The organism is Bacteroides muris (ex Afrizal et al. 2022), assembly GCF_004793475.1.
Classification (GTDB): domain Bacteria; phylum Bacteroidota; class Bacteroidia; order Bacteroidales; family Bacteroidaceae; genus Bacteroides; species Bacteroides muris.
Genome location: NZ_SRYZ01000027.1, coordinates 1 through 54,330 on the forward strand (window position 1 = coordinate 1; position 54,330 = coordinate 54,330).

Genomic DNA, 54,330 nt, shown 5'->3' on the forward strand with positions numbered 1-54,330 from the left:
TGGCATAGTGGCAGAAGCCGCTTAGCCGATATGGTGAATTTTTAACGGACTATTAATTCAGATACATAGCGTAAAAAACGTGTTGTCTCATAGCGGATGTCCAGAAGATCTGCTGGAGAGTTATTTGAAATTCTTACAAACCGGAGGGCAACAGGTGCAAATCGTCAGAGGCGAAGTTACTATGATGTTCCAAAAGGAGATGCAATACCGTAAACGAAGGAATGAGGAGATGAAAGGAACCGTCACGTTTAGCAATAAGGACAAACATAATGCCGGAAACTCAGATATGGGAGTGTTTATCGGGATGGAGTTTATCCAATGCTGCTTCGGACATGGGATTCCTGCACGGGTGTTGGATGTGCGGAGGGAACGTGGAGAGGTTGTGGAGGTTGTTGTGGAGTTTGGGAAGTAGATGAAAGAACTAACGATGCTGCGTGTAATAGTAATATTGCTTACGAACTTTGTCTTAAATATTATTATGATAGTGAATTGATTGTTGCTATTGGTATTAAAAGTGATGACTTTAGCCATACCAATAGAATAAATTACTATATTTGCAATAGTATATATTTAATAAATGATTGAGATGAAACGTTTATCAGAAGAACTTTTGGAATATTTCAGCAACACCTCAGAAGAACAATTACAAAAAGATTGGGAAGCTATACACAGCAAGTATGCTTATGGACCTGAAATCAATCAATTTATTGAAGAATGTGAAAAGAATGCCTTACACAATGAAATTGTAGCCGGCATCTACGGAAGCCATCCAACATCCAGAGTGAATGTAGAATCCCCTATATCCCAGGATTTGGCACAAGTCAACTGTTTACGTTCCTGAAATTATTGCATACCTGAAACAATTTACCCAGTTCTCGACTCTCTACAAAGCTATCAGGGTCAATCCTTTGTGTACTTTGCCGAACTCGTACATCCAATCTTCTCTGTTCAGATTCAACAACCGGAACAAGGCATTTATAGATGTATGTCCTGCTATTCAATTTTGCTTTTTTGATAAAAGCCTGTTTACGGAAGACTACTTGATTGTCTATCCTGAAATGTATTGTCAAACCCCTGTCATATAGGCATTATCATACAAAGCAATAATAGTGTGAGGGAAGCTTTTATATCGTTTCCCACACACTTCATGGAGATTTAAGGGAAGATGAATCATTCTTTCTTCTTTGATGATTTTTCATCATCCAACCCCAATCGCTTGCATAACTCCGGATCTCTTTTGATACGGTCCATCTCTTCGTTGATGATTGCCTGGGCATCCAATTTAATCCGGTCGTAGTTGCGCTGTATCTGCTGCATCATGATATCGTTTCCATCCTTGTCCTTGAACTCGTTGATGACAGGGATTTTCCGGTAAGCCTTTTCCTCCGCGCTGACTTTGGCATGGTCCACAATGATTTCAGCATGGAATATTTTTTGGTCTATCTTTTCGCCAAAATTGTCGGAAACGGCTCCGACAAATGTGCCCTGGGACAGGTTGGCAATCTTGGAAGCCGGGATGAGCGAGTCAAGCTGTGTGCTGATGGAAGTGGATACATCCTGGCGGTTGATGGAAACGGACTGCCGCTGCTGGAGCACTTTGCCGAAACGTTCGGAAAGCGTCTTCGCGGTTTCTCCAACCACCTGACCGCTGAAAATATTGCCTACCGTGTTTTGGATGACTTTCGACTCTTTTTCACCGTAATCGCGGTTCAACTGGCTGAAATCCTGAAAGCCGAGACAGACCGCCACCTTGTTGCTTCGGGCGGTAGCGATGAGGTTGTCCAATCCACGGAAATAGATGGTCGGCAGCTCGTCTATGATGACAGTGCTCTTAAGCTGCCCTTTCTTGTTGATGAGTTTGACGATGCGGGAATTGTATAGTCCAAGCGCCGCCGAGTAGATGTTCTGCCTGTCCGGATTGTTGCCCACGCAAAGCAGCTTGGGTTCTTTCGGGTTGTTTATGTCCAACGAAAAATCGTTACCTGTCATCACCCAATACAACTGTGGGGAAATCATGCGCGTAAGGGGGATTTTTGCCGAAGCGATCTGGCCCTGGAGCTGGTCCTGGGCGCCCCCTTTCCAGGCATCCATGAAGGGGGAAAGGTAGTTTTCCAACTCCGGATACGAGGTCAGGATGGTAAACAAATCCGAATAAGGCTTGTTGAGCAGTTCCACCGCGTGCGGAAAGGAACAATAAATGCCGTTTTTGTAAATCTTTAGGTACCAGATGATTGCAGCAAGCAGGATGATGGGTGACTCCACGAAGAAATCGCCCTGCTTTTCAATCCAGGTGCGATTGAGGTTGAGCATTATCGTGTAACTCGCCTCATACGCGTCGGAGATATCCGTCATGAATTCCGGATTGATGGGATTGCAGCGGTGTGACCTGCGCGGATCGTCGAAATTGATGACATAGAACCGGGGCTTGACCTTGTACTTGTCCATGTTGTTCAACAACGTGTTGTAAGCGATGGTGGAGAGGTCGTCGAACTTGTAGTCGTAGATGTAGCAACTGTATCCTTTGGAAATCATCTGGCGTATGTAGTTGTTTACCACGGCATACGACTTGCCCGATCCGGGCGTTCCCAGCACGATGGTGGCACGGAAGGGATTTACCACGTTGATCCATCCGTCATGCTGTTTCCCCTGAAAGCGGAAACTGGTGGGCAGGTTGACGGAATATTCGTTCTCCAACAACCGGGTTTCCTGCCGGAAGGATTCGTTTTCGATATTGAACACATCGCCCATCAGGTTATGCCTGTAAAGCCGGCTCATCCACAACCCCGCCATCAGCAGGCCGAGGTAACCTGCGGTAAGTGTTACGACGTACAGTATGGTGCTTGTCATGTGCGGCAGGGACAGGTCAAGCAGCCACCAGTTCAGAAAGAACAGCACGCATCCGGCTACCAGCGCCGCATAGATTTTGGGCCAGGTGATTTTTTCACCCTTGACTCCATGTGTTCCCAGGCAGGATATTGCCAGTAAGGTCACAGCCAGCAGCTTGGTCCAGAGGATACAGTTGAAAATGCCGGTCGTGTTGTTGAAATTCACCAGAATCCGGTCTGTCACCTCCAGGTTCAGGTTCCATGCGGTGATACTCGGATAGCAGTACACATAGACGTGCACCACCAAAAGAAAAATACTCACTGCCCTGCCAAATTCCATGATTTTGGCAAGTGCCCTCAAATCGTCTTCCTGTTGCATAGGGATGGGGATAAATGGGTTTTGAAAATTGTCTTCCGTTTAAATGCCGCGCGACTTGCGTCTGGCTTTCTTCCTCTTTTTCATACGGCGTGCGAAAGCCTCCTCCTCGTAATCCCTTGGGTTGGTTTCCAGGGAGAGGATACCCGCCGCCTGCTCGAGCGCGCTTTCCGGGCCCGCCTTGTGCCGATGATGCTGCCAGAGTTCCACTGCCGTATGTCCGTTCCGGTCGTTTTCAGGGATGCCGTCCAGCCACCTGAAATAGTCGTTGAACACGTTTGCGGAAAACTCCTTGCCCATGCGTGAGCCGTTGAACACCTCCCTGCGGTCGTGGTCAATGAAGGTGACGCCGTAGATGCGTCCCTGTTCATTCTCCCGGAACACCACGCCGATACGTTTCTGTCCGAGCAGTTCCACAAACCGTTGCCGTGAGTCAGCCTGTTGCAAGGCGCGGGCAATGTCCGCCTGTATGGAGGGAGCCCATTTCCCTTCCTTGAGCGCCTTCAGGTTGAGAAGCATCCGTTTTTCCAGCTGTTCGTTGCCAAAGCGTTTTCCAAAGCGGGAGCTTTTGAACGGAGGGCTGACCACCTTGCCGGCATCATCCGTGGCCGCATAGACAATGCCGGTGTAAGGCACGCCGTGGTATTCTCCCCTGACCTGTTTCGCCTCGATATTGAAGGTGGAAAGCAGGGCGCTATACTCCCCGAAGGTCTGGAAACGGTAACTCTCCAGCACCGCCTTGAGGGTGTTGCCAATCTGATGGCGGACATCCCCCAGGGAAGCATCCACTTTTTTCAGTTCCGCTTTCGGATTCCGTTTCTCCGTGTCCGCACCGTTGCGCAGGCCGAAGTCCGCTTCCAGCTCCCGGCAGGCGGTCATGGAACGGCGGTGCTCGTAGGAGTCACTGATCTTTTTCCCTTGCTCGTCCACGCAGACGCTGACGATATGGATGTGGGTATTGTGGGTGTCGGCATGTTTGTAGGCGATATAAGGCTGGTCTCCATAGCCCATCTTCCGCATATACCGGTCGGCAAGTTCCGCCAGTTGGTCGTCGGTCAGCCTGTCTTCCGGTGCCGGGGAGAGCGAGATATGCAGGACGGGCTTCTCCGTGTTGCGGTTTGCCAGCAGGTAGTTCTCGAAAGAGAGCAATGCCAGGCGCATGTCTTCGCTTGGCAATCCCAGCCGGTCGGAAATCATGCGGTTCCCCGAAAGAATCCCCGCCGCCCCGGTCGCCACCTTGTTATGGTTGTAGGCCAGTGCCCCGTACAGGCTGGCGCCATGACTTATCTTTGCAACCATTTCCGCTCGTATTCCTGGGTGAGTGCCGTGATTTTCTTGCAGAGAAGCATCAGCTCGACGCTCAGCTTCTCCAGCCTGTAGAGCAGTGACATCGCCCGTTTCTCCCCGAAATTGTTCTTCAAGGCACGCACCACCTGGTTGTAGTTGTTTCCTATTGCCTGGAACTGCTTGTGGAATTCGGTCAGCTTGATGTAGTAATCCATGGTCGCCTTGTCGATTCTCACTACCTTTATCTGCCCCGAGAAGATGGATTTCTTGATGAACAGCGTGCGGTCCCTGGCTCCGGAATCCGCCAGCAGCCTTTCAAATCTGGTGTTCTCCTCGGCGTTCAGGCGGAAGCTGTACTTGCGGTCCGCCGGGTCATTCTTGGGTTTCCTGCCTGTCCTTGTCCCTGTTGTTTTCTCCATAATGCATGAGATTGTTGGTTTGTACTTTTTTTCTTTTCCAGAATCCGCGACTTTGGAGCGGATTCCCCCGCCCGGGGGCGGGCAAGTTGGTCCTTGTCGGACAAAAGACTTTTTGTCGGACAAGGACACAACTTGCTCTGTTCGTTTGAACAGAGAATCCTCCTTCGTCGGATTGCTGCGCGACGTTCACGGCGTGCTGTGGTCCGATGAAGCATGTTCCTCTCCATTGACGGATTTTGATTTTGCAAAATTAGATGGTGTTAACCGGTTGGTAAATAGTGTTTTATATGACGTTTGATGACATCTGACGACATCTGGTGTCAGGCCGGGGAAATCTTGGCGGAAGTCTCAAAAATAGCCGCTACTTTTGGCACAGTGCATGAGGGCATACATTGGAACATTGTCCTGTAAGGTGTATTGCCTGCCTGCCACAGGCGGTACATGGCACGGATGCACTATCATCCCTGTAGGTACATTGCCATACATGTTGCACGGTGATCCTGCATGGTGGGTTACATTGCATGAATGCAATACAGTACGGGTTGCATTGGACTCCGTATTACATGAATGCAATGCATCTTATATGGCAATACCCTCCGGTAACCGGCAATACATTGGTGCAATAGGATACGCAATGTATTCATGCAAGCGGGCAGGCAGTGCGTCATTGCCATATACCGACAGATGCATTGTCATGTAATGAAACAGAAAAAACAGAACCGGACAGATATGAAACCAAATTATACACTCTAAATTCAAGCCTATGAAGAAGGAACCTTTATTTGTCGCTTTGAGCAACCAGAAGGGCGGTGTGGGAAAATCCACGTTCACCGTCTTGCTCGCCAGTTACTTCCATTACCTGAAGGGATATAACGTGCTTGTGGTGGATTGCGATTATCCGCAGCACAGTATCAGCACCATGCGGGACTGGGAAGTGGGGACCATTGAAAAGAGCGTGCATCTGCAAAACCAGCTGGTGGAACAGTTCGGGACAAGCGGGAGGAAAGCCTACAGCATCCTGAACTCCACTCCGGAGGAAGCCCGGGAAACTGCCGGCCGTTTCCTTGAAAAATCGGGACTGGACTATGACCTTGTCCTTTTTGACCTCCCCGGAACTGTGAATGTGCCCGGTGTCTTCCGGTCCGTAATCAATATGGACTATGTATTCACTCCCGTCACACAGGAGAGAATGGTTATGCGGAGCAGCATGGCTTTTGTCCTTGCCATCCGGGAATACATGCACCGTCATAAGGATGTGCCCTTGCGTGGCATCTATATGTTCTGGAACCGGATGGACAAACGTGTGTCCAAAGACCTGTATAACAGCTACACTGAAATTTTCCGCTCGCTGAAATTGCCGGCGATGGAAACCGTCATTCCCAGTGCGGAGCGCTACAATAAAGACTTCGGGATGAAGGGATTTTTCTTTCGCAGCACCTTGTTCCCTCCAACCCCTTCCGCATTGAGGGGCAGCAATCTGGACTTGCTGGCAACAGAGATAGAAACCATACTGAAACTTCAATAAGAACAATCATGGCTACCAAAAGAAGAACGGATTACCAGGTGGATGAGGAGGCTTTGAAACGTATGATGGCCGGGGATGTAACAGCATTGGACAAAATGGCTTCTCCCGCTGAGGCTCCGGAAACAAAAAGCCGGCCTGCCCCTTCCCAGGAGAAGCAGGAGAAGAACTCCGCCGGTTCTCCCAAACAGCAGATAAGAAAATCCACGGATGAGGCATCCGGCCCGGATGAATACCGGCAACGGTTTCTGAAAGAGAGGCTGTCCGGTTCAAGAAGGCAGACCTATATTCACGATGCTTTGTACAGGACTGTTGCCAAATTATTGCCTGTCATTGCACCGGATATGTCAGTTCCCATGTTTTTAGGCAGTGTCCTGTCGGACCACCTGGAAAGATATCAGGATGTTATCAATGAAATATATAACCAGGAAGCAAATCAAAACCCTTTGGAATGGAAGAAATAGTTTATTTGTCAGTAAGGATCGGCTGTGCCGGCTACTTGTTATACAAGTTATGGAATCAGAAAAAACGGATCCGTAAGATTTGCGGGCTACTCTATCCCCCCGGGAAAAAGGAGAAGGAGGAAGAGGGAACATCGTGCGGTACAGGACCGGGTGATGTGATGGGGGCTACCCGATTTGTCTATCTGGACGAAAACGCGGGTACGTTTGCCGCCCCCTACATGAGCCAGCCGTTGGAAACCGGGAACGATTATCTCGGAGAGGAAGAGGCGGTGCCGGAGAATGAGGTGGAGTGCGGGCTTCCCCTGGAAGAGATGAGACTGTTGAAAGAGGAACAGGAAAGGCTGGACGAACAGGCTCCCGGCACGGAAGGTATCGCTCCGGTAATCACGTCCGATGACCTGCTCAATGCCGGCGATGTGCTGCTTAATCTGGATGGCGCCCAAATGAACGAGGAGAAAAAACGCCGGGCTGCCGTCACCTTGCATGCCATCCGGGAAACGGACATGTTTGAACTGATTTCATCCCAGGTGGAGAATAAAAGCCTGATTGAGGAGCTGATGGACCAATATATCGGCAATGATGGAAATGTATTGCCGGTGAAAAGAAAGAAAAACGAAGGACGGCCGGAACATGCCTGGAGACAGTTTCTCTGAACCCGGCGGCAGTCAGTCCGAAACGAAAGGAAGAGGCTTTGGAAGCACCTGCCTTGTACCGCTATCATGGTTGCCTGTTCCCGGTTCCTTTGTCATACCTGGCTCTTTAAATGTCCATATATTTTGATTATTCGGTTGGTAACGGATTCCTTTCCGGAATCATATAGAAGCTAAGATGTTAATGAAAAATAATTCATTACGTTTATCCTATCTTTTTCTAAGAAAAATATTGTGTTTTTGAATGGAATCTGTATATTTGAGACAGATTTCAAAAATGAATTATAGAGCCGTGATTTATCAGGAAAAACGAATGTCAGTATCGCGGCTATGGGATTTGAATAACCGGTAAGCTATATCGGCATTGCAATATTTTAAAGGAGTGAAATGTTGCAAGTATGAACTAACTCCAATTTTAAAGGCTATGGGAAAACAGATTGCCAAACTAGGTATCCGTCCGGAAGACCTGAAAGACAAGACGGTCACTTCGGAACAGTTGGAAAAGACGAAAGGCGGGAAAGCCGCCGGGTCTGAAGAGTGTGTATGCTACTGCGGTTGCTATACCGATGACTCCGCTTTCGGTGTAGATTTCAACTGGTGGTCAAGAGACTGGGATTGATTCCTGCATTGTACGATGCTTTGTAAACAGATTAGCCACTATGGAAAAACAAAAAGCGAATAAGTTTCCCCTGGTCAAATTGTTCACAGTTGACGGGGCGTCCTGTTATTTATATGACGGCAGAGCGAACATGTTCCTGTCGCTGTCCGAGACTGAGAAGAACCTTGTCTGTGAATACATGGCGTCGTATGGAACTTCTGAAGGAGAGCCTTGTCCGGCCTCCTTCCCTTCCGGTGCCGCCGCTTTCATCGCCCGTCTTAACGGAAACGGCATCCTGCTTCCGGGTCCCCTGGAAGCGAGGACACCTTCCGGAATGCGTGGTGAGGAACAGTTATGGCAACAATGGGAGGAGGAAGCCATTCCCAAAAAACTGACACTGGAGATGACCAATACCTGCAATCTGCGTTGCAGGTATTGCCCCTATACAATCAACGAGCAACGCGGACAAGGAAAAATGCACGCCTCCCATCACTTGAAAGAGGAGGATGCGCGGAAAGCCATTTCGGATTATTTCCATGAATACACACGTATTTTCCGCAAGGTGGAACCGGAACACAGGACGCTGTTCCTGAAACGGAATCCTCCCGCCGTCAGTTTCTACGGCGGAGAGGCACTTCTGCGTTTTTCCCTGCTGGAACCGTTGGTGAAATATGTGCTCTCGCTTCCTTGGAAGGAACATCATATACCTGCGGAGAAGGTCGTATTCCACATAACGACCAATGCCACGCTGCTGACACGGGAGATGGTGGAATTCTTTATACGGTATCATTTCACCCTCGCCATCAGCTTCGACGGTCCGCCGGAGGAGAATGACAAGTATCGTGTGTTCAAAAACGGGCAGGGTACGGGAACGGTGGTGGAGCGTGCCCTTGACATGATCCGTGAGGTTTCGGAAGAGTACCTGCTGAACCATGTACACATACAGGCCGTGCTGGCTCCCGAATATGACCATGACAAGGTCGGCAGATACTTTGAGGGGCGTAGCCTGAACGGTTGTTATGGCGGGGTCCGCCAGTTTTCCTACCTGGAATTCAGTGATTACAGTGAAAGCAAGAAGACGGACAAGCAACTGGCGCAGTTCAATATCCGGGAGCGGATCAAGGAACTTTATGAAAAGGGCCTCTCTCCGGAGGAACGGTACCAGTATATTCTTCGTGACCCCCTGATCAGCGCGTGGCTGCGGTATGTGTACGCCATTCTGACCAAGGTCGGTGACGCACCCTCACACAAAGCCAGATATTTCAATTCATGCTATATCGGGCGTACCAATCTGTTGCTTGACACATACGGCAACCTGCATCTCTGCGAACGGTCGGATTTCTCCATGCCTGTCGGTGAGGTGAACTCGGGCATCAACCGTACCGCCGTCCGGCAAATGTACCGTGATTTTTTTGAGAAGACAGACAGCCCGTCCTGCCGTTCCTGCTGGGCCGGCCGCTTCTGTACCCTCTGCACCGCCGCGCTTATCAAGAACGGTGCGGTTCAGGAACCTGACCGTTCCATTTGCAGGAGCTTGCGGCACGCACAGGAGAAACAGATAGAGGACTTGCTGTATATCAAGGAGTATTATCCGGAAATTCTGGAACAGATGGAACGTATGTATTTCCAGGCGAATGACATAACGCTCGGCGCTTTCCATGCCTACGTCAAGGAACAACAAGACGTCGCCCCATGAGGTTCAGGGTGTCCTACCAGCATGACTCCATGCAGTGCGGTGCGGCGTGTCTCCGTATGGTCTGCAAGCATTACGGAAAGGAATATGCCCTTGACTTCCTTTCCGAGCAATGCGGCTGCATGATTGACGGGGTTTCCTTGCAGGCCATCCGCGAGATGGCGGAGGACCTGGGATTCCGGACATTCGCCGTATCGGTCGGTCTGTCCGAATTGCAGGCCGGATGGTGTCCCTGTATCCTTCATTGGGAGCGTAATCACTTTGTCGTCCTGTACAGGATTCATAAGGATAAGTATCATGTTGCCGATCCGGCCAAAGGGACGGTCATATACCGGAAAGAAGATTTCCTGAAGCGTTGGGCGGGAGACGGGGAACAGGGAATCGCCTTGTTGCTTGAACCCACACAGGCTTTTTATGACTTCTCTTCGGGCATGGAACCAAAAGTCCCGTCCCCTTTCCGTTTTTTATGGAGGTACATAGCTTCTTATAAAAAAGCATTTGCATCGGTCGCCTTGACCCTGCTTGTCGGCAGTCTCGTACAGCTGGTGCTTCCGCTGCTTGCGCAAATGATGGTCGACAAAGGTATCGGTCATAAAAATATCCCGCTTGTCTATCTGATTCTCGGCGGCCAGCTGGTGCTTGTGCTTGGTTCTGCCGCCATGGAGTTTGTCCGCAACCGTCTTCTGCTGTTTGTGGGGATGCATGTCAATATATCATTGATAACCGACTTCTTCGCCAAACTGTTCCGCCTGCCGATTTCATTCTTCGAGACAAGGACCACCGGGGATCTTTTGCAGCGTATCGTCGATCACCGCAGGGTGCAGGATTTTCTTACCGGACAGGTTCTCTCCGTCTTGTTCTCGGTAATGGTCTTGTGCATATTCATGGGCGTCCTGTTTTCATATAACAGCTTCCTGTTCCTTGTCTTTCTGGCGGGAAGTATCGGCTACGGCCTGTGGACCATGTGTTTCCTGCATAAACGCAAGTTGTTTGACTATATGATTTTCGAGAAACAGTCGGCCAGCAACAACAAGGTATACCAGCTCCTTACTTTCATGCAGGAGATAAAGCTGCAAGGCGGCGAGGGAAGGCGCGCCGGGGAATGGGAGGCGTTGCAAAAGGAGCTTCTTGACATCCAGATGAGGTCTTTGAGCCTGCAACAGTTCCAGCAGACGGGCGGGATATTTATCAGCCAGTCCAAGAACCTGGTTGTGACGGTCATTGCCGCCGTTTCTGTCATTGAAGGGGAGATGACTTTGGGTATGCTGCTTGCCGTGCAATTCATTATCGGGCAGTTGAACATCCCGATTGAACAGCTGATGCAGTTTCTCTATAATTTCCAGAATGTGCGGCTAAGCATCGAGCGTATCAGCGCGATTCATGGGAAGGCGGAGGAAAGAACGGGGAAAGAGATACCGGAACAGCCGGAGATTTCCCGAAAGGATATCCGGATTGAACACCTGGATTTTAAATATAACCTGCATGGCAAAGCCAAGGTGCTGGATGACATAACGCTGACCATTCCGGCGCAACGTACCACCGCCATCGTGGGCGCAAGCGGAAGCGGAAAGACCACCCTTGTCAAACTGTTGCTGGGCTATTTTGCTCCTACAAGCGGAAATATCTTTCTGGGGGACACTCCCTTGCAGGATTATGATATGACATCGTGGAGGCACAGCTGCGGCGTAGTGCTGCAAGACAGCCATGTGTTTTCCGAATCTCTGGCAAGGAATATAGCAGTGGAGGACAAGCATATAGACCGTACACGTCTCCGGACCGCCGCCCGTCAGGCCAACCTGGAAGAGTTCATAGAGAAACTGCCCTTGAAATACCAGACGATGGTGGGGGCTGAAGGCGTGGGGCTGAGCCGGGGACAGGAACAGCGTATCTTTATCGCCCGTGCGCTCTATAAGGACCCTTCGTTCGTGTTTCTTGATGAGGCTACCAACTCGCTGGATGCCAACAATGAAAGAATCATTACCGGGAATCTGCTGGATTTCTGCAAAGGAAGGACGGTCCTGATAGTGGCCCACCGGTTAAGCACCATCCGTCATGCCGACAAGATAGTCGTTCTGCATAAAGGCAGGATTGTCGAAGAGGGTACCCATGACGAATTGTGCGCCCGCCATGGGTATTATTATGAGTTGATTAATAACCAGTTGATTGCTATGGGGTGAAGATAGTATTTTTTAACTTTTATATGTCAAAAAAGCCTTTTCGTCAAGGTCTTGCTTTTTTCTTTGTTTTCCGTATTTTGACAATAGAGTATAAACTATATCTAAAAAACAATCTCTATTATATAATGGAACCAGTTGCATCAACCCTTAGAGTGCTACTTCTGGCTTCTCATTACACTTGACCAATGAAAAAACGCTCATTCAGGAATGTTGTCCCAAACGAGCGTTGTGTTATTGTTTTCCTTCGTAACCGGAATACTTATTGCGGTGATACCATTAATTTTTTAATGATTCCGTCAAGTTCCGTTTCCCATTTGTCCACACCTTCGAGAAAAGACGGATAAGTTAGTTGGTGCCAGTTGTGGTAATCGAACAGTTTCATTTTCAGAGGATAGTAGTCGAAGAGTTTTTTACCATCCAAGAAAATGCGGATATGGTTAATCCCCACGTTCGTCGCGTCCAGACCATGCCCGATAAGAATCTCATGGAATCTTTCCATTGGTGTGAAGTTGCTTCTTTTTTTCATAATTCCTTTATTGCAATTTGTTTTAACAATACATTTTATACAATTCGACATCCGATAGCGTACACAATTCTTCATCGGTACAGTAACCGTCAATCTCTTCGCACGCTTCCATTGTCTCATATATGCCGTTACGTATATCGTTTATCATTTCGTCCCGCAGGCTCTCCACTGATACCCTGAATGTACGGTTGTCAGTATCTATTTCTCTGACGGGATAAGAACATCCTTTCCAATGAATCTTTCCAATGACTACTTCATCTGCATTTTCAGCCAGCCGGTCCAGATATTCTTTAATAATGTCTCCGTGGCAAGGATTCGGCTTGCAGAAACATCCCAATGTCTTGCCTTGCAATTTCCCGATCCGTTTGCGGAACTCGTCATCCGTACCCAGACGATGATAAAAATATTTCCTGTAACGGTCAAGCGTGCTGCCTCTTGCCATTGTTACTTCCAACCTGAACGGATTTCCGAAATAACCATCCTTACCATGTCCTGCTCTGCCTATGTACACGTCACAAGTTTCCTTGCGGATATTTACAACTCTTGTTTTGACCATAATCATCTTTTTATTCTGTTAAACATTTCACCGGTTCGTGAGCCGATATTTTATTTCCTGCCTGCTATACCGTTCCGTGCCGGATTGTGCAAGGCTTTCCGGGAAAATACCGCAAGCGGAGCGCGGAAGATTTTTTCGGAAACCCGCAAGGGCCCGGCCTTGCTCAATCCTGACAGGCACGGGACGAACTTTGCAGGCTGAAATAAAAAAGCGGTCTGTCTGATTTTATTTCTTATCACTTTCTTCCTGCGGAATCAGGTGTCGTAAATCAGGTTCATTTTAATACGTTTTATTAATCCACAATATCCTGAAAGTCAGTTGTTCTATTATTGTGAAACTTAGTGTTTCAAAAAGGCACACAAAAACAACGCAACCATACTAAAAAATCAAATAGTTATAAAATATATTTTTGTATTTTTTAGCGAGGATGGGGAAAGAAAGCAAAGGAAAGCATATTTTGGAGGGAGTTACGTTACCAAATCGTAACTCACCTCCAAAATCCCCTAAAATGAATACAGTGTACTGATTTTCAATAAATTTGTAACAAAAAAAGTTGAGTTATGAGAAGTATATTAAAAGTGTTATTTTACACAGAAAAAGCAGTTTGTAAAAACGATAAGGCACCTGTTATGGGGCATATCACCATCAATGGAACTCAGGCAGGTTTCAGTTGTAAGAAAGAAGTATCCTTTACGTTGTGCGATGTTAAAATCAACTGGGCAAAAGGTAAATCCGAAGAAGCCCCTACTCTTAATTAGGAACTTGATAATATCAAGGCGCAAATTGCCAAGCACTATCAGTATATTTGCGACCATGATGGTTTCGTTACAGCCAAGAAAGTCTATAACCGTTACGTTGGTTTTGGTGAAGACTATCACACGCTTATGGCACTTTTCAAAGAACAACTTGAATCGTATAAGGAAAAGATAGGTAAAGGAAAAGCGGAAAGCACCTACTGTGGACTGGTTGCTGACTACAAAAGCCTTTTGCTTTTCATGAAAACCAAAAAGAACATTGAAGATATAGCTATTGATGAACTTGAAAAAACGTTCATTGAGGACTGCTATACATGGATGCTCGAAACGGCAGGAAAAGCTAACACCACAGCCTTCAACCGTGTCAACATCCTGAAAATCATCCTTGCTATAAGGTAAAGATTGAGGGCGTATTTTGCAAAAAAGAGTTGAAACCTTCGCATATTGGAATCCCGTTTCACGGTTGTAGGTATGGTTGCGACCAACTTATGAAGACTGACAGTCTGGACAATGCAAAAGGTATTGATTACGTATGTCATCAACTTTATGCGTGCCAGATTCATTGTATTTCCGAAATGCTCTTGCATAATCGGAAGAATTTGGTTAACTTTGACTAAGTCCTTGGATCTTTTAGTAGTTCTTATGGAGAAAAGTCGACAAACTTTTCTTTTAAATTGCTAGATATCAATAATTAGAAAAAACTATTTGAGATTTGGATATTTAGAAATAATAATTTCAATTTTTGTCATGTACTAAAAAGAAATTGATACAGGAATACTTAAACTATCATAATTATGCCGATACTGAGATATAAATTTGGCCAAGAAAGAGGAATTGTAAAGGAAAATGCTGGATTTGACGATTCTATTTTCCGTGACCAATATGTGCAAGCTCTTAGACTGACGAATGCCTTTGTTCGCGATAAAGAGAGTGAAACCCTTAAATGCGTGGCTTTCTGCGGGGATCGAGGAGAAGGAAAAACATCGTGTATGACAACGACACAAGGAATTATTGAACAGGTTAAAGAGAAATCTGACGCATATTCGTATGTGGATAAAATAGGATGCAAGGATCTTGCTAATACCAAATGTTCAGTCGTAGAAGTTACTGACCCTTCTTTTTTCGATGACTCGCACAACATCCTTCAAATTACTATCGGGAAGTTATATAATAGCTATCGTCGGAAGCAGGAAGAATGCAAGGTTGATTATGGAAAAAAGAACAAGCTGCTGGAAACTTTTTCGAGAGTGAATGCATCTCTTTTGACTCTGCAAAAAGATGATATAGACTCGATGAACGACTTACATCGGTTGGCTGTACTTGCCACTGGTATTACATTACGTGATCAGATTGCCGAATTGGTAAAAGAGTATCTAAACTTTATGGGGGCTGACATTTTGATTGTCCCCATAGATGACATTGATCTGAATATCGCTTATGCATACAGAATGTGTGAACAAATCAGAAAGTATCTGTGCGTACCGCAATGTGTGGTGTTCCTCAGTCTGAAAATAGAGCAGTTACAGTATGTGGTGGAAAATGCTTTCGCGGCGACAATAAAAAATCCTAATATAGGAAAAGCCTCAGATTCAAATGGATTCAACTTTGACGAGATAGCCGAAATGGCAAAAAAATATATCAACAAGTTGGTTCCAGTGAACAGTCGTGTGGAGATGCCTAAAGCCTACAGCCTTGCTGAAGTTAAATTGGAGTTGCCAACAAGCAATGGTGGTATCATGACGATGGAGAGTATGAAAAAGGGAGTACTTGAATTAATATACAATAGGACTCGTTATCTTTTTTATAATCCGGCTGATAGCATATCTCCGATTGTTCCGAACAATCTTCGAGACTTGTTTAACCTCATCGCTTTACTCGCTGCAATGGAAGAAATTCCAGATTCAAGGGAACTGACAAAAAAGCATGCTTTGGAGACAAACAAGAATATGTTCAAGCTCTATTTGTTCACAGTTTGGAAAAAACGATTTGACATTGATACTCAAAACAAACTTGATAGTCTTGTGACTTTTGATTACGGAACTTCGTTTAACAAGGAAGTAATCGCGATTCTCTCAAAAAGGTTTGAGGAACAATTGAAAAAAGATTATCACGAACAGACAGAGGATGATTATCAAATAGAGGATACTGAAGCTAATATTTCTGCTTCAAAATCAGAATCCTCTAAGGTTGATACCACTCCACAAACCATAATGCTTAAAAGCATATGTGCTACTGACAATTTTGGTTATAATGTTACTGCGGGGGACCTCTTTTATCTGTTTTCTATACTTGAGCGTGAAGTCTTGAGTGAAAACGATAATGCGCTTCTCTTTTTTCTTAAAAGTCTCTATTCAATAAAACTTTATGAAGCATACGATCAAGTTACTGAACTTGAAGGAATGGTCTATCCTAAAACTAACGATGAAGAAAAAGGACTCACTATTATAGATAGGAGATTTGATCACTCAAATAAATTGCAACTTCTCACAGGAGGCAGCTATTTCACTTATTGTCCGGGAGATTTTATTCCTAAACCCTCAAAAGAAGTCGCTTATGATATAAGAATTATCAGTGGTAAGGAACTAAACGGCTTTTTATCTGAGTTAAGGGGCGGTTTTAAAGAAATAGAGGATTTAGAGAAAAAAGAGAATAAGACAGATGAAGAGAATAAGAAGGTAAAAGAATTTAACGCCCAACTTAATACAGCTGAGTTTTTCATTCTTACTACGAAATGTGCTGTGCCGCAAAAGAAAGCAGAAACAAAGGATTCGATCAGTTTAGTGAGAACATTGGATTTCTTGCGTCATAATGTTGAAGCATGCCATTATAGAACATTTTATCCTGCTACCGGCTATTACCTCTTTGACATCATGTCGATTTTTGGCAATATGATAAACCTGGAACTTACATACAAGAAGTTTTATTATGTCAACGATGACTTTTATCGTTTCATCTTTAATCATCCTGGTTCGTTGCTTCACAAAATTACTGAAAAAAGTTCAGTTTCTCGACAATATATAAATTATAAGGACAATAATGAGCGTACACAGATGCATAGACTCCTATCTGATAGCATTATTCGAAACGCAGAAGTACTCACTTCAGTGAGAGATATAATAGTATCACAACGTAAAACCACACATGAGGGGGCACAACAGGAATTTGTAACCTTTTACAATAAAATTCAAAATAGTGGAATGAAAACCCAAAAGACATCGTCTGATGGAGAACAAGATGAAATTACTTTTCATTTTCTTGAACCTATCAGTGAACTGTTGTCTAACATATTGGGTAAGAAGGAAAGGGGTAATCCTGATGAAGAGGCAGATATTTGGAGTAAATGTAAAAGTATTTTCGATTCAATATTCAATATAGAGCTAAAATCTCCTGATAATCTTTCATTGGAAGAAATTCTAAAAACAATCCGCAGGGCACAAATCCCCATGACTATTAGGGAAAAATTGAAGACTATCCCCTACTTTAGTAAGATGGATGACGATCAATTGAAGTCATGGGTACCCGACAAACCGGATGGTACAAATTATACCAAAGAAGAAGCTGAAGAGATTATTATACAGAAATATAATAAAGAATTTACACAAGAAGATGTAATGGTTTCTAACAGACCTGAACAGGTTGAAATATTACAACAAACAGAAATGCAGCAAGTTGGCATGAATAAAAATGAACCAAACGGAGAGCCAACGAAGTAGTAATAGCTTTTCAACTATCAAAATCCAAAGAAAGTATAAGTTTTTACCGAATTTGATAAATGGATCTAATCAGAAATACAATTGAAGGTTTACTGTACGATTTCCCAATTGAATTGATGGGGAATTACATCACAAAAGATGACTCTATAGATATCAACGAGATACTGATAGACATCATAAAACGAAAGGATGTTTCATTTACTCAAACAGATATCTCGTTGCTTTCTGAAGTGATTAATGATACATGGTGTACGGATGCTGAATTTGGTATTAGTCCGGAAACATCCTCTTTGACTAATCGCATTTTATTATTGATGACAGAATTCTCAAAGCATGTGCTTAATCTTGCCGGTCTGCACAATCCTACTGTTCGATTCAACGAATTGTTGAGATGGCGTACTCTTTCGCTTAAGGTGGGTGAGGATATATTGGTTCTTCCATTGCTTGCACGGTATGATACGCTATGCCGTATCAAAAGAAAACGCTTTTTGTGGCCGATGGTACTTGAACACGACAATCTGAGACTTAATGCGATTCTTGATGAAGAGTTGTCTGACACACATTCGCATATCAATGCAGCCACCGATGTGTTCGAATTCAATTGGCTGAGATTAATGAACATGCCGGGACGAAAAAAGGACAAAGGAACTTTTTGGATATCAAGTGCAAAGAAAGACTACGACCTCATAAGCAGAGCGAGTAACAACCATTATCCACTTCCTTGTTGGGCGGTGATTGCCGCTACTGTTCGAGCAATGCTATGGGCGTCAGTTACCGAGAATGAGGACGCTTGTCCCATTACCCGCGTTATGGTTGAAGAGATGCTTGAGTCTGAAGATTCGATTTATAATAAATTGGAATCACTAAATCCTCTCATTGCTACATTTTTAGAGAACGCCCTTGAAACGAGTAATGGAATAAAGATAGATTATGCTATTGATGCACGGGATTTTATCAGCGATGTCCCTTCTTCTCCTTATTTGGTACATCATGGTGAGAGAAATTTCCTTTATCAATGGTTTAAAAGTTTTTTCGATAACGAACATGGGGCAAGAGAGAATGCGGATCTTATGCTTCTCTATCTGATAATTAAATGCAAAGTGCGTCGAGAATTTGTACAAACCAATAACCTCAGGGGTTTTGTGAATTTTCAAGATTATGACCATGAAAAGGTTTCGACTTTGGACACAGAAGAAGAAAAATGGGAAAAAGCTTTTAGGGAGATTACCTATAGATATGCTGTGCAGACTTCTTGCGGAGACAAAAAGAGATTCAATCTTGAAGCGCGAGTTACCCCAAATAACATAAGAAGCGTGCGTAAGATGAATTATAGGCAAGCCATATTTGGAGATTCCGATTTCCTTCAACGTAATGACAATCCATCTATAACCTTAATCGCTCATTTTATAAAGGGGGTAGATAAACAGAAGAATGAATTCACATGTCGACATGCTGATTTACGGAAAACACTAAAAAAACAAATGAACCAAATCATTAATAGAATTGGAGAGTATTCTATGGGTAATGGTCCACATTTGATAGGACTTGACGCAGCCGGTTCGGAACTCGGATGTCCACCTGAAGTGTTCGCCCCTTTTTTTCGTTATGCAAAATTACACGGATTGACCAACTTTACCTACCATGTCGGAGAGGACTTCTATGATGTTGTGGATGGACTGAGAGCAGTGGACGAAACGATACATTTCATGAATTATTCCGCAGGATGCCGTATCGGTCATGCACTGGCTTTGGGAGTAAATCCATTTGATTTTTATGAAGAACGACATCATTATATCATTATTCCAAAACAAACACTGCTTGACAATCTTGTGTGGCTTAAATACACAGCTGCATCCAACAATATAAGCCTTAACCCCGAGACTCTCTTACTGATTGATTGTCAGTTTTCCATATTATCTTCGGAGCTTGGTTATTCGACAATTTCATCTGACATGAACGACTATCAACAAAGCATGAATATGCGAGGTGATTGGATAGACAATTCTGAAGAGCCTAAGGATATTGGAGGTTGTTATTTCAAATGGTCTCCAATAACTTCTGCAGCTGTTGCTCCACAGAGAGTATTTAATTTATGGAAGCATTATAATCATTCAGAATGTTGCAATCGAAATGGAAAAAAAGTGACGGTGATTCAAGTTCCTCTTTCATTTGCTACTGATGTCGCCAAAGTACAAGAGTCCATTCTTTGGAATTTAGAGAAGCAGGGAATAGTGATTGAAACCAATCCGACATCCAATCTGCGGATAGGTCGATTCAATAGATACGATCAGCATCCAATCTTCCATTTCCATTCCATAGATGAAAAAGAGGGGAATCATTCAATGTTGGTTAGCATCAACACGGATGACAAGGGAATATTCTACACTTCACTCAAAAATGAATTTTCATTATTAGCTATAGCATTGCGAAAAGAAAGAAATGCTGATGGGACTCTGAAGTGGAGTGATTTGCAAATAGAAAACTATTTAAAGCGTATAGTTCATTATGGCAATATTTCACGGTTCCGACAAACGTATATTCCTTCGGGGGAGGAAGTAGAGTTTGAATCAGTCCATAACCACTAAACTGAGTTCTTGCAGAATAAGTTCATGGTCGAGGAACTGGACGGCATAAATATACCTATGTTACAGTGAAAAGGCAATGAACCGTCATTGCGGCGTCTTAAGAGTGTCCTGTCGGACATCTTGGTAAGCAGGCGCATACCTTTTGAATACACTATCTCACTGTCGGACAAATTATGTATGGCAGGAGTCAGTAACTTTTCAATGTTGGTTACTTTGGTAAAAATGTTATGCTTATTACTATTCAAATTATAGTTGATATATATTGTTTGCTACTAGTCTAACAGACATCTGATGACATATAGCGCCATCTAATGACACCGCTGAACCATAGCTTGTTAACCCCATTTATCTTCGCCGTCGAATTCAAATTTATGTCTTACCCAAACGATTCGACAATGAAGAGAAGAATCCTTTTTTCCATGGTGTGCGCGGTGATTGCTGCCCACGCTTTCGCGCAGGGCCAGGGCCTTGCCGGTATCAACGAGGCGACCAGCCTCATGACCTCGTATTTCGACCCCGCCACCAAGTTGTGCTACGCCATCGGCGCCGTGCTGGGACTGGTGGGCGGCATCAAGACCTACGGCAAGTTCTCCAGCGGAGACCCCGACACCTCGAAGACCGCCGCCAGTTGGTTCTTCGCGTGTATCTTCCTGATCGTGGCCGCCACCATCCTGCGTTCCTTCTTCCTCTAAAGGCATGGAGTATCCGGTAAACAAAGGCGCGGGCAATTCCGTCGAGTTCAAGGGGCTCAAGTCGCAATACCTGTTCGTCTTCGCGGGCGGACTGACGGTGGTGCTCCTTGCGGTGGTCATCCTCTATCTGGCAGGCGTGGACCAGTGGATATGCATTCCTTTCGGAATCGTATCCGGCGGTCTGCTGGTATGGGTGACGTTCCGGCTGAACGCCCGTTACGGTGAACACGGGCTGATGAAGCTGCTGGCCGGGAAACGGCACCCGCGCTACCTGATTCACCGCAAAAGAGTTTTCAGATTATTCACGAAAAGAAAGAAGAAACAACCATGAGAAATGTATTGAAAGCGGAAACGCTGGAACGCAAGTTCCCCCTGCTGTCGGTGGAGAACGGCTGCATCGTGAGCAAGGATGCAGACCTGACCGTGGCTTTCGAGGTGGAGCTTCCCGAACTGTATACGGTGACGGCGGACGAGTACGAGGCCATGCACGCCTCCTGGATAAAAGCCATAAAGGTACTGCCCGAACACAGCGTGGTGTGCAAGCAGGACTGGTTCGTCAAGGAGACCTACCGCCCGAAAACCGGCGGGGAGGAACAGAGCTTCCTTGCACGCAGCTACGAGCGGCACTTCAACGAAAGGCCCTTCCTGAACCACAGATGCTACCTGTACCTGACGAAGACCACCCGTGAGCGCAACCGTCGGCAGAGTGACTTCAGCACCCTCTGCCGCGGCTTCCTGCTGCCCAGGGAGATAACCGACAAGGAGGCGGCGGAGCGTTTCCTTGAGGCGGTGGAACAGTTCGAGCGCATCATGAACGATTCCGGGCACGTAAGGCTGCGCCGCCTGGATACGGACGAGGTGACCGGCACCAAAGAACATCCCGGACTGGTGGAGAAGTATTTTTCCCTCTCGCTGGAGGACGGGACCGCCGTGCTACAGGACATCTGCCTCAAGCCCGGGCGGATGCGTATCGGTGACAAGCGGCTCTGCCTGCATACCCTTTCGGACGCGGAGGACCTGCCGGGCAAGCTCTCCACCGACATGCGTTACGAGCGTATGTCCACGGACCGGAGCGACTGCCGGCTGTCCTTTGCCGCCCCCGTGGGGCTGCTGCTGTCGTGCAACCATATCTATTCGCAATATGTGTTCATCGACAGCGCGCAGGAGATCCTGCAAATGATGGAGAAGAACTCGCGCAACATGCTCTCGCTGTCGAAATACAGCCGGAGCAACGCGGTGAACCAGGAGTGGACGGAAATGTACCTGGATGAGGCGCACGCCAAAGGGCTGCTGCCCGTCAGGTGCCACTGCAACGTCATCGCCTGGGCCGAGGATGCGGACGAGTTCCGCCGTATCAGGAACGATACGGGCAGCCAGCTCGCCATGATGGAATGTACGCCGAGGTACAACACCGTCGATACCCCGGTGCTCTACTGGGCGGGCATCCCCGGCAATGCGGGCGACTTTCCCGCCGAAGAGTCGTTCTACACCTTTCTGGAGCAGGCGGTCTGCCTCTTTGCCGGGGAGACCAATTACCGGAACTCGCCCAGCCCGTTCGGTATCCGCATGGCGGACCGGCAGAACGGCATCCCGGTGCATGTGGACATTTCCGACCTTCCGATGAAGCGCGGCATCATCACCAACCGCAACAAATTTATCCTGGGGCCAAGCGGAAGCGGCAAGTCCTTTTTTACCAACCATCTGGTGCGCAACTATTACGAGCAGGGCACGCATATCCTGCTGGTGGACACGGGAAACAGCTACCAGGGGCTGTGCCGCATGATCCATGACCGTACCCAGGGAGAGGACGGGATATACATCACGTACGAGGAAGACAACCCGATATCCTTCAACCCGTTCTACACCGACTCCGGACAGTTCGACGTGGAGAAGCGCGAGAGCATCAAGACCCTGATACTGACCTTGTGGAAACGGGAGGACGAGGCTCCCACACGTGCGGAGGAGGTGGCGCTGTCGGGCGCGGTGAACGCCTATATCCGGAAAATATCGGGGGACCGGAGCGTCAGGCCGGACTTCAACGGATTCTACGAGTTCGTGTCGGTTGACTACCGCCGGATGATTGAGGAGAAGAGGGTACGTGAGAAGGATTTCGACATTGACGGCTTCCTGAACGTGCTGGAACCTTTCTACCGGGGAGGCGACTACGACTTCCTGCTGAACTCCGACAAGGAGCTGGACCTGACAAACAAGCGGTTCATCGTGTTCGAGCTGGACAACATCGGCAGTAACAAGGTGCTGCTTCCGGTGGTGACGCTGATCATCATGGAAACCTTCATCGCCAAGATGCGCAGGCTGAAAGGTGTCCGTAAGATGATACTGATAGAAGAATGCTGGAAAGCGCTGATGTCCGCCAACATGAGTGAGTATATCAAGTACCTTTTCAAGACCGTCCGGAAATATTTCGGCGAGGCGGTGGTGGTGACGCAGGAGGTGGACGACATCATCTCGTCCCCGATTGTGAAGGAGGCCATTATCAACAACTCCGACTGCAAGATACTGCTGGACCAGCGGAAATACATGAACAAGTTCGAGCATATCCAGCGGCTGCTCGGCCTGACCGACAAGGAGAAGGGGCAGATTCTCTCCATCAACCAGGCGAACCATCCCGGACGTTCCTACCGGGAGGTGTGGATCGGGCTGGGCGGTACCCATTCGGCGGTGTATGCCACGGAAGTGAGCGAGGAAGAGTATTTCACGTTCTCGACGGAAGAGTCCGAGAAGCTGGAAGTGCAGCGGTTGGCGGAAGAATCCGGAGGAGACCTGGAGGCTGCCGTCAGACGGATGGCGGAGAAGAGACGGGAAGAACAGAGACAAACATCAACCTTCAAACAAGAACGATTATGAGAAACAGACCCTTTGTGAAACTGGCGGTGTGCCTGATAAGCATGGCCGCCCTGATATTGCAGAGCTGCTCGGAGAACGGTACCGACCGTGACAAGCTTTGCGGCTCGTGGACCAGTGTGGAAGGCAAGCCGGACGTGCTGGTATATAAGGAAGGAGAAGCCTACAAGGTGACGGTATTCGCCCGCAGCGGCAAGACACGCGTGCTGAAACCGAAGACCTACCTGCTGGTGGAGGAGAACGGCAACCTGTTCATCAACACGGGCTACCGCATCGATGTGTCCTACAACGAGGCGACGGACGTACTGACTTTCTCCCCCAACGGGGACTATGTACGCAAGGAGGAACGCCCATGAGAGCGAAGTCACTCCTGATAGGGACCGTGTTCGCCTTGTGCGGTACCGCTGCGGACGCGCAATGGGTGGTGACCGACCCCGGCAACCTTGCCCAAAGCATCATCAACATGTCGGACAACATCGCCCACACCTCCAAGACCGCCGTGAATACGGCCGAGAGTTTCGCCGAGACGGTGAAAATCTACGAGCAGGCGAAGAGGTATTACGACCAGCTCAAAGCGGTGAACAACCTGATACAGGACGCCCGCAAGGTGCGCGACATCATCCTTATGGTGGGCGACGTGTCGGACATCTACGTGACCAACTTCGGGAAGATGATGAACGACGGGAACTTCTCGCCCCGTGAGCTGGATGCCATCGCCTTCGGTTACGCCCGGCTGCTGGAGGAGAGCAACGGCGTGTTGCAGGACCTCAGGCAGGTCATCAACGTGAGCACGCTCTCCATGACCGACAAGGACCGTATGGACGTGGTGGACCGCTGCTACTACGAGATGCGCCGCTACCGCAACCTGGTGAGCTACTATACGAACAAGAACATTGCCGTGAGCTATCTCAGGGCCAGGAAGAAGAACGACCTGGACCGCGTGATGCGGCTCTACGGGGATGAAACCTCCAAATACTGGTAGCCTATGGTACTTTTGTCGATAGATTTCGCCAACCTGCATACCATACTGGAGACCCTGTATGGAGAAATGATGCCCCTTTGCGAGGAGATGATGGACGTGGGCAAGGGGCTTGCCGGACTGGGGGCGCTCTTCTATGTCGCCGTCCGCGTGTGGCAGTCGATGGCGCGCGCCGAGCCGGTAGACGTGTATCCGCTGCTCCGTCCCTTTGCCATCGGCATCTGCATCCTGCTCTTTCCCACACTGGTGCTCGGCACGCTGAACAGTGTGCTCAGCCCCATCGTGCAGGGCACGCACAAGATGCTGGAGGGGCAGACGCTGGACATGGAACAGTACCGTGCCCAGAAGGAGGAGCTGGAACGGGAAGCCATGCTGCGCAATCCCGAGACCGCCCACCTGGTGAGCGACGAGGAGTTCGACCGACAGCTGGACGAGCTGGGCTGGTCACCCACGGACGCCGCCTCGCGGCTGGGCATGTACGTGGAAGTGGGGATGTACAATCTGGAGAAAAAAATCCGTGATGCGTTCCGCAGCCTGCTGGAACTGATATTCGCGGCGGCATCGCTGCTGATAGACACCGTACGGACCTTTTTCCTGGTCGTGCTCTCCATACTGGGCCCTGTGGCGTTCGCCTTCAGCGTGTGGGACGGCTTCCAGTCCACGCTCGGGCAGTGGTTCACAAGGTATATCTCCGTCTATCTGTGGCTTCCGGTGAGCGACCTGTTCAGCACCCTGCTCGCCAAGCTCCAGGTGCTGATGCTCCGGAATGACATCCAGGAGTTGCAGGGCAATCCCGACTACTCGATAGACAACTCCAACAGCGTGTACATAATTTTTATGCTGATAGGGATTATCGGGTACTTCACCGTCCCGACGGTGGCGGGCTGGATTGTGCAGGCGGGCGGTGCCGGAAATTTCAGCCGTAACCTGAACCGTACCGCCACGAAAGCGGGCAGTTTTGCTGCCGGGGTGGGCGGTTCCGTGCTGGGGAATATCGGAGGACGGCTGAGAGGAAAATAACAGAGACCGGTTTGAGGGATGCGTATGCTGCATACGGCTACTAACGTATGCAGCCTGATACGACTAACGTTAGTAACCGTGCACTACTAACGTATGTAGCGACCTGCTACTAACGTATGTAACAAGCCGTCACTAACGTATGTCGCCAAGAGCACCATACATATCCCGCCGGAAGAAAGAAAAAATCAATCAATCCAAAGAAACGATTCATACATGGAATTCAAGTCATTGACCAACATTGAAAGCAGCTTCCGCCGCATCCGGCTGATGCTGGCGGTCTTCACCGGCTGCTGTGCGCTCGTCACCGGCTATGCGCTGTGGAGCTCGTACCGCTTCGCCGAGAGGCAGCGTGAGAAAATCTACGTGCTGGACGGCGGCAAGTCGCTGATGATGGCCCTCTCGCAGGACCTTTCACAGAACCGTCCCGCCGAGGCGAGGGAGCACGTGAGGCGCTTTCACGAGCTGTTCTTCTCGCTCTCGCCCCAGAAGGATGCCATCGGGCACAACATCAACCGCGCCCTGCAACTGGCGGACAAGAGTGCCTACCACTATTATGTGGACTTTGCCGAGAAGGGTTATTACAACCGGCTGATTTCGGGCAACATCAACCAGGTGGTGCATGTGGACAGCGTGGTGTGCGATTTCGCCGTTTATCCTTACAAGGCAACAACGTATGCCCGCCAGATGATCATCAGGGAGAGCAACGTGACCGAGCGCAGCCTTGTCACCTCCTGCTCGCTCCAGAACACGGGGCGCTCGGACGACAATCCGAACGGGTTCATCATCGAGCAGTTCACCATCCTGGAGAACAAGGACATAAGGAGCACGGAGCGATGAAAAGAGGATATGCCAGCCTGAGACGGGCGGACGGCCGGATACGGCTGTTCTGCCGCCGCCTGACAAGAAGACAACGGAGTCTGGTGACAATCACCGCCTTCCTTCTGTTCCTGGCCGCCTGCCTGTACACGATTGTCTCCGCGCTCTCCGGTCCGGGAAAGAGTGACGGAACGATGAGCATAGAACATATCCGGCGGCTCGACTTGCGACCGGAGAACAATACCAATCCATCCAAACAACTGCTACGATGAAAACGGATATACAGAAGATAAAGAAACTGCTGGGACTGTCGGGTGACGAGCCGCTGACACCCGAAGAGAAACGCCGGCGTGCGAAGTTTGTCATCTACCCGCTTTTTTTCCTGATGTTCGCGGGGGCCATTCTGCTGATATACGCCCCGACACAGAAGGAAAGGGAGGAAGCCGGAAAAGGCCTGGGCTTCAATACGGAGATTCCATCGCCCGAAGAGACCCGCATGGAGGGCAACAAAGTCAGCGCCTACGAACGGGATGCCCTGGCGAAAAAGGAGAGAAAGCGCAAGGACACCTTTCAGGAAATGTCGGAACTGTTCAACAAGAAGCGGAACGACACCCTGCGTGTTGCGCAGGGCGGAGTGAACGTGGAGCTTCCCCCGGAACCGGAAGCCATGACACCCCGCAGTCCGGTGCGTTCGTCCACGGAGGCCTACCGCAACATGAACCGCTCGCTCCATACCATCCATGAGCCGCGCGACCATCCGCAGGACAAGGAGCTGCTGCGGCGCATCGAGAATCTGGAAAAGAGGCAGTCCGGGGAGCACCCTGACGGCGGCGGGCAGTCACTGGAAGAGAAGATGGCACTGATGGAGAAGTCATACGAACTGGCGGCCCGTTACAACGGGAAGCAGACGACCGCCGCTCCGGCAGCCGACCGGAAAGAACGGACCGCCGCCCGACCGGTGAAGCAGGTGCGGCAGCAGGTGGTATCCTCCCTGTCTCGGCCGATGAATGACGAAGAGGGGATTTCCGGAGAGCGGAATACGGGATTCCATACCCCCATCGGCAAGACGCTCTCCCCGGACAGGAACACCATCGCCGCCTGCGTGCACGGGACGCAGACCGTATCGGACGGGCAGGCCTTGCGTCTCCGGCTGCTGGAACCCATGGCGGTGGACGACCGCCTCATACCCAAAGGCACCCTGCTGACCGGAAGCGCACGTATCCAGGGGGAACGGCTGGACGTGCTCGTCGAGACGGTGGAATACAAAGGGGCGGTCATCCCGGTGGAGCTGGAAGTGTATGACGCCGACGGCGGGCAGGGAATACTTGTTCCGAACTCGCTGGAATACGATGCCGTGCGTGAGATAGCCGCCAACATGGGAACCTCGATGGGGAGCAGCATCAACATCTCGACGGACGCCGGTGCTCAGATAGCCTCGGATGTGGGGAAAGGCGTGATACAGGGCGTGTCACAGTACGTCACCAAGAGGATGCGGACGGTGAAAATCACGCTGAAGGCCGGGCACAGGCTGCTGCTCCATACCCCGGAGCGGTAAGAACCGGTCCGGGTGGAAAAAGAGAAAACACAATTATTCAACAACCAACCAACAACAATCGGACATGAAGAAGATTCTGATGATGTTTGCCCTTCTGACGGGCTTTTTAGCTGCCCATGCGCAGCAGAGTAGCGGAGATTATTTTGAAGGGCTGAGCCGCAAGATAGGCTTCAGCCGGATGATACCTCCGCATGGTCTGGAAATCACCTACGACAAGACGGTGCATGTGATTTTCCCCTCATCCGTCAAGTACGTGGACCTCGGTTCCCCCAACCTGATAGCCGGCAAGGCGGACGGCGCGGAGAACGTGATCCGGGTGAAGGCCACGAGGAAGCATTTCCGTAACGAGACGAACATGAGCGTGATTACCGAGGACGGTAACTTTTACACGTTTAATGTCAAGTATGCCGACGAGCCGCTGCTGCTGAATGTGGAGATGTGCGACTTCATCCATGACGGGGAGGCGGTGAACCGTCCCAACAACGCGATGGAGATCTATTTGCAGGAACTGGGCAACGAGTCGCCCAGGCTGGTGCGCCTGGTCATGAAGTCCGTGCACGGACAGGACAAGCGGAGAGTGAAGCACATCGGCTGTAAGCGGTTCGGCGTGCAATACCTGCTCAAAGGGCTCTATGCGCACGGTGACCTGCTTTATTTCCATACCGAGGTAAGAAATTCCACCCACGTGCCTTTCGATGTGGACTTCGTGACCTTCAAGATCGTGGACAAGAAGATAGTGAAACGTACCGCCATGCAGGAACAGGTCATCTGTCCGCTACGTGCCTTCAATTACCTGACCCGTGTGGACGGGAAAAAGAGCGGGAGAACGGTGTTTGCCCTGCCCAAGTTCACCCTCCCCGATGACAAGAAACTGGTGGTGGAGATGTATGAGAAACAAGGGGGACGCCACCAGTCCTTTGAGATAGAGAATGAAGATCTGGTGCGTGCCGAGACTATCAATGAACTGAAAGTGCGATGAAAAGGTATGTGTATATCACCCTTGCGCTGCTTGCCCTTATGGCGGGGCAAGCCCATGCGCAACGCTGTCTGCCGGGAATGAAGGGTGTCCGTCTCACGGCGGAAATGGCGGACGGATTTTACTGCGGAGCGAACCGGCACGATGCCGGTTACGCCTTCTCTCTGGCCGTTTCCACCTACACGAAAAAAGGAAACCAGTGGGTGTTCGGCGGGGAGACGCTCCGGCGCAACATCCCATACAGGAACACGCATATTCCGACGGCGCAATACACGGGCGAGGGCGGCTATTACCATACGTTCTTTTCCTCGCCGGGCAAGGTGCTGTTCCTGAACCTCGGTGTCTCGGCCCTGCTGGGGTATGAGACGGTAAACGGAGGCAAGAAACTGCTGGATGACGGTGCCGCCCTGCACAGGTGTGAATCGTTCATTTACGGCGGTGCGGCGACACTGGAAGCGGAAGGTTACCTGTCGGACAGGGTTGTCCTGCTGCTTCGGCTGCGTGAGCGGTTTGTGTGGGGCGGCGCCTCGGGCCGTTGCCACTGCCAGTATGGAATCGGAGTCAAATACATTTTCTAACCCTAAAACAGATATATACCCATGAAGAGAAAAATCCTTGATTGTATGATGGCGGCCTGCTGCCTGGCTGCCGCCCTTTTTTGTCTTGTTTCTTGTGACGGCGGGCTGGATGTCCGGCAGGAATACCCGTTCACGGTGGAAGCCATGCCGGTGGCGGACGGGATAGCAAACGGCGAAACGGTGGAAATCCGTCTGGAAATCAGACCGGAAGGCAACTTTGCCGGAACGGTCTATACGCTGAGGTACTTCCAGCCGGACGGCAAGGGCAGCCTGAAGATGGAGAACGGCACGGTGCTGAAGCCCAATGACCGCTACCTGCTGAATGAACGGAGATTCCGGCTGTATTACACTTCGCAAAGCGCGGATGACTCGCAAACCATCGACCTCTATTTTGAGGACAACTGGGGGAATATGCGGCAGCTGACCTACGGTTTCAATGTGAATGATGCGGAAAACAACGTTCCGGACAATGAGTAGGGCATGGCTCAGGCTGACGGCCGGAGTGTTTATGGCGTTTGTGGTCTCCTCCGCTTTTGCCCAAGGAAAGGGGGAAGTGCCGGATTCGCTGTTTGACAAGGCCGTGGAATTCATCAAACGGGCGGAAGGCTGGCATCGGGGACAGATGCCTTACATCGGTTACGGGCATTGCTTGCTTCCGGGGGAGACATTGACCGAGAACCTGAGCAAGGCACAGGCCGATTCGCTGCTGAGGAGTGACCTTAGAAAGTGTTGTGATGCGTTCCGGGAGTTTGAAAATGATGCATTGCTTTTGGGCGTTTTGAGCTATAATGTGGGCATTTTCAGATTGAAGGGCCATGGCAGGATACCGAAAAGCCGGTTGATACGGAAGCTGGAAAAAGGCGAGCGTGACATCTATGAGGAGTATGTTTCCTTTAGGTGCTATAAGGGGAAAGTCATTCCAAGCATAGAGAGAAGAAGAAAAGCCGAGTTTGCGCTTTTCTATATACCTTGATTATAAAAAAAACCGTGAACGACGATGGGGAAATCGATGTTCACGGCTTTTTTTTCTGCAATTTTTACTCATCTTCAAATCAGTATATACGGCTGGTTATTCCAATTTGTGCTTTAGATTGAAATGATAATGTCTTGTGGTATTCCCGTATAATATGCTATTTTTCCCACTGGTATATTATCTTCCTTCATTTTTATTATTATATCAATGGTTTCTCTGGTAAGAGAAGATGGTATAGGGGTGAACAGAATATCTGACAGTTTATTTATGGCTTTAATAACTCTTTGCCTGTCTGATTCCATTTTTAAATTTATACCACTGAAAGTAGAAAGTTCATCATGCAAAATGAGATAGTATATTCCGCCTATTATCAGTGCGGATATGGTTACAATGTCAATATCCGTATCTGAGAACAGTTTTGAATATTTTTGGCATAGAGGCAATGTATGTAATTCTCGTAACCGGGCGGTACGCTGACTGGTTTCATTATTATTAGCCAGTTCCCATTTCAGAAGCTCTTGCATTGCTTTGTTCTCCGATAAAGAATGGAACAATCCTGTCAGAATGTTCGTGTACAATTCTTTATCATTGCTTGATTGTTTCTGGGACTTTATGATATCATTGAACCAGTAATCGTACTTTTTGACATACTCATCAATAAACTTGTTCAAATCCTCATATCTATGGTAGAATTGGACAGGTTCGATTTCTGCCAGATGTATGATACCGGTAACTGTCAATTTTGAAAATCCATCATTTTCAATCAATTGATTTGCCGCATCAAGTATACTTTCTTCTATGTCCTTTGCACTTCTTCGCTTTCTCCTTTCTTTCATTGTTCCTTTTTTATTTTTATATCTTTATTTATATCATTAAGAGCGTTGATTAAAGCATCCAACTGTTCATGTTCATGCGTGGCAAGAACACTGACCCTTAATCTGGCCTCTTTGGTTCTTACTGCCGGATATACAATTCCAATTGTAAAGATACCTTTTTCCTGTAACATTTTAGCTATTTCATAAACTTTTTTATTATCTCTTATCATAATGGGGAAAATAGGTGACACGGATTTGCCTATGTCAAACCCTTCGGTTGTCAGCCGGCTCCTGAGGTAATCGGTATTTTCCCAAAGTCTGGCTCTTATTGCCGGTTCTTTCTTTATTATTTCCAAAGCTTTCAAAATGGATGCGGTTACTTGTGGTGTAGGGGCTGCCGAGAAGACATTGCTGTCCGCATAAAATTTCAGGTATTGTATTATCTTTTTTGAGGCGGCGGCAAATCCTCCCACACAACCAAATGATTTGCTGAATGTTCCGGTGATGATATCCACTTGCCCCAAACAATTGAAATGTTCTGCTGTTCCTCTACCGTTGGCTCCCATTACACCTATTCCGTGTGCATCATCCAGCATCAACATAGCTTCATGGGTTTTGCAAAGAGAAATTATTTCCGGGAGCAAGGACAAATCCCCATCTTGTGAATATACCCCGTCTATTATTACAAGTCTGGTCTGATATTGATCTTTGGTTTCTTTCAGCGTTTTCTCTAAATATTCCAAATCATTGTGTCCTATTCGCTTTACATTTGTTCCTTTTAATCCTGCCATTGCGCTTGTATGGATATAAGGATCCACTAACGCAATGTCATTTTGACCTAATAAGGCTCTTAATATCCCTGCATTTGCCCCGAAACCGGAAGAAAACAGCATTGCGTCCTCCTGCCCTACAAAAGATGCGATTTCTTGTTCCAGTTGTTGATGTATATCGAGATAGCCACCTATAACCTGTGCGGCACAAGCACCTGTTCCATATTTGATAATAGCATCTATTCCAGCCTGTTTGGTTTCCTCTCGTTGTGACATTCCCAAATAGTCATTGGAGATAAATGCAGTGACAGGTCGGTCAAAGTCTTCAATGGTCATTGTTGACCCGACTCCTGTCTGGGAAGTTATCCAATAGCTTTTGCAACCAAATTCATTTAATTGATTGATGTACTGCTGGAAGTCGTCAGCTCTCTCGATAGCGTTCTTCTTTAAAGAAAGTTCAAAGTCTTTTAATGAGTAATAAACATTTTCCATATTAATATAATTTAGATTGTATAGTACAAATATAGATATTATTTGTGTTTATCAACATATAATGGCAAAAAACATCTAAAAATGTTATTTTATATACAATATAGATTGTATATTTGTGCTGTAAACAATAAAAATAAGGATATGAAAATGGATTTTAAATTAAGGTGGGTGCAGTTAATTGCTCTTTTCTGCTTGATTGGAGTATGTTCAAGTTGCTTGGATGATGATAAGCGCGAAGATTGGAGTGAAACTATAAACTTATATGTAGCATCTCAAACTGCGGATTTTTATCCTCAGGAATTTCCAAGTGGAATTGAACCATTGGAAGGTATTCAAGTAAAGGAAAACATATCTGCTTTGTTGATACAATTTTATAATAGTAATTGTGTTTTTATTAGCAATTAGGAATATCTTTCTATTTAATTATATCTATTTATTTCATGTTTAATTGATTGTGGTATGTGTTGTAAATTTTTTAAGCGTAGTAATTTGTTGTTGTTTCTACTTTCTTTATTGTCTCTTTGTATAGGTTGCAATGAAGATGATAAAGAAAGAATTGTTGTAATGAATGTGTCATCTGATTTAGTTTGGACGGGAAGTAGACCACCTGGTAATTCAACGGATTTGGTGAAAGTTATGGAATGTACGATTGAAGGAACTGAGGAAATTCTGTATTTGAGTAAAAATGCGATTGAAGGTTTTGAGTATGTTGAAGGTTTTCGGTATAAAATCAGGGTTAGGATTGTTGAATTAGATAATCCTCCAGCTGATGGTTATACTGAGAGATATGAATTATTAGAAGTTGTGCTAAAAGAGAAAATATCCTAAGTTTAATTAAATATTTATTATTATGAAAAAGATTGGATTTTATTCATTGTTGTTGTCATGTGTCTTTTTGTTTTCTTGTCAAGAAGATGAAGGCTTAGTAGCTGTTTCACAGAATAGTAATGATAGTGCTTTGGAAAGTATTGTTATACTGAAGTCTGGGGTTGAAGTAGAGAAAAGAGGTGAAAATTACTTCTTTGGCGGAGATATGATTTTGTCTCCTGAACAATTGAGGTCGTTGGATGAAACAGGGGCTATTGCCGGTGATGTTACAGGAGATTTGGAGCGTGATTTATCATTGAATCCGGTGACAAATTTGCCTATAAATGTTGATAATTTGCTACAAACGAGAAATTTAGGAATTTATCCAACATCTTATAATCTTTGGGCTATGGTGAGATTTGTTTATGATGGTAATTTAACGTCTACACAAAAAGGATATATAAAGCAAGCACTTTTGGAGCTTCAGTCAAAAACTAATTTGCGTTTTTATAATGCGACAGGGGAACCAACGAAAGATCCTGTGTATGGATTTGATTATCCTTATGTCAATTTTAAGAGTATAGGTGATTCTGATGTAAGTACTTCTTATGTAGGTCGTATTGGAGGTAAACAGGATATATCATTGGCAGATTTTGCTTTTAGAGATGCCTCATATGGTGATTATGGTGTAATAATACATGAAATTTGTCATGCTGTTGGTATGTTGCATGAACAAAGTCGGCCGGATAGAGATGATTATGTTAATATTGATTGGAATAATTTGACTAGTAGTGGTAAAAAACAGTTTGATAAGCAGACTACGAATTATCATTATCGTGGCAATTATGATTATAACTCTGTAATGGGGTATGGTTCTAAGACAACTAGTTTGTCTATAGTTATTGACAAATCAAAACCGATGTATACGAAAAAAGATGGTTCTTTGATTTATCAAGGAAGTACAGTTTCGAATTTGGATAGAATGTGGATTAATTATTTGTATTTACCTTATGTGGCTCGTTCCGATGTTTATCGTGAATTAGATGCTATTGTGTATGATGGAGATAATAGAATATTAACAGAGCAAGAAAGATTGCAATTACAAGCTCAGTTGAATAATGGAAATCCCAATCCTCCTGCCGGTGGGCGTATTCCAAATGAATTTTAAATATCTTTTATAAATAGAATTGAGGGTCATGCTATGTATGATCCTTTTTTAACTGATAATTATAATAAATTGTAATGTATGAGAAAATTATATTTAATTAAATTGCTTATTGTCGTGATTTCTTTTTCTTCGTGTCAAGAATCAGAAAATGTAGAGTCTATATCCAAATTGACAAGTAATCCTTATAAAATAAGTGTAGATGAAGCAAAAGATATTGTTTTAGATTTTATGCAAGTATTTCAAGGTTCAGATAGTTGTAAAACAAGAACAAAAATGAGAAATCTTGAGATTGAAAGTGTTGAAATTGTTGATGCAAATAAAGTTATTACTAGAAGTGTTGGTATAGAAGATACCTTACTTTATGCTGTTAATTTTTCTAATAATGGTGGATATGTATTAGTGGGTGCTGATAGGAGAACTGAACCCATTTTTGGAGTCATAGATAATGGCTCTTTTTCTGAGAAAAGTGTTGAAGAAAATCCTAACTTCGCATATTTTCTCAATCTGGCATTAGGAAAAGCCGTATATGATGTTAAAACTAGTACTACTAAGGCTGTCAATCTGGGTATAGGTGATTATGATAATGTTTATGGAAGTGCTTACCATTTGACAAGCAAATGGGGGCAAGGTGCACCGTATAATGTATATTGTCCTGGCCCATATACAGGTTGTGTGGCTGTAGCTGTAGCGCAGATCTTATCTTATTTCCCTGTTATTGGAAATGTTAGTTGGCAAGATAATTTAGCTTCTGGAAGTGCAATTCTTCATTGGAATCAAATACAAAGTGATTGTTTTAAAAATGATGGCAGACTGAATACGTTTACAACTCCACAATCAGCAAATGAGATTGCACATTTAATGAGATATCTAGGTGTTGTGTTAAAAGCTGAATACAAAGATGACGGTACATCCATGGAGTCAAAAGATGCTATAAATTGGATAAATGATTGGACTTCTTTAAAAGCAACAAAACTGAAGGAATATAATGCCAATGAAATTTTTATGGCTGCAAATTTCTTTTCTAATAAATTAGTTTATATGAGAGGAAATAGGGGGAAAAATGATTTTTTAGGAATTACTATAAAATATACAGGTGGTCATGCTTGGGTGGCTGATGGTGCATTTTCTGCAAGAAGGAAAAGTGATAATAAGTTTGTGAATCTTTACCATTTTAACTGGGGATGGGATGGAAGTAACAATGGTTATTTTTTGGCTACTGTTTTTGATAGTTCTAATCCTGCCATTAAGGATTCTGAATTGCCTGGATACTTAAGTTTGGATGATGATGGAACACCTGGTAATTATAAATATAACGTGGAATATTCTGTGATAGAGAATCCAAATATTTCGGGTGGTGGAACTATTCAATAGTAACAGCTATGTATTATTCTAAATGCATACTATGTTTCATATCTATAATATTCTTCTTAGTTTCATGTAAAGAAACATGTGATACTACTCCTTTCAATTTTCATTGTTTGATAAGAGTAGTTGGTGGGGATGATAGTTCGTCTTTTAAAAAGAAGCCTGATCAAATATACGAGATTGTAACAAATTTGTTAGAACCACGTAATGCTAAAATAGTAAACTTTGTTTATTTGGAAAATTATGATTGTATTGATATTCAAGTGCAGGAATATATTTCTAACATAAAAAATGGCATTGTTAACTATGTTTTAGAAATCCAATATCCGAATGGGATTCGAATGCCAAAAGATACAATTAGAGTTGAGTATAAGTTTGAGATGAACCAATCGTATATAATTAGTGCATTTTGTAATGACAAAGAACCGAAATACATGGCAGAAGACGTAATCGTATTTGAAATGAAGAACAAATAGATTTAAAGTTATGTAATGAGTAAATGTAGTAGATTTGCTTAACGTGAATATATAGAACTTTTTTCAGGCGACTGACAGAAAGCGGTTTCTGTCAGTCGCCTGATTATTAGATGTTATTTATTAGTTGGTTTACCCGGTTCATAAGTTGTCCCGATATCTCGTGCAGTTCCCGGCACCGTTCCGGCTCCTGTTCCCGTGCGAAAGCGGTGATGCCCTGCGTCAGCTTCCACAGGGTGGCCCCTCCGGTCACTCCGTCCTCCGGATTGTTGTTCATCAGTAATTTTTCCACTTCACGCCCTTCGCTCTTCAGCAGGCCGCCTTTCTGCACCAGTTGTTTGAGCTCCTTGTCGAAGTCCACATCTATTTCCGAAGCGCCCTGTATTTCGATGGCTTTCTGCATAAGTGTATCCTTGTTGTACAGTCCTTTGGTCAGGTCCGATACTGCCGATACGGTGGTCTGCGTGTCCAGCTCGTAGGTTTTCTGTGACAGTGCCAGTGAATCGGGCAGTCTTGCCCCCAGATGCACCTGCCGCATGACGGATTCACGTACCATCCCGTTCAGGCATGCCCCGTTGAGCAGGAACGAACGCATGTCCACGGATCCGTTGCCATAGTCGGAAGTGGAAAAGCGTGCCCCGGCAAAGATGATGACCGTCCCGTTCTTTCTGGTGGGAATCTCAATGGGGGTGGGCAGGATGGTCTCGCACCAGACCTTGGTGTCATTCATGTAGGCGTCCGATACGACCGCCCCCTGATTGGCCGCCTCCCGGATGAATGCGGTCAGGATATCCACCGAATTGAGCCGTCGGTACGAGTCGGACAGTACGCCCCGCACTTCCATGCCTACCGCCCGGATAAGTACCCGTGTGCGCGCGGTCCAGCCCGAATGTTCGTTAAGGATGGTGGCGCAAAGCTGTTTCTGCCATACATCGCCACCGGACAGTTCGCGCAGGTACTTGGCCGGCACCCCCATCTTCTCCGAAATCTGGCTGATGGCATTGCCGTGCAGACTGAAATTTCCCTCCGGCATGGTCATTTGCACCCGGTCCGACGCGCGGAATGAAATGACAGGCTGTTTCTCCTTGCCGCGCAGGTTCACCCCGATGGGGGCGATGAAGTCCTGCGCTATTTTTCCTTCGTCAAGCAGCCGTGCGATGGTCTCCATGACCCCCTGCCGTTTGCCTTCCACCATCCGTTGTACCTTGTTTACGACCACCTGGTTCAATCCCTGCTGTTTTTCTACCGATGCAGGATTCGGCATTACTGTTACTTCCATATTCTTGTTCTTTTAATTGATAAGTTTATTTCTTTATTCTCCATCCGTTCCTGTAATGGATGGTCCTGATTCCAGTCCGCACATACCCCTGATTCTTGTCATGCCTGTATTCGTACATGAGCAATGCATGGTTTATTGCGGGCAGCTCACCTTTCTCCCTCAGTTTGTCCAGACGCGGCTTTGCCGCCTCCAGACAGGAAAACCCGCCGAAGAAGCGGTTGCCCGTCATGTTGTAGAGTTCGATAAAATCATAATTTGTTCCCATGGCCTGTCTTGTTTTGGACGGGAGGTTCCATCCCGTATTTTTTCATGAAGCGGATATATTCCTTCTCACTGTATCCGGTCATTCCGAACAGTTCGTAGTAACCGTGTATGAAGGTCTTTTCCGTTCTCGCCTTGTGGGGACTGACGTTCTTGTGGCAGCAGACAATGTGCCTGACGAAGCGGTAACACTTGCACAAGTCCTCCCAGATGGTGTATTCCCTGTCCGTATGAGGTTCGTAATAGCCGCAGGAGAGGTTGATGCAGGATACGGACAGTCCCCTTGCCTTCAGGGTATGCACGTCCGTGCTCAGCCCGCTTGCCGGGTGATACCCGTATCTGCCGGGACTGACGGTCTCCAGGAATTCCTCCGAGCAGAGTTCCATCCCGTGGACTCTTGTAATGATGTCACCGTTGCCCTTGCGGTCACATCCGATGACGAAGCGGCAGTCCGCAAAGAAATCCATGTCGGCTTTCCGGCTGCCTATGCATCCGTTTTCTTCCTGTACGAAGAAAGCACATTTCATCGCCTTGAAACTTTCCAGGCACTTCAAACAGACCCAGATGCCGTTCTTGTCATCGGCACCGATTCCGGTCATCCGTCTGTGTTTATGGTCGTATCCGACAATCATCGATTCCGCGACAAGGTGGGCTGCATACGTGCCTGTCTTGCGGCGGTGCACTTCGTCCATGTGTGCCACGACACAGGGGTAGCTTTTCCGGTTGCCTTTGACCGCGTAGATGTTGCCATGCCTGTCTTTCCGGTAAGCGATTCCCATGCGTCTGAGCTCGTCCGTGATAAACCGGGCCATCCGCTTCTCCCCGCCTGAGGGAGAAGAGATGTTGTAAAGGGCCATTAATCTTTCCATATTCTGATATTTAAGAGGTGAATAATTTCTGAATTTGCAGGTAGCTTTTGAATCCGGGTATGGGCCGTCCCTTTTTGAACAGCGTGGAGGGATAGATTTTTCCCTTGTATTCCACCGGAGTCCCTTTCATGATCGTGCCGAAGGCCGTTTGTGTATAATAGAGGGGGTAACACACGTTGCAGTACAGTCTGTTGCTGTCCTCATGTATGCCTCCGCATTGTGGGCATACATACCTCAAGGCTGTTGCACACCCCTGTGTGTGCTGGCAGGAGGCGATCGCCGTACAGCCGTTGTGATTGGTCAGTTCCAGCCTGCTACCGTTCAGGTGGATGTAATGGAACGTATCCAGATAGGGAACCCCTTTTTTGTGCCACCGGAATGCCGGCACCTTCACCGACAGCCGGACATGCACTTCCGTGCCGGGTTCCTCTGCCATTCCGGGTATCTGGCTCATGCTGATGAAATCTTCCGGATGCGTATAGTCGTTGTATTTCTTCCGTAGGTTGATGCCGAGGCTTCCCGCCTGCTCCCTGATCAAATCCATGACAAAGGCATGTGACGTATAGATACGGTCCAGTACGGAAACCTGTATGGCCGGCATTCCGGTTGTGTTCCACACGGCTTTCCTCCATACGACGGCCCTTCCGATCACGTTGTTCCCTTCGTCCCTCGCTACCAGGATGCCGGCACCCGCGAAGTTGGCGTAGAAATCCGCCGCATTGCGCGCCTTGTCTTCGTACCGCATACATGAATTGTGCAGGGTGGACGTGTCTCCGTCCGTAATGGAACTGTAGTTGGATTCCTGATAGGCGTCCAGGAAATCATTCATTCCCGTATGCAACCTGACGGAAACTTTGCTGTCGAGCGTGATGGCGCTGCGGAAATAACTGATCTCGCAGGATGTGTATTCCCGCAGGTTCTTGAACTGTTCGATGAAGGTGGATGGTTCCAGGTCTGTCCGGTTTTCAGGGAACCAGGGTGCCTGAGGGTTGTTCCTGTCCGGGAAATTGGGATGTTCCGGGTCCTTGTTGAAGGCGGTGAACACAATCCGGATTTTCCGGAAGGAACCGCAGTCCGTCCACTTCCGTTTGGTGGACAGGAAATTATAGGATCCGCGGATAATCTCCTGCGCCGGGCGGTTTTTCTTCAACTCGGACAGGATGTCCGCCGCGATCACACTTCCGTTTGCCGCCGCATGCGTCAGACGGGATTTCAGTTCGTTGCTTGCATAAAGTCTCATGATATTGTTTTTTTAGAAGTTAAACATGCGGGACGGGATACCGGGGCATCCTTCCGCTTTTGGAATTGTGCCATACGCTGTTTCAGGCCGGAAAGGGGGATGTTCCGGCTTGTCCGGTATTCGTCCTCGCTCATTTTCCGGATGGTGGGAATGCCGGTCGTCGTCAGGACAGGATTCACGAACCATCCGTCCTTGAAGTCCTCGGGGAGCAGGCTGTCATGCTGGATGACCTCGCCCACGCATCCGTGTATGAGCATGTTGCAGACGGTCATCAGGCAGCAGGTACGGCTGATGTCCTCCGCAACCAGGTAATTGCCCAAGTTGCGTACGTGGTACGCCAGTAGCAGCCTTCCGCTTCCGCAAGTCGGGTCATTCATCCGTTTGCCGGTCGTTTTCTCATCCGTACCGGTACATTGTACCATCAGGTCACAGATGTGCACGGGGGTGAAGAACTGTCCGTGCGCCTGCTGCCCGCCCCGGGAAGAGAGGGCCATGAACAGGTCACCGAACGCGTCGAACCACTCACGGGTCTGCAATTCCCGCTGCATGAGCTGTATCCATCCGGCAAGCAGTTCCATGAAGAAACGGTTCTGCTGCCGTTTGTATTTCCAGTCCTTGACGGGCGGCGCACCGGGTGAGAACCCGTGGGTGACGTAACGCAGGAAATCGTTGAAGACGGACATCGGCTCGTATCCGTTCGAATATGCGAAATCGCAGATAAGCTTCTCAAGCGGACGTAACGCTTGCGGAGTGTTGTACTGTGCCATATTATTCTGATTTTTTATAGATGGTTACTGTATGCCCGTCATGGTCTGTCCGTATCCTGACGGGGGAAACACCAAGGAAAGAGAGGTGGGTTTCCGCTTTCAGCATGTTCCATTCCCATGCGGGGAGTTCCTTCCATTCCATCCGGTATCCCCATAGTATGAACAGGCCTTGGCGGAATCCGTCGAAAAGTCTTCCGTGCAGGATCCCGACCATCCGGTCCAGTTCTTCCTTGGAGTAGACAGTGAATGATTCGTTCCGGTAAATGAACGCGCCTGCCGGCTCAATGTCCTGCCGGCGTTCGATGAGGTATTTTGTCCATTCTTTTGTGGTGTACTCTCCGTACAAGGGTTCAGGTTCCGTATATTTCCATGCCCTGACGGATGTGTGGAACAGGACCGCGCCGTTCTCGTGTCTTCCGGTATGCCCCCATGTCCGGAACTGTTTGCCGCGTATGCCGTCCGGAAGTAATAATCCCGGGTCTGTCGTAACCCAAGGTCCTCCTTCCGTGTTATAACAGGTCCGTCCTTCTTTCTCATGGCAGAACGGCATCCGGGGAAGAAGGCAGAGCTGGGCTTCCCGGCCATCGCTTCTTTCAATGTGCGCCTGCGGATAGTAGTCGCCGCCACGGGTGGTATAAGTGACGGTGTCTCCGGCTACGGGTGCCGGGTTCTCTTCCCGCTCTTTCCGCATCCTGAAGATCAGCCGGTTCACTTTCTCCACATCGCGCTCCTCTATGGAACATGCGCATCCTTCACGCTCATTGAGCCGGACCAGGCTTTTCAGGTCATAAAAGTTACTGTATTCCATGTCATGACCGGTTTTGTTGGTACAATCCGACCTGGCGGGCAACCATGTCACAGAATTTCTGTCCGTTCTCCTTCTCGCTTCTGAAATAGGCGATCATGTCCCAGAGGTTCCGGTTGAAATAGCCGGTCCATTTCTCGTAGTAGTGGCTTCCGTCGACCTTCCCGAACGTTTCTTCAAAAAGCGCGGGAGTCAGTTCCTCATCCCCGTGATGGTTGTATTGCCACAGGGAGACAAGCAGCATTTGGTTGTAATCCAGTGTTTCCATATCTGTTCTTTTTTAGTGAGACATCTGCCTACACGGGTAGGCATTTTTATTTCTTGATGTCTTTCCTGTCTGTTTGCCGGGGATTGTACAAGGCTTGGCGAAAGAAAATACCGGAGCGGAGCGAGGATGATTTTCTTTCAGCCAACCCAGCCCCTGCAAGGGGCCGCCTTGCGCAATCATCCCGGCAAACGGCTATCTTTACAGCAAGAAATGAAAAAGCGGACCTCAGCTTTTCAGTTCTGAAGTCCGCTTTCCGGTCATTTTGGAATTTCATGCTTTTCAGGTATGTATCTGCCATCCGTGGAACGGCTGCAATGTTACGGCGAACGATCTGTCAGGAATTCCGTGATAGAGCAGACCTCCCACGATACCAGTTTTTCCGTCGGGATAGCGTTGTGTGAAGCCGAACGAGTATGGGGCATGGTCATAACAGAGTGAAATCTCGCTGGGCCGGTCGGGATTTTCCTCCCAACTCTTCAACCGGTCCAGACATTTTTGGAGCGAGGTGTCGCCGATGGATTCAGCATAGCGCTTTACATTCTCGAAATGTTCTTCATTCAGGATTTTCATGACTTTTGCGTTTTATCTGTTAAACAATGAAGAAGCGGACCTCGGCTTTTCCGCTTTGAAGTCCGTTCTCCGGTCATTTTGGGATTTCATGCTTTCAAATGAAAGGCAAGGCGGTGTCTTCCAACATGGGGGCCAGCATCCGGCACATCTCGTAAGCCGCCCTGTTGCGCCCGTCAATATGGCTCGGCTCACGTTTTGCCATACCGATGATGCATGCTTTCATCACTCTGAAGAAAGCCTGTTCCAATGTCTTGTGAAAATAGGGAAGGGTTTCGGCGAAACGTTCCGGATTGAACCCCATGTCATTCAACGCCTGTTCCAGTTTCCTGGCCGTCTTGTATTCACGGCTTTCCTCCAGTCGTTCCGGAATGTCGCCGAAACGGGCTGTATGCAACTGGCGTTCCAGCTCGGTAACGGCTACTGAAAGTAGTAGTTGGATGGCGGCGACATTGCCGATTCCGAATTTCTGACCGTCGGTTGTGTGGAACTCGATTATGTCCACAGTACCGTTTTCCTGCATTCTCTTGTAGTGGGCAAGATTCTCGCCCAACATTTTTGCTTTTTGATTGTCCATAATCTTATTTTTTGAATTGGTATTTGATTCGTTCTTGTGTAGTTGTTTTCAGTCAATCCAGAATGTGCCGCAATGCGGACATTTGGTTCCACATGGGAAACTGTTTATATAATAGGTGTTCCTGTGACGCTTATGGTTCATGTCTCCCAAGGTGCATCCGCCTTCCCGGAATCTTTTTTCATAAAGGGCTTCCTGTTTCTGATGCTCGCTCATGCGGCTTTTCCGCATGGTGGACTTCAACGGCTTCATTCCGGTTTCCCACCGGGTGGAATCACACCAGCTGTTCAGCATCCCGCAGATTTCATTGGCATAGGAATAATGCACTTGGGAGTCCGTAAAGAGGTTGTCCCTGCAAAACGGGAGGGTGATGTCCGTTGGCAGCCTGACATGGTATCCTGCACCGTTGCGGCTGTCCGCAATGGCAACGATGACATCTCCGTAGAACCGGATGCGCTTGAAATCATTTCCGGTATCTCCCGTGAGCAGTCTGGAGAATATGGCATTGAAATAGATGCGGAGCTCGCCTCCGTATGGGGCATTGGCCAGAAGCTCATGAAGCTCATCGGCAAACTGCCCTTTCTTCAGCTTGAGCGCCCGCCTGATTTTACGGAGGGAGATGGCTTCGGACTCTTTGCGTGCGTTACTTCCGTACACGTATCCTTCTATCTCCACTCCCAGGGAATAGAACATGTTGGTGACGGCGGAGTTGTCTATCAGCTCATCTGTCGGATCGATGCTGTTCCGTTCGTAAAGCAGGTCTTTTATGCCTTCTTCATTTCGGGCATATTCGTCGGCTTTTCCGTCCGCTTCCATGGCTTTCCTTATATCTGCAAGATACCCTTGCAGGTTGTCGTGCTCCTGTTCGGCATACCATTCCCAGACCTGTTCTTCCAATGGATGGAGGCTGTTCCGGCGGATACACCGTTCCTGCAAGTCCTCACGGCTGTCCAGATTCTCATTGTAGTCCACATAATAGAGGCTGACATATCGGGGGACATAGTCTTTCCAGGATTTCGGGGGCATATTCAGACTGCTTCCTGTCCGGTGGCCTCCTGTTGATTGTGGATGGGAGTTTTCTGTCAAGATTGTTGTGTTCATTTGTCTATTCAGATTATTGCCCGGCGGGGGCATTGACTGTACGCACTTGGGAAAGTTGCAGTTTCACCACCTTTATTTTTTCAATCAGTTCATTCTCTCTTCGGAATGACGGGGTACATTTTGTACGCCGCATCCCGGCTCCCCAGGGGATTTTGTCACACGCCTTTCTCAGGCGTGCCCTTTCGGTGTCCAGGGCGGACTCCAGACGTGCAAGTTTGCGTTGCAACGATTCTTCGGTCATTGTTTTCATGATTCCATCATTTTTTTGAGATATGACGACTGCCGTTATCGGGCTGTCGCCATACCGGGTTGATTATTCAATTTACATTTCCGCCTTTTCTCTTCTGATATTGCGTAAGGCGTATAGCAGGTACAGGAACAAGTCCCTGTCATAAATCCGGAAGAAGAACGGCTCTTGCGTTTCCTTGACCGTTCCGGTAAATGATACGGACTCCCGGTTCATGGGGAACTGGAGAAGTTTTCCGTTTGCCAGCAGGGTGTGCCTTCGTTTTTTTGCCTCTTCCAGAAAGATTTCCATATCATCCCGCCTCTTGTGTGCGGAGAAATAGAGGAAATGATGGCGGCGCAGGCTGAGCAGGATTTCCGCCATGTTTTTTCTTGCGTTTCGGATATCCGGCTCCTCATCCGGGCCGGTGACCAGGTTGCAGATGAATTTTTTCTCTCCGTCCGTATCAGTGAAGAAATAGGGTGTGAGAAGATACTGCCTGTTTGTTTTGCCGGTAATGGCACAGGCCGGCCCTTTGGTGACACCGCCTCTGAAAGTGAGGCTCCGGTAATGTCCCTCCATCTGCCTTTCCAGTTCTTTTCTGGGTGTGGTGACGGAGCGCAGTCCGGTGAAATAACGTCCTTCCACATGAAAACAGAATGTGTACAGGTCTCTGAAGCAGGGCTCGCCGATGAAAAAGAAATTTCTGGTATGTCGGACGGGCGGCAGCATATCCATGTTCTCATAGTATTGGCTTTCTGTTATTTCCTTGAACGGAAGGCACTTGGATTTCAAGTGGATACGGAACATCTTGTCTGCCGTGTTCCTTGAGACGGTGACAAGCCGGGGATTGTCCTCTCCGGCTCTCAGCTCTTCCAGCGTCTTGTGGGTATAATCGCAGTGTATGCCGTCCGACATGGAGGTAAGGAAGCTCCCGTCGAAACGGTACGGGTCGATGACGAATCCGGGTCTTGCATTTTTCATGGCTCAGATGTTTTGAAGATTCAACACTCTCTTGGCGGCACTGAGTGCATTGGAGGTAAGCTGCCGTTGCCATGCCTTGTTTTTGGGTGACCAGCGGAATCCGGCGGATTTCAGTTCCTTGCGTCTGCTGTCTTCGGGAATTCTGTCAAACAGGATCTGAAGGCGGTCTTCCCCATAGTTCCATACAAGTGTTCCGCCCTCGAACGGCACTTCCTTGCTTTCCTGACTTTGCACCGCTTTCAACTTTTCGCGCATCCGTTCCGCAAGTTCCGGCAATTGGAAGAATTTGTTTCTTTGGGTGATGACGGGTTTCTTCACCCTTGCGTTATATTCGGAAATGAAGTCCACCGCTCTGCGGACGATTTCCACTTCCCCGTGATTGGCAAGGGTGGATACCTTGTTCAGGATGCTGCTGACGAACAGGGCACGGCTGTAGCCCCGGCATTGTCCGGTATCAATCCCGTGGATGGTGTCGGCGCTGCTCCTGATGTCGCGTTTGAGCGTCTGCCATGCCTTTTCCCGCTTCTCTTCCTCCGGTCTGGCGGTTTCCTGTTTCCGTTTGACGGATGCAAGGACCTTTTGCCGCCAATCGCGGAATTCCTCGTAGCGGTTCCGGTAGCTTTTGTTCATTTTTTCCTGCCTGCGGTAATCAAATCCGCCCCGTCCCGTCACCATCGGGTTGGCGCAGCGCGAGAGGGCCGAGAGCTGGGCGGACAGCCTTTGCCGGTAGGCGGTGATATAGGTTTCCCGTTCCCCTTCCGGCATGAGTTGCAGGTCATTGTGCAGCTCCTCCCCGTAAACCATGATGTCCGTTTCTCCGCGAATCTCCGGATCGAAGGAACTCCAGGCGTATGCGTCGCAGGCCTGTTTCCACATATCCTCCAGATAGCCCGGATGTTTGAATGCTATGGCTTCCCAGTCTTTGAAGTTACTGGAATGCAATTCATTCCGGTCTTCCGGATTTCCGTACAGATGTACAAAGTGGTGCATCCCGTGATGCTCCTTTCTGAAATGGAACGGTACGGGAGGATGGTCCGTACCCTTTTCCCGGACCATCGTGACCCGGTGTGCGTTCTCTGCGGTAAGGTCCGTTACTTGTTCTTCCCGGACCTTTGTTGCTGTCGTTTCAGTCATAACCATTGCTTTTTTGATGTCAGCCGTAAATCATTTCGTCCAGTTCTTCGTCCGGCAGTGTGCGGATTTCCTCTTCCGTGCAATAGCAGGCTATGCTCTCGTCCAGCTCGAAAGCTGCCGGGTCGAGGCTTTTGATGCCATCCAGCAGTTCCTGTTCCAGCCTTTCTACGGAAACCGTATAGTTCCCGTCTTTGCCTTGTACTTCCCGTGCCGGATAACTCTTTTCCCGATAGACCAGTGTGGTGATTGCAGGATTCGTATTTTCCTGTCCTGTTCGTACTTTGGTTACTGTCATCTTGTTCATACTTCTACTGTTTTAAAGTTAGACATGACCGGCTCCGTGGAGCCAGTATTTCGGTTTCTTACTTGCCGGGCAGCCCTTTGCCTTGATTGTGCAAGGCTTGGCAAAAGAAAATACCGGAGCGAAGCGAGGATGATTTTCTTTTAGCCAACCAGCCCCTGAAAGGGGCCGCCTTGCGCAATCAGAGAGGCAAAGGGTTATCTTTGCGGGTAAGAAAATGAAAGAATGGCAGGTGTTTATGGATTTTCGGATACAAAAAAAGCCATCCTTGCGGGGACGGCTTTAATGGTGTGTTGTACGTCTATTGCGCCATACGTTCCTTTACATTGTTCATGGCTTCTTTCAGGCTGCTGTTCATGACCCGTGCGTAATGTTGGGTCATGCGTGTGGAGGCATGTCCGAGCATGACGGATACATCCTGCAAGGGAACGTTGTTGGCGAGCGTGACGGTGGTTCCGAAAGTATGGCGGGCCACATGCGTGGTCAGATTTTTCTTTATGCCGCAGAAATCGGCGATTTCCTTGAGGTAGCTGTTCATTTTCTGGTTGCATAAGACGGGCAGGCAGCATCCTTTCTTTATGCAGACCGGGTGTTCCCTGTATTTCTCCAATATGGCCAGGGGAATGGGCAGCAGCGGGATGTTGCTGATGGAAGACGCTTTTCTGCGGCGCTCCAGCTTGACCCTTCCTTTCCTTATCCACCAGTCCCCGAGATTGTCCTGCACCAGATTCTCATTGTTCAGGCCGGCTACATCGGAGAACGCCAGGCCGGTGAAGCAGGCAAAGACAAAGACATCCCTGACCAGTTCAAGCCGGGGAACCGTGAATTTTTTCTTTATGACGGTCTGTAGCTCGTCGTAGGTCAGGAATACCGGATCGGTCTCGTCCTGCTCCATCTTATAACCGTAAAAGGGATTCTTACGCATCCATTCCTTTGCCAATGCCATATTGGTGAATTTCTTGAAGCATTTCATGTAGCGGACTATCGTGTTCCGGCACAAGCCTCCTTCCGTTTTCAGGTAGATGTCGAACGCATGGATGAACTCCGGTGTCAATTCGTGGAAGGTGATGTCCTCCTTGCCATAATAGGAGGGGATAAGCTGCCGCAATTTTTTCACCACATTCTTATATCGGTTAATGGTGACAGGGGAATAGTCTATATTCACCAGGCTTTCCATTTCCTCGATGCCTTCCTGCATGGTGCCGAGCAGCGTACGCATTCCGGTATCTTTTCCGAAAACTCGTTTCAGGATTAGTTTCGGGGTAATCAGGGCCTGTTCCAATACCAGTTCCTTGTGTTTCTCAAGGGCACGGGCATGTAATTCCGCAATATAGGTGTTCAATGCGACGGATGCCCTGTCCCTGCCTTTGCTGCATCCTTTGGCCGCGTTCCATAAGTTCAGAGGCACGCTTCTTTGGATACGGGCATCGTCATAGTCTCCGTTGATGGTTATCCGCATCAGTACGGGCGCCTCACCGTTTTTCAACAATTTCGTTTTGAGCACGAAAAAAAGAATGTTCATTGTTCCTTGTTTCATCACTTTTGTTTTTTAGAAGTGTTACATCCAATTGTTTCGTCAAAACCGGATGGCATGAGGAGGTGAGACGAAGTGTTAAATTCGGTGGCTTTTTTGAGCGGCTTGTGGAAAAGCCATAGAAAAGCCATAAAAATCCCATTTTCCCAGGTTCGAATTGCCTTTGGTATCCCGGGTTCGATTCCTTTTTTTCATTCTGATGGGACATTCCGTAGTTTTAAACTTCTTTCACAATTTCAAGCTCATTCGGCCATGTGTGCAAAATTACTTTTTTACACCGGAGATTGATGTTGACAAATGGTTGAAAAACAATGAAATATGGTGCGTGTTTATGGCTTTTTTCAAAGCCTTAAAAAAAGCCACTGAATTGGCAAAATCCAACTTCACAAATATGTAATAAAATGCGTAACGAGGGTAAAAAAAGAACCCTTGAACTATCTCTAATTCAAGGGTTTTCTAAAAGTGAAAGCTTTTTTGGTGGTGCCACCAGGAATCGAACCGGGGACACAAGGATTTTCAGTCCTTTGCTCTACCAACTGAGCTATGGCACCATGTTTATCTCTTTTGCGGTTGCAAAGATAGTGAAACTTTTGTACTATACAATAGCTTTCATAATAAAAAACGCTGATAATTGGCTATGTGGCTAATTATCAGTGTTTATGATTTGAGAAAAAATATTGAAAAAGTTTTATAGCTATGCTTTTTCCGCTTCTTCTTCCTTCAAAGGATTCCATCCTTGTGCTTTGAGTTCAAACTCTTGGCCGTCACGGGTAATTAGTGCACAGCCTAATTCTGGTTTGGTGATATGGCCAATCAGCTTGACGCCTTCCATTTCGGCAACCTTTTCATGGTCGGCAATGGGGACGGTGAACAATAACTCATAATCCTCGCCTCCGTTCAGTGCACAAGTGCTCAGGTTCATATTGAATTCTTCTGCCATTACAGCTGTCTGATAGTCGATAGGAATATGTTCTTCGTAAACGCGGCAACCCACTTTGCTTTGGGTACAGATATGCAGTAATTCCGAAGAAAGACCGTCCGATATATCCATCATGGAGGTGGGTTGTATACCCTCTTCTGCCAGTTTCTGGATGATGTCACGGCGTGCTTCGGGTTTTAACTGACGTTCCAGAAGATACTCTTTCCCCGAAAAGTCCGGTTGCAAATCTTTGTCACCTCCTTTGAGAACCGCTTTTTCACGTTCTAAAAGTTGTAATCCCATGTAGGCGGCACCTAGGTTACCGCTGACACAAATCAGGTCAGTCACGCGGGCACCATTACGGTAGACTACTTTTCCTTTCTCCCCCTCGCCTATGCAGGTGATGCTGATGGTAAGCCCGGTATAGGAAGCGGAGGTGTCTCCTCCCACGATGTCAACATCATATTCTTCGCAAGCCAGACGGATACCGGTATAGAGTTCCTCCATGTCTTCTATACTGAAACGTTTGGATATACCCAAGGAAACGGTAATTTGCTTCGGCGTGCCGTTCATGGCATAGATATCGGAAAAATTGACTACAGCCGATTTATATCCCAAATGCTTGAGAGGTACATACACAAGGTCGAAGTGTACACCTTCCATCAGTAAGTCAGTAGTAACGAGTACTTCCTTTTCGGCCGAGTAGGAGAGGACGGCGGCATCATCTCCGACACCGTATCGGCTCGACTCGTTCTTTAGTTTTATGCTTTCGGTGAGGTGGTGGATGAGGCCGAACTCGCCGAGGGTGGCTATTTCTGTTCTCATGCTTTCTTATGCTCTATTAATTAGTTCCCGCATAATCTCTGTCATTCTCGGTTGTGCTTCGTCGGCAGCTTTCTGCACTTCTTCGTGAGAAACTTCTACGATTTTACCTTCCACACCCAGGTCTGTAATGACAGATACACCAAATACTTTGATTCCGCAATGATTTGCCACAATAACTTCTGGTACGGTGGACATGCCCACTGCATCAGCACCCAAAATGTGGAACAGCTTATATTCTGCAGGCGTTTCGAATGTAGGACCTTGCGTACCGATGTAGACACCGTGCTGAACCTTGATGTCCTTTTCTGCTGCAATAGCATCAGCCTTGCGAATCAGTTCTTTGTCGTATGCTTCGCTCATATCCGGGAAGCGGGGACCGTAGGGTATGTTTTTGCCACGCAACGGATGTTCGGGGAAGTAGTTTATATGGTCGGTGATAATCATCAAGTCGCCAATTTCAAAATCCGGGTTGGTACCGCCGCTGGCATTGGATACGAACAGAGTTTTGATGCCTAGTTCATGCATTACGCGTACGGGGAAGGTTACTTCCTTCATGGAATAGCCTTCATAGAAATGAAAACGTCCCTGCATCGCCATGATGTCCTTGTTGCCCAATTTGCCGAAGATGAGTTTTCCGCTGTGCCCCTCTACAGTAGAGACGGGGAAGTTGGGGATTTCTTCGTACTTTATTTCATACTTTTCGGTGATTTCGTTGGCAAGGCTGCCGAGTCCGGTACCGAGGATGATTGCTGTCTCAGGCTGGGTATGCATCTTTCCTTTCAGAAAGGCTGCTGTTTCTTGAATGCGCTCTAACATAGCCAATAATGTTTTGGTTAAATATATATTGTTGATTCTGTAAAATTTCTATTTCTATCGGCAGCACGTAGATGTGCGGCTTCAGTATTTCATCCAGTGTAGAATGAATCTTTAGCTTTGCCGCATCTTTTTCTGTGATGATTATCAGTCTTTTCCATTCTTCCAGATGCAAGAATTGCTCCTTTATCTGCGATAAATCCTTGGGGGTAAAGTCATGATGGTCATCAAATGCTAGTAAATTGACGTGTGAGGTGTAAGATTCTATTTCTTTCTGCAAGGGAGCGGGGGAGGCGATGCCTGTCACCAGCAGCACCTGCTCGTTTCCGGTGAAGCAGGAGAGAATTTTCCGGCTGTTCGTTTTCTCAGGAAATAGTGGCATCAACATCCCATAGCGGAATCTGGAGAAGTACAGTTGCTGGTATGGATAAAGATGAAGCCGCTTGGCGATGATGTTGAAGTCTATTGGCTTGATGTCATCCGGACATTTGGTGACGATGACTATCTGCGCCCGGTTTTTACTGCTTGAAGGTTCGCGGAGTCTTCCGGCAGGGAGCAAGGCATCGTCGCATAGTAATCGGTGAAAATCAGTCAGTAGAATGTTCAGTCCGGCTTTTACATGGCGATGTTGGAAGGCATCGTCTAGGATAATGGCTTCTACGGTGGGATTTTCCAGTCTCAGCAGTTGTTCAATACCGTGGCAACGGTTTTCGTCTACTGCTACCCATGCATTAGGGAATTTATTTTTAATTTGATATGGCTCGTCACCTATTTGCTGTACATTGCTCTTGTCATCGGCCAGTACATAGCCTCGGCTTTTACGCTTGTACCCCCGACTGAGGGTGGCTACATTCACTCCGTTTTTTTGTAATAGCTTTATCAGATATTCGGTATGTGGCGTCTTACCAGTTCCACCCACAGCAAGGTTGCCCACACATATTACTGGAACGTCAAAACTCTTTGACCGGAGCCAGCCCCAGTCAAAGAGTTTATTTCGCAAGCATACCCCTATCCCATAAAGCCATGATAGGGGATATAGCCAGTGATATATCTTAATAAAGTTTTCCTCCATTTATTGAATATTCAGTTCAAAGGGTACACGTGCTTGTATACGGTTATATTTGTCAAAATTCTCCAGGACGCTAATTTGCTGGTATATCGCACCCATTGTGCCTTTCAGCATGCGTACTTTGACGTAGTTACCTGGATTGGTGTTCATTAAGCTTTCAAAGAAACTTTTCTTTTTCGGATAACTCATCACAGTATAGGCATCTACTCCAGCCTTTGCAATGGCAATGTCTAAAGCTTTGTCTAAACCACCCAATTCGTCGACCAGTCCTAGTTCCTTGGCTTTGCTTCCGGTCCACACACGGCCCTGGGCAATTTTATTCAAGTTTTCCTTGCTGATGCCTCGGCCATCGGAGCAGCGGGTGAGGAAGAGGTCATATCCGTTGTTTACATACATTTGCATCAGCCCCTTTTCACTGTCATTCATCGGGCGTGTCAGCATGCCGAAGTCTGCGTATTTATTGGTTTTCACTACATCAAAGTTTATCCCGATTTTCTCAGTCAGCCCCTTTGCGTTGGGGAACATGCCGAAGATACCGATAGAACCCGTCAGTGTGGTAGGTTCAGCCACGATGGTGTCTGCATTGCAGGAAATGTAGTAACCTCCTGAAGCTGCATAGTCACCCATGGAAACAATGACCGGTTTCTCTTTCTTTAGTTCGTTGACTGCATACCATATCTGTTCTGAACCATAGGCGCTTCCGCCCGGTGAGTTTATGCGTAATACTACAGCTTTTATATCTTCATCATCTTTCAGCTTGCGCAGGTCTTTTATCACCTTTTTAGAGTTGATGCCTTCTTCGCTGGAGGCAGAAGATGAACCGCTATCAATTTCTCCATAGGCATAGTATACGGCAATCACATTTCCACTTTTGTCTTTGGGAACATTCTTCTTTACGTTAATCATGTCCTGTAAACCAAGTACGGGCATGCGGTCGTCTTTGTCGATGCCTACCATCGCTTTCAGGTAGTTGTGCACATCATTCTTATATATTAATGTATCGACCAGTCCGCATTGCACACTTTCTTCTGCGGGATAGAACATCAACATGCGGTCGGCAATGGCGTTCAGTGAGTCTACAGATATTTTGCGTGATTCTGCAACATCATTGGTCACTTCTCCCCAGATAGAGGTCAGGTAAGCATCGATTTGTTCACGGTTGGCAGGGCTCATTTCGGTAGAGATGAAAGGCTCTACAGCCGATTTGTAGGTACCTACTTTGAATATCTGCATTTCTACTCCGATTTTGGCCAGCAAATCCTTGAAGAACATGGGGGCAGCGGCCAAGCCCTTCCACTCGACCATACCTTGCGGGTTCAGCAACACCTTGTCGGCTACACTTGACAGATAATAAAGACCTTGGGAATAGCTGTCACCATAAGCCACGATGAATTTTCCCGATTCCTTGAAATCCTTCAATGCATTGCGTATTTCTTCGCATGAAGCAAATCCTGTACCTAGCGAAGTCGCTTCTATATAGATACCTTTAATGTCGTCATTCTCTTTTGCTTTTTTGATAGAGGAGAGTACATCATCCAGACCATAAGTCTTATAATTGTCTCCCATAAGGGCATCGAACGGATTGTCTTGGCTGCGTTCAGCCAGTGCACCATTCAAATCCAGCATCATAATGGAGTTTTTGCGTACTTGCGTTTCCGACTCCGAAGATGATACCATACTGAAAACCACCAGAATACTGATGAAAACTAAAACAACGACTGATACGATGATGCCGGTAATGGTGGCAAACGTAAATTTCAGAAAATCTTTCATTGCACTTTATTGTTTTTAGTATGCTAACTTTTAAAAGCTAACAAAGATAAATAATTAGGTTGATATTTACCCTATCTGTCGCTGAGTTTTTCTGTTTGTCACAGTATTGTGGCAGATTTCATTCTCTTTTCTTTTATCTTTGAAGTATGTCATTTCGTTCTTTATGGATAGTTAGTTTGTAAAATGCCAGAATATAATTGCTGTCTTCTTACTTTCTACCTTGTTTTTCCCTAAAAAACTAATCTTTCCACGGCAATGTTCTTTTCTTACCACAGCTGTGGTAAGAAAGAAACGCGGGTGTGGTAAGAAAGAAACATATCTGTGGTGAGAAAAGTTGTTCAGTAGTTCTCGTTTAGTATCCGGGCTTTCCGGATGTAGCCTTTCGCAGGTTTATTGTCAGTTTTCTTTGGGCTCCTCAAGCGTGGTGCCGGCCGTTCTGTGGTCTATGTCAAGGGGTGAACTTAGTATATTCCGATGCGCGCTCGTATATATATAATGTGTTCCTTACTTTTCTGTATTCTTTTTCCTTCAAGG

Annotated in this window: 54 protein-coding genes, 1 tRNA gene and 4 pseudogenes; 30 read left to right on the top strand and 29 right to left on the bottom strand. The window is 47.3% G+C overall.

The annotated features are described in order from the left end of the window. Positions 1 to 55 precede the first annotated feature (55 nt). The gene (locus E5355_RS12005; protein WP_135035977.1) at positions 56 to 412 is read left to right on the top strand and encodes a hypothetical protein; all 357 of its coding nucleotides are present in this window, start codon (positions 56 to 58) and stop codon (positions 410 to 412) included. A 174-nt stretch (positions 413 to 586) separates the two neighbouring features. After that, positions 587 to 841: a hypothetical protein gene (locus tag E5355_RS12010; RefSeq protein ID WP_005682926.1), complete on the top strand. Its 255-nt coding sequence runs from the start codon at positions 587 to 589 to the stop codon at positions 839 to 841. A gap of 329 nt (positions 842 to 1,170) precedes the next feature. Here E5355_RS12010 and mobC read toward each other — a convergent pair whose 3' ends face one another. Genes mobC through mobA form a run of 3 tightly spaced genes read right to left on the bottom strand, consistent with a single transcriptional unit; the run spans position 1,171 to position 4,907 of the window. Continuing rightward, positions 1,171 to 3,204 carry a conjugal transfer protein MobC gene (gene mobC, locus E5355_RS12015; protein ID WP_135035974.1) on the bottom strand — a complete coding sequence of 678 codons (2,034 nt, stop codon included), beginning with the start codon at positions 3,202 to 3,204 and terminating at the stop codon, positions 1,171 to 1,173. A 39-nt stretch (positions 3,205 to 3,243) separates the two neighbouring features. Beyond that, complete coding sequence (mobB, locus tag E5355_RS12020; RefSeq protein WP_100263084.1) at positions 3,244 to 4,500, bottom strand: conjugal transfer protein MobB; 1,257 nt, start codon at positions 4,498 to 4,500, stop codon at positions 3,244 to 3,246. Further along, the gene (gene mobA / locus E5355_RS12025; RefSeq protein WP_100263085.1) at positions 4,485 to 4,907 is read right to left on the bottom strand and encodes a conjugal transfer protein MobA; all 423 of its coding nucleotides are present in this window, start codon (positions 4,905 to 4,907) and stop codon (positions 4,485 to 4,487) included. The genes mobB and mobA overlap by 16 nt, the downstream gene beginning before the upstream one ends. A gap of 763 nt (positions 4,908 to 5,670) precedes the next feature. Here mobA and E5355_RS12040 point away from each other — a divergent pair. The 6 genes from E5355_RS12040 to E5355_RS12065 all read left to right on the top strand — a co-directional run bounded on the left by E5355_RS12040 (position 5,671) and on the right by E5355_RS12065 (position 12,011). Continuing rightward, the gene (locus tag E5355_RS12040) at positions 5,671 to 6,432 is read left to right on the top strand and encodes a ParA family protein (protein ID WP_005682932.1); all 762 of its coding nucleotides are present in this window, start codon (positions 5,671 to 5,673) and stop codon (positions 6,430 to 6,432) included. Positions 6,433 to 6,440: 8 nt separating this feature from the next. Then, positions 6,441 to 6,893 (top strand): DUF3408 domain-containing protein, encoded by a 453-nt coding sequence (locus tag E5355_RS12045; RefSeq protein WP_135035968.1) that lies wholly within the window; start codon positions 6,441 to 6,443, stop codon positions 6,891 to 6,893. Next, positions 6,881 to 7,546 carry a DUF4122 family protein gene (locus E5355_RS12050; protein ID WP_005682934.1) on the top strand — a complete coding sequence of 222 codons (666 nt, stop codon included), beginning with the start codon at positions 6,881 to 6,883 and terminating at the stop codon, positions 7,544 to 7,546. Before E5355_RS12045 ends, E5355_RS12050 begins: the two co-directional genes overlap by 13 nt. A 421-nt stretch (positions 7,547 to 7,967) precedes the next feature. Beyond that, entirely contained in the window at positions 7,968 to 8,162 is a 195-nt protein-coding gene (locus tag E5355_RS12055) for a hypothetical protein (RefSeq protein WP_005682935.1), read from the top strand. Between the two features lie 40 nt (positions 8,163 to 8,202). Continuing rightward, positions 8,203 to 9,837, top strand: coding sequence for a radical SAM protein (locus E5355_RS12060; RefSeq protein WP_005682936.1), 1,635 nt, complete (start codon positions 8,203 to 8,205; stop codon positions 9,835 to 9,837). After that, complete coding sequence (locus E5355_RS12065; RefSeq protein WP_135035965.1) at positions 9,834 to 12,011, top strand: peptidase domain-containing ABC transporter; 2,178 nt, start codon at positions 9,834 to 9,836, stop codon at positions 12,009 to 12,011. The genes E5355_RS12060 and E5355_RS12065 overlap by 4 nt, the downstream gene beginning before the upstream one ends. Before the next feature lie 259 nt (positions 12,012 to 12,270). Here E5355_RS12065 and E5355_RS12070 read toward each other — a convergent pair whose 3' ends face one another. Together E5355_RS12070 and E5355_RS12075 are read right to left on the bottom strand one after the other, a co-directional pair. Beyond that, positions 12,271 to 12,537 (bottom strand): hypothetical protein, encoded by a 267-nt coding sequence (locus E5355_RS12070; RefSeq protein WP_135035962.1) that lies wholly within the window; start codon positions 12,535 to 12,537, stop codon positions 12,271 to 12,273. A 22-nt stretch (positions 12,538 to 12,559) separates the two neighbouring features. Then, positions 12,560 to 13,093 (bottom strand): DUF4326 domain-containing protein, encoded by a 534-nt coding sequence (locus E5355_RS12075; RefSeq protein WP_135035959.1) that lies wholly within the window; start codon positions 13,091 to 13,093, stop codon positions 12,560 to 12,562. Positions 13,094 to 13,653: 560 nt separating this feature from the next. Here E5355_RS12075 and E5355_RS12080 point away from each other — a divergent pair. After that, a pseudogene (locus tag E5355_RS12080) lies at positions 13,654 to 14,241 on the top strand (phage integrase SAM-like domain-containing protein); the annotation flags it as partial. On the opposite strand, the pseudogene E5355_RS19915 reads toward E5355_RS12080, so the two are convergent. After that, positions 14,187 to 14,435: pseudogene (locus E5355_RS19915) on the bottom strand (IS4 family transposase); the annotation flags it as partial. The pseudogenes E5355_RS12080 and E5355_RS19915 overlap by 55 nt on opposite strands. A 207-nt stretch (positions 14,436 to 14,642) precedes the next feature. Between E5355_RS19915 and E5355_RS12085 the strand changes: the two are divergent. Together E5355_RS12085 and E5355_RS12090 are read left to right on the top strand one after the other, a co-directional pair. Continuing rightward, positions 14,643 to 17,561 carry a hypothetical protein gene (locus E5355_RS12085; RefSeq protein WP_135035956.1) on the top strand — a complete coding sequence of 973 codons (2,919 nt, stop codon included), beginning with the start codon at positions 14,643 to 14,645 and terminating at the stop codon, positions 17,559 to 17,561. 59 nt (positions 17,562 to 17,620) lie between these two features. Beyond that, positions 17,621 to 20,146 carry a hypothetical protein gene (locus E5355_RS12090; RefSeq protein WP_135035953.1) on the top strand — a complete coding sequence of 842 codons (2,526 nt, stop codon included), beginning with the start codon at positions 17,621 to 17,623 and terminating at the stop codon, positions 20,144 to 20,146. A 53-nt stretch (positions 20,147 to 20,199) separates the two neighbouring features. Here the strand turns inward: E5355_RS12090 and E5355_RS12095 are convergent. Further along, positions 20,200 to 20,409: pseudogene (locus tag E5355_RS12095) on the bottom strand (hypothetical protein); the annotation flags it as partial. Between the two features lie 48 nt (positions 20,410 to 20,457). Between E5355_RS12095 and E5355_RS12100 the strand changes: the two are divergent. The 13 genes from E5355_RS12100 (at position 20,458) to E5355_RS12160 (ending at position 30,597) form a co-directional block, all read left to right on the top strand. After that, positions 20,458 to 20,838 carry a DUF4134 domain-containing protein gene (locus tag E5355_RS12100; RefSeq protein ID WP_180324392.1) on the top strand — a complete coding sequence of 127 codons (381 nt, stop codon included), beginning with the start codon at positions 20,458 to 20,460 and terminating at the stop codon, positions 20,836 to 20,838. A gap of 4 nt (positions 20,839 to 20,842) precedes the next feature. After that, positions 20,843 to 21,169, top strand: a complete 327-nt coding sequence (locus tag E5355_RS12105; RefSeq protein WP_005682963.1) for a DUF4133 domain-containing protein — start codon at positions 20,843 to 20,845, stop codon at positions 21,167 to 21,169. After that, entirely contained in the window at positions 21,166 to 23,703 is a 2,538-nt protein-coding gene (locus E5355_RS12110) for a TraG family conjugative transposon ATPase (protein WP_135035950.1), read from the top strand. The genes E5355_RS12105 and E5355_RS12110 overlap by 4 nt, the downstream gene beginning before the upstream one ends. Then, the gene (locus E5355_RS12115; protein ID WP_135035947.1) at positions 23,700 to 24,056 is read left to right on the top strand and encodes a DUF3876 domain-containing protein; all 357 of its coding nucleotides are present in this window, start codon (positions 23,700 to 23,702) and stop codon (positions 24,054 to 24,056) included. Before E5355_RS12110 ends, E5355_RS12115 begins: the two co-directional genes overlap by 4 nt. Continuing rightward, the gene (locus E5355_RS12120) at positions 24,053 to 24,682 is read left to right on the top strand and encodes a DUF4141 domain-containing protein (RefSeq protein ID WP_135035944.1); all 630 of its coding nucleotides are present in this window, start codon (positions 24,053 to 24,055) and stop codon (positions 24,680 to 24,682) included. Before E5355_RS12115 ends, E5355_RS12120 begins: the two co-directional genes overlap by 4 nt. A gap of 3 nt (positions 24,683 to 24,685) precedes the next feature. Continuing rightward, positions 24,686 to 25,699, top strand: coding sequence for a conjugative transposon protein TraJ (gene traJ, locus E5355_RS12125; protein ID WP_135035941.1), 1,014 nt, complete (start codon positions 24,686 to 24,688; stop codon positions 25,697 to 25,699). Positions 25,700 to 25,912: 213 nt separating this feature from the next. Continuing rightward, on the top strand, positions 25,913 to 26,536 hold the full coding sequence (gene traK, locus E5355_RS12130; protein WP_117741520.1) for a conjugative transposon protein TraK: 624 nt from the start codon (positions 25,913 to 25,915) through the stop codon (positions 26,534 to 26,536). Continuing rightward, positions 26,533 to 26,787: a TraL conjugative transposon family protein gene (locus E5355_RS12135; protein ID WP_228099392.1), complete on the top strand. Its 255-nt coding sequence runs from the start codon at positions 26,533 to 26,535 to the stop codon at positions 26,785 to 26,787. The genes traK and E5355_RS12135 overlap by 4 nt, the downstream gene beginning before the upstream one ends. Further along, entirely contained in the window at positions 26,784 to 28,070 is a 1,287-nt protein-coding gene (gene traM, locus E5355_RS12140) for a conjugative transposon protein TraM (protein WP_135035938.1), read from the top strand. Before E5355_RS12135 ends, traM begins: the two co-directional genes overlap by 4 nt. Positions 28,071 to 28,134: 64 nt before the next feature. Further along, positions 28,135 to 29,049, top strand: coding sequence for a conjugative transposon protein TraN (traN, locus tag E5355_RS12145; protein ID WP_005682970.1), 915 nt, complete (start codon positions 28,135 to 28,137; stop codon positions 29,047 to 29,049). Beyond that, positions 29,046 to 29,624 (top strand): conjugal transfer protein TraO, encoded by a 579-nt coding sequence (locus tag E5355_RS12150; RefSeq protein WP_005682971.1) that lies wholly within the window; start codon positions 29,046 to 29,048, stop codon positions 29,622 to 29,624. The genes traN and E5355_RS12150 overlap by 4 nt, the downstream gene beginning before the upstream one ends. 21 nt (positions 29,625 to 29,645) lie before the next feature. Further along, positions 29,646 to 30,101, top strand: coding sequence for a DUF3872 domain-containing protein (locus E5355_RS12155; RefSeq protein WP_005682972.1), 456 nt, complete (start codon positions 29,646 to 29,648; stop codon positions 30,099 to 30,101). After that, on the top strand, positions 30,094 to 30,597 hold the full coding sequence (locus tag E5355_RS12160) for a glycoside hydrolase family protein (RefSeq protein ID WP_369995091.1): 504 nt from the start codon (positions 30,094 to 30,096) through the stop codon (positions 30,595 to 30,597). Before E5355_RS12155 ends, E5355_RS12160 begins: the two co-directional genes overlap by 8 nt. 113 nt (positions 30,598 to 30,710) lie before the next feature. On the opposite strand, the gene E5355_RS12165 is transcribed toward E5355_RS12160, so the two are convergent. Further along, a complete protein-coding gene (locus tag E5355_RS12165; protein ID WP_005682974.1) occupies positions 30,711 to 31,433 on the bottom strand; it encodes a TetR/AcrR family transcriptional regulator in 723 nt (240 codons plus the stop codon). Next, positions 31,430 to 32,674 (bottom strand): aminotransferase class I/II-fold pyridoxal phosphate-dependent enzyme, encoded by a 1,245-nt coding sequence (locus E5355_RS12170; RefSeq protein ID WP_057281340.1) that lies wholly within the window; start codon positions 32,672 to 32,674, stop codon positions 31,430 to 31,432. The genes E5355_RS12165 and E5355_RS12170 overlap by 4 nt, the downstream gene beginning before the upstream one ends. An 81-nt stretch (positions 32,675 to 32,755) precedes the next feature. Here E5355_RS12170 and E5355_RS12175 point away from each other — a divergent pair, with 81 nt between their 5' ends. From E5355_RS12175 to E5355_RS12195, 5 genes are all read left to right on the top strand, one after another. Beyond that, entirely contained in the window at positions 32,756 to 33,079 is a 324-nt protein-coding gene (locus E5355_RS12175; protein ID WP_100263100.1) for a hypothetical protein, read from the top strand. Positions 33,080 to 33,133: 54 nt separating this feature from the next. After that, positions 33,134 to 33,502, top strand: a complete 369-nt coding sequence (locus E5355_RS12180) for a DUF4377 domain-containing protein (protein WP_005682977.1) — start codon at positions 33,134 to 33,136, stop codon at positions 33,500 to 33,502. A gap of 22 nt (positions 33,503 to 33,524) precedes the next feature. After that, positions 33,525 to 34,649, top strand: coding sequence for a M12 family metallopeptidase (locus E5355_RS12185; RefSeq protein WP_005682978.1), 1,125 nt, complete (start codon positions 33,525 to 33,527; stop codon positions 34,647 to 34,649). Between the two features lie 78 nt (positions 34,650 to 34,727). Beyond that, positions 34,728 to 36,020 (top strand): C10 family peptidase, encoded by a 1,293-nt coding sequence (locus tag E5355_RS12190; RefSeq protein WP_135035935.1) that lies wholly within the window; start codon positions 34,728 to 34,730, stop codon positions 36,018 to 36,020. Between the two features lie 107 nt (positions 36,021 to 36,127). After that, positions 36,128 to 36,490 (top strand): hypothetical protein, encoded by a 363-nt coding sequence (locus tag E5355_RS12195; protein ID WP_100262770.1) that lies wholly within the window; start codon positions 36,128 to 36,130, stop codon positions 36,488 to 36,490. Positions 36,491 to 36,596: 106 nt separating this feature from the next. On the opposite strand, the gene E5355_RS12200 is transcribed toward E5355_RS12195, so the two are convergent. The 14 genes from E5355_RS12200 to E5355_RS12270 form a co-directional block, all read right to left on the bottom strand. Next, the gene (locus E5355_RS12200; RefSeq protein WP_135035932.1) at positions 36,597 to 37,766 is read right to left on the bottom strand and encodes a hypothetical protein; all 1,170 of its coding nucleotides are present in this window, start codon (positions 37,764 to 37,766) and stop codon (positions 36,597 to 36,599) included. A gap of 25 nt (positions 37,767 to 37,791) precedes the next feature. After that, on the bottom strand, positions 37,792 to 38,031 hold the full coding sequence (locus E5355_RS12205; RefSeq protein ID WP_135035929.1) for a hypothetical protein: 240 nt from the start codon (positions 38,029 to 38,031) through the stop codon (positions 37,792 to 37,794). Continuing rightward, positions 38,015 to 38,896 carry a hypothetical protein gene (locus E5355_RS12210; protein ID WP_135035926.1) on the bottom strand — a complete coding sequence of 294 codons (882 nt, stop codon included), beginning with the start codon at positions 38,894 to 38,896 and terminating at the stop codon, positions 38,015 to 38,017. Before E5355_RS12210 ends, E5355_RS12205 begins: the two co-directional genes overlap by 17 nt. A gap of 10 nt (positions 38,897 to 38,906) precedes the next feature. Beyond that, complete coding sequence (locus tag E5355_RS12215) at positions 38,907 to 40,136, bottom strand: hypothetical protein (RefSeq protein ID WP_005682983.1); 1,230 nt, start codon at positions 40,134 to 40,136, stop codon at positions 38,907 to 38,909. Continuing rightward, entirely contained in the window at positions 40,133 to 40,903 is a 771-nt protein-coding gene (locus tag E5355_RS12220; protein ID WP_005682985.1) for an N-6 DNA methylase, read from the bottom strand. Before E5355_RS12220 ends, E5355_RS12215 begins: the two co-directional genes overlap by 4 nt. A 1-nt stretch (position 40,904) precedes the next feature. Next, positions 40,905 to 41,711, bottom strand: coding sequence for a DUF4121 family protein (locus tag E5355_RS12225; protein WP_135035923.1), 807 nt, complete (start codon positions 41,709 to 41,711; stop codon positions 40,905 to 40,907). Between the two features lies 1 nt (position 41,712). After that, positions 41,713 to 41,976, bottom strand: coding sequence for a hypothetical protein (locus E5355_RS12230; RefSeq protein ID WP_005682987.1), 264 nt, complete (start codon positions 41,974 to 41,976; stop codon positions 41,713 to 41,715). Between the two features lie 279 nt (positions 41,977 to 42,255). Next, positions 42,256 to 42,546: a DUF4120 family protein gene (locus tag E5355_RS12240; RefSeq protein WP_005682988.1), complete on the bottom strand. Its 291-nt coding sequence runs from the start codon at positions 42,544 to 42,546 to the stop codon at positions 42,256 to 42,258. 94 nt (positions 42,547 to 42,640) lie between these two features. Beyond that, positions 42,641 to 43,120, bottom strand: coding sequence for a hypothetical protein (locus tag E5355_RS12245; RefSeq protein WP_135035920.1), 480 nt, complete (start codon positions 43,118 to 43,120; stop codon positions 42,641 to 42,643). Between the two features lie 48 nt (positions 43,121 to 43,168). Beyond that, the gene (locus E5355_RS12250; protein ID WP_057099532.1) at positions 43,169 to 44,143 is read right to left on the bottom strand and encodes a hypothetical protein; all 975 of its coding nucleotides are present in this window, start codon (positions 44,141 to 44,143) and stop codon (positions 43,169 to 43,171) included. Between the two features lie 88 nt (positions 44,144 to 44,231). Then, complete coding sequence (locus E5355_RS12255; RefSeq protein ID WP_016271634.1) at positions 44,232 to 44,468, bottom strand: hypothetical protein; 237 nt, start codon at positions 44,466 to 44,468, stop codon at positions 44,232 to 44,234. A gap of 72 nt (positions 44,469 to 44,540) precedes the next feature. Further along, on the bottom strand, positions 44,541 to 45,428 hold the full coding sequence (locus tag E5355_RS12260) for a hypothetical protein (protein ID WP_057098517.1): 888 nt from the start codon (positions 45,426 to 45,428) through the stop codon (positions 44,541 to 44,543). Positions 45,429 to 45,431: 3 nt separating this feature from the next. After that, positions 45,432 to 46,562 (bottom strand): hypothetical protein, encoded by a 1,131-nt coding sequence (locus E5355_RS12265; RefSeq protein ID WP_135035917.1) that lies wholly within the window; start codon positions 46,560 to 46,562, stop codon positions 45,432 to 45,434. A gap of 19 nt (positions 46,563 to 46,581) precedes the next feature. Then, positions 46,582 to 46,866: a hypothetical protein gene (locus E5355_RS12270; RefSeq protein WP_057098515.1), complete on the bottom strand. Its 285-nt coding sequence runs from the start codon at positions 46,864 to 46,866 to the stop codon at positions 46,582 to 46,584. Positions 46,867 to 46,890: 24 nt separating this feature from the next. Between E5355_RS12270 and E5355_RS20375 the strand changes: the two are divergent. Then, positions 46,891 to 47,084: pseudogene (locus E5355_RS20375) on the top strand (hypothetical protein). An 80-nt stretch (positions 47,085 to 47,164) separates the two neighbouring features. Here E5355_RS20375 and E5355_RS12275 read toward each other — a convergent pair. The 6 genes from E5355_RS12275 to sppA form a co-directional block, all read right to left on the bottom strand. Further along, positions 47,165 to 48,400: a site-specific integrase gene (locus tag E5355_RS12275; RefSeq protein WP_057098514.1), complete on the bottom strand. Its 1,236-nt coding sequence runs from the start codon at positions 48,398 to 48,400 to the stop codon at positions 47,165 to 47,167. Positions 48,401 to 48,872: 472 nt separating this feature from the next. Then, a tRNA-Phe gene (locus E5355_RS12280) sits at positions 48,873 to 48,948 on the bottom strand. Positions 48,949 to 49,091: 143 nt separating this feature from the next. Continuing rightward, positions 49,092 to 50,141 carry a thiamine-phosphate kinase gene (gene thiL, locus E5355_RS12285; protein WP_136010570.1) on the bottom strand — a complete coding sequence of 350 codons (1,050 nt, stop codon included), beginning with the start codon at positions 50,139 to 50,141 and terminating at the stop codon, positions 49,092 to 49,094. A gap of 6 nt (positions 50,142 to 50,147) precedes the next feature. Beyond that, complete coding sequence (locus tag E5355_RS12290; RefSeq protein ID WP_136010571.1) at positions 50,148 to 50,957, bottom strand: purine-nucleoside phosphorylase; 810 nt, start codon at positions 50,955 to 50,957, stop codon at positions 50,148 to 50,150. Then, positions 50,896 to 52,026: a tetraacyldisaccharide 4'-kinase gene (gene lpxK / locus E5355_RS12295; RefSeq protein WP_136010572.1), complete on the bottom strand. Its 1,131-nt coding sequence runs from the start codon at positions 52,024 to 52,026 to the stop codon at positions 50,896 to 50,898. The genes E5355_RS12290 and lpxK overlap by 62 nt, the downstream gene beginning before the upstream one ends. Next, positions 52,027 to 53,796: a signal peptide peptidase SppA gene (gene sppA, locus E5355_RS12300; protein ID WP_136010573.1), complete on the bottom strand. Its 1,770-nt coding sequence runs from the start codon at positions 53,794 to 53,796 to the stop codon at positions 52,027 to 52,029. Positions 53,797 to 54,330: the final 534 nt, after the last annotated feature.

Bases quoted from the DNA above. Each gene is read 5' to 3' on its own strand.
- E5355_RS12010 (WP_005682926.1), top strand. From the start codon at position 587: ATGAAACGTTTATCAGAAGAACTTTTGGAATATTTCAGCAACACCTCA.
- mobC (WP_135035974.1), bottom strand. From the start codon at position 3,204: ATGCAACAGGAAGACGATTTGAGGGCACTTGCCAAAATCATGGAATTT.
- mobB (WP_100263084.1), bottom strand. From the start codon at position 4,500: ATGGTTGCAAAGATAAGTCATGGCGCCAGCCTGTACGGGGCACTGGCC.
- mobA (WP_100263085.1), bottom strand. From the start codon at position 4,907: ATGGAGAAAACAACAGGGACAAGGACAGGCAGGAAACCCAAGAATGAC.
- E5355_RS12040 (WP_005682932.1), top strand. From the start codon at position 5,671: ATGAAGAAGGAACCTTTATTTGTCGCTTTGAGCAACCAGAAGGGCGGT.
- E5355_RS12045 (WP_135035968.1), top strand. From the start codon at position 6,441: ATGGCTACCAAAAGAAGAACGGATTACCAGGTGGATGAGGAGGCTTTG.
- E5355_RS12050 (WP_005682934.1), top strand. From the start codon at position 6,881: ATGGAAGAAATAGTTTATTTGTCAGTAAGGATCGGCTGTGCCGGCTAC.
- E5355_RS12055 (WP_005682935.1), top strand. From the start codon at position 7,968: ATGGGAAAACAGATTGCCAAACTAGGTATCCGTCCGGAAGACCTGAAA.
- E5355_RS12060 (WP_005682936.1), top strand. From the start codon at position 8,203: ATGGAAAAACAAAAAGCGAATAAGTTTCCCCTGGTCAAATTGTTCACA.
- E5355_RS12065 (WP_135035965.1), top strand. From the start codon at position 9,834: ATGAGGTTCAGGGTGTCCTACCAGCATGACTCCATGCAGTGCGGTGCG.
- E5355_RS12070 (WP_135035962.1), bottom strand. From the start codon at position 12,537: ATGAAAAAAAGAAGCAACTTCACACCAATGGAAAGATTCCATGAGATT.
- E5355_RS12075 (WP_135035959.1), bottom strand. From the start codon at position 13,093: ATGGTCAAAACAAGAGTTGTAAATATCCGCAAGGAAACTTGTGACGTG.
- E5355_RS12085 (WP_135035956.1), top strand. From the start codon at position 14,643: ATGCCGATACTGAGATATAAATTTGGCCAAGAAAGAGGAATTGTAAAG.
- E5355_RS12090 (WP_135035953.1), top strand. From the start codon at position 17,621: ATGGATCTAATCAGAAATACAATTGAAGGTTTACTGTACGATTTCCCA.
- E5355_RS12100 (WP_180324392.1), top strand. From the start codon at position 20,458: ATGACACCGCTGAACCATAGCTTGTTAACCCCATTTATCTTCGCCGTC.
- E5355_RS12105 (WP_005682963.1), top strand. From the start codon at position 20,843: ATGGAGTATCCGGTAAACAAAGGCGCGGGCAATTCCGTCGAGTTCAAG.
- E5355_RS12110 (WP_135035950.1), top strand. From the start codon at position 21,166: ATGAGAAATGTATTGAAAGCGGAAACGCTGGAACGCAAGTTCCCCCTG.
- E5355_RS12115 (WP_135035947.1), top strand. From the start codon at position 23,700: ATGAGAAACAGACCCTTTGTGAAACTGGCGGTGTGCCTGATAAGCATG.
- E5355_RS12120 (WP_135035944.1), top strand. From the start codon at position 24,053: ATGAGAGCGAAGTCACTCCTGATAGGGACCGTGTTCGCCTTGTGCGGT.
- traJ (WP_135035941.1), top strand. From the start codon at position 24,686: ATGGTACTTTTGTCGATAGATTTCGCCAACCTGCATACCATACTGGAG.
- traK (WP_117741520.1), top strand. From the start codon at position 25,913: ATGGAATTCAAGTCATTGACCAACATTGAAAGCAGCTTCCGCCGCATC.
- E5355_RS12135 (WP_228099392.1), top strand. From the start codon at position 26,533: ATGAAAAGAGGATATGCCAGCCTGAGACGGGCGGACGGCCGGATACGG.
- traM (WP_135035938.1), top strand. From the start codon at position 26,784: ATGAAAACGGATATACAGAAGATAAAGAAACTGCTGGGACTGTCGGGT.
- traN (WP_005682970.1), top strand. From the start codon at position 28,135: ATGAAGAAGATTCTGATGATGTTTGCCCTTCTGACGGGCTTTTTAGCT.
- E5355_RS12150 (WP_005682971.1), top strand. From the start codon at position 29,046: ATGAAAAGGTATGTGTATATCACCCTTGCGCTGCTTGCCCTTATGGCG.
- E5355_RS12155 (WP_005682972.1), top strand. From the start codon at position 29,646: ATGAAGAGAAAAATCCTTGATTGTATGATGGCGGCCTGCTGCCTGGCT.
- E5355_RS12160 (WP_369995091.1), top strand. From the start codon at position 30,094: ATGAGTAGGGCATGGCTCAGGCTGACGGCCGGAGTGTTTATGGCGTTT.
- E5355_RS12165 (WP_005682974.1), bottom strand. From the start codon at position 31,433: ATGAAAGAAAGGAGAAAGCGAAGAAGTGCAAAGGACATAGAAGAAAGT.
- E5355_RS12170 (WP_057281340.1), bottom strand. From the start codon at position 32,674: ATGGAAAATGTTTATTACTCATTAAAAGACTTTGAACTTTCTTTAAAG.
- E5355_RS12175 (WP_100263100.1), top strand. From the start codon at position 32,756: ATGTTATTTTATATACAATATAGATTGTATATTTGTGCTGTAAACAAT.
- E5355_RS12180 (WP_005682977.1), top strand. From the start codon at position 33,134: ATGTGTTGTAAATTTTTTAAGCGTAGTAATTTGTTGTTGTTTCTACTT.
- E5355_RS12185 (WP_005682978.1), top strand. From the start codon at position 33,525: ATGAAAAAGATTGGATTTTATTCATTGTTGTTGTCATGTGTCTTTTTG.
- E5355_RS12190 (WP_135035935.1), top strand. From the start codon at position 34,728: ATGAGAAAATTATATTTAATTAAATTGCTTATTGTCGTGATTTCTTTT.
- E5355_RS12200 (WP_135035932.1), bottom strand. From the start codon at position 37,766: ATGGAAGTAACAGTAATGCCGAATCCTGCATCGGTAGAAAAACAGCAG.
- E5355_RS12205 (WP_135035929.1), bottom strand. From the start codon at position 38,031: ATGGGAACAAATTATGATTTTATCGAACTCTACAACATGACGGGCAAC.
- E5355_RS12210 (WP_135035926.1), bottom strand. From the start codon at position 38,896: ATGGAAAGATTAATGGCCCTTTACAACATCTCTTCTCCCTCAGGCGGG.
- E5355_RS12215 (WP_005682983.1), bottom strand. From the start codon at position 40,136: ATGAGACTTTATGCAAGCAACGAACTGAAATCCCGTCTGACGCATGCG.
- E5355_RS12220 (WP_005682985.1), bottom strand. From the start codon at position 40,903: ATGGCACAGTACAACACTCCGCAAGCGTTACGTCCGCTTGAGAAGCTT.
- E5355_RS12225 (WP_135035923.1), bottom strand. From the start codon at position 41,711: ATGGAATACAGTAACTTTTATGACCTGAAAAGCCTGGTCCGGCTCAAT.
- E5355_RS12230 (WP_005682987.1), bottom strand. From the start codon at position 41,976: ATGGAAACACTGGATTACAACCAAATGCTGCTTGTCTCCCTGTGGCAA.
- E5355_RS12240 (WP_005682988.1), bottom strand. From the start codon at position 42,546: ATGAAAATCCTGAATGAAGAACATTTCGAGAATGTAAAGCGCTATGCT.
- E5355_RS12245 (WP_135035920.1), bottom strand. From the start codon at position 43,120: ATGGACAATCAAAAAGCAAAAATGTTGGGCGAGAATCTTGCCCACTAC.
- E5355_RS12250 (WP_057099532.1), bottom strand. From the start codon at position 44,143: ATGCCCCCGAAATCCTGGAAAGACTATGTCCCCCGATATGTCAGCCTC.
- E5355_RS12255 (WP_016271634.1), bottom strand. From the start codon at position 44,468: ATGAAAACAATGACCGAAGAATCGTTGCAACGCAAACTTGCACGTCTG.
- E5355_RS12260 (WP_057098517.1), bottom strand. From the start codon at position 45,428: ATGAAAAATGCAAGACCCGGATTCGTCATCGACCCGTACCGTTTCGAC.
- E5355_RS12265 (WP_135035917.1), bottom strand. From the start codon at position 46,562: ATGACTGAAACGACAGCAACAAAGGTCCGGGAAGAACAAGTAACGGAC.
- E5355_RS12270 (WP_057098515.1), bottom strand. From the start codon at position 46,866: ATGAACAAGATGACAGTAACCAAAGTACGAACAGGACAGGAAAATACG.
- E5355_RS12275 (WP_057098514.1), bottom strand. From the start codon at position 48,400: ATGAAACAAGGAACAATGAACATTCTTTTTTTCGTGCTCAAAACGAAA.
- thiL (WP_136010570.1), bottom strand. From the start codon at position 50,141: ATGAGAACAGAAATAGCCACCCTCGGCGAGTTCGGCCTCATCCACCAC.
- E5355_RS12290 (WP_136010571.1), bottom strand. From the start codon at position 50,957: ATGTTAGAGCGCATTCAAGAAACAGCAGCCTTTCTGAAAGGAAAGATG.
- lpxK (WP_136010572.1), bottom strand. From the start codon at position 52,026: ATGGAGGAAAACTTTATTAAGATATATCACTGGCTATATCCCCTATCA.
- sppA (WP_136010573.1), bottom strand. From the start codon at position 53,796: ATGAAAGATTTTCTGAAATTTACGTTTGCCACCATTACCGGCATCATC.